Annotated in this window: 54 protein-coding genes and 1 tRNA gene (1 of these 55 running past the window's edge); 34 read left to right on the top strand and 21 right to left on the bottom strand. The window is 33.5% G+C overall.

Translation table 11 applies throughout. The features are described 5' to 3' along the window. Both HJ01_RS04875 and HJ01_RS04870 read left to right on the top strand, forming a co-directional pair. A protein-coding gene (locus HJ01_RS04875) for a glycoside hydrolase family 13 protein (protein WP_050855213.1) crosses the window boundary here: on the top strand, positions 1–1,643 show its 3' portion. The gene continues 238 nt to the left of window position 1, outside the view; 1,643 of the gene's 1,881 nt are visible here — the last part of the coding sequence; the start codon falls outside the window, past its left edge; it ends in the stop codon at positions 1,641–1,643. A gap of 58 nt (positions 1,644–1,701) precedes the next feature. After that, positions 1,702–3,366: an alpha-amylase family glycosyl hydrolase gene (locus HJ01_RS04870; RefSeq protein WP_007137201.1), complete on the top strand. Its 1,665-nt coding sequence runs from the start codon at positions 1,702–1,704 to the stop codon at positions 3,364–3,366. Between the two features lie 72 nt (positions 3,367–3,438). Here the strand turns inward: HJ01_RS04870 and HJ01_RS04865 are convergent, their stop codons facing one another. Then, on the bottom strand, positions 3,439–6,150 hold the full coding sequence (locus HJ01_RS04865) for a M16 family metallopeptidase (protein ID WP_007137200.1): 2,712 nt from the start codon (positions 6,148–6,150) through the stop codon (positions 3,439–3,441). Positions 6,151–6,350: 200 nt separating this feature from the next. On the opposite strand from HJ01_RS04865, the gene HJ01_RS04860 reads away from it, so the two are divergent. From HJ01_RS04860 to HJ01_RS04850, 3 genes are all read left to right on the top strand, one after another. After that, entirely contained in the window at positions 6,351–7,028 is a 678-nt protein-coding gene (locus HJ01_RS04860) for a glycerophosphodiester phosphodiesterase (protein WP_007137199.1), read from the top strand. 29 nt (positions 7,029–7,057) lie between these two features. Further along, positions 7,058–8,266 (top strand): NAD(P)/FAD-dependent oxidoreductase, encoded by a 1,209-nt coding sequence (locus HJ01_RS04855; RefSeq protein ID WP_007137198.1) that lies wholly within the window; start codon positions 7,058–7,060, stop codon positions 8,264–8,266. A 99-nt stretch (positions 8,267–8,365) separates the two neighbouring features. Beyond that, on the top strand, positions 8,366–9,109 hold the full coding sequence (locus tag HJ01_RS04850; RefSeq protein WP_007137197.1) for a hypothetical protein: 744 nt from the start codon (positions 8,366–8,368) through the stop codon (positions 9,107–9,109). Between the two features lie 32 nt (positions 9,110–9,141). Here the strand turns inward: HJ01_RS04850 and HJ01_RS04845 are convergent, their stop codons facing one another. Continuing rightward, positions 9,142–9,618: a TspO/MBR family protein gene (locus tag HJ01_RS04845; RefSeq protein WP_040473704.1), complete on the bottom strand. Its 477-nt coding sequence runs from the start codon at positions 9,616–9,618 to the stop codon at positions 9,142–9,144. Positions 9,619–9,731: 113 nt separating this feature from the next. Here HJ01_RS04845 and HJ01_RS04840 point away from each other — a divergent pair, with 113 nt between their 5' ends. From HJ01_RS04840 to HJ01_RS04810, 7 genes are all read left to right on the top strand, one after another. After that, entirely contained in the window at positions 9,732–10,817 is a 1,086-nt protein-coding gene (locus tag HJ01_RS04840) for a diphosphomevalonate/mevalonate 3,5-bisphosphate decarboxylase family protein (protein WP_007137195.1), read from the top strand. A gap of 60 nt (positions 10,818–10,877) precedes the next feature. Beyond that, entirely contained in the window at positions 10,878–11,816 is a 939-nt protein-coding gene (locus HJ01_RS04835; RefSeq protein ID WP_007137194.1) for a mevalonate kinase, read from the top strand. 69 nt (positions 11,817–11,885) lie between these two features. Beyond that, complete coding sequence (locus HJ01_RS04830; RefSeq protein ID WP_007137193.1) at positions 11,886–12,845, top strand: geranylgeranylglycerol-phosphate geranylgeranyltransferase; 960 nt, start codon at positions 11,886–11,888, stop codon at positions 12,843–12,845. 249 nt (positions 12,846–13,094) lie between these two features. After that, positions 13,095–14,003, top strand: coding sequence for a pseudouridine synthase (locus tag HJ01_RS04825; protein WP_007137192.1), 909 nt, complete (start codon positions 13,095–13,097; stop codon positions 14,001–14,003). Between the two features lie 79 nt (positions 14,004–14,082). Beyond that, positions 14,083–14,445: a nuclear transport factor 2 family protein gene (locus HJ01_RS04820; protein WP_007137191.1), complete on the top strand. Its 363-nt coding sequence runs from the start codon at positions 14,083–14,085 to the stop codon at positions 14,443–14,445. Positions 14,446–14,514: 69 nt separating this feature from the next. Beyond that, on the top strand, positions 14,515–16,272 hold the full coding sequence (locus HJ01_RS04815) for a DUF885 domain-containing protein (RefSeq protein WP_007137190.1): 1,758 nt from the start codon (positions 14,515–14,517) through the stop codon (positions 16,270–16,272). Between the two features lie 279 nt (positions 16,273–16,551). Next, complete coding sequence (locus HJ01_RS04810) at positions 16,552–18,810, top strand: glycoside hydrolase family 3 N-terminal domain-containing protein (protein WP_007137189.1); 2,259 nt, start codon at positions 16,552–16,554, stop codon at positions 18,808–18,810. A gap of 84 nt (positions 18,811–18,894) precedes the next feature. On the opposite strand, the gene HJ01_RS04805 is transcribed toward HJ01_RS04810, so the two are convergent. After that, positions 18,895–20,334: a glycoside hydrolase family 30 protein gene (locus HJ01_RS04805; protein ID WP_007137188.1), complete on the bottom strand. Its 1,440-nt coding sequence runs from the start codon at positions 20,332–20,334 to the stop codon at positions 18,895–18,897. 333 nt (positions 20,335–20,667) lie between these two features. On the opposite strand from HJ01_RS04805, the gene HJ01_RS04800 reads away from it, so the two are divergent. The 9 genes from HJ01_RS04800 to HJ01_RS04760 all read left to right on the top strand — a co-directional run bounded on the left by HJ01_RS04800 (position 20,668) and on the right by HJ01_RS04760 (position 28,983). Then, on the top strand, positions 20,668–21,525 hold the full coding sequence (locus tag HJ01_RS04800; RefSeq protein ID WP_007137187.1) for a c-type cytochrome: 858 nt from the start codon (positions 20,668–20,670) through the stop codon (positions 21,523–21,525). Positions 21,526–21,634: 109 nt separating this feature from the next. Further along, on the top strand, positions 21,635–22,753 hold the full coding sequence (chrA, locus tag HJ01_RS04795) for a chromate efflux transporter (RefSeq protein WP_007137186.1): 1,119 nt from the start codon (positions 21,635–21,637) through the stop codon (positions 22,751–22,753). 214 nt (positions 22,754–22,967) lie between these two features. Then, a complete protein-coding gene (locus HJ01_RS04790; RefSeq protein ID WP_007137185.1) occupies positions 22,968–23,582 on the top strand; it encodes a PAS domain S-box protein in 615 nt (204 codons plus the stop codon). Positions 23,583–24,062: 480 nt separating this feature from the next. Beyond that, complete coding sequence (locus HJ01_RS04785) at positions 24,063–25,448, top strand: phage integrase SAM-like domain-containing protein (RefSeq protein WP_007137184.1); 1,386 nt, start codon at positions 24,063–24,065, stop codon at positions 25,446–25,448. Positions 25,449–25,860: 412 nt separating this feature from the next. Then, the gene (locus HJ01_RS04780) at positions 25,861–26,091 is read left to right on the top strand and encodes a hypothetical protein (RefSeq protein WP_007137183.1); all 231 of its coding nucleotides are present in this window, start codon (positions 25,861–25,863) and stop codon (positions 26,089–26,091) included. Positions 26,092–26,185: 94 nt separating this feature from the next. Beyond that, complete coding sequence (locus HJ01_RS04775) at positions 26,186–26,845, top strand: hypothetical protein (RefSeq protein ID WP_138984268.1); 660 nt, start codon at positions 26,186–26,188, stop codon at positions 26,843–26,845. Positions 26,846–26,942: 97 nt separating this feature from the next. Next, entirely contained in the window at positions 26,943–27,221 is a 279-nt protein-coding gene (locus tag HJ01_RS04770; RefSeq protein WP_040473713.1) for a helix-turn-helix domain-containing protein, read from the top strand. Between the two features lie 4 nt (positions 27,222–27,225). Further along, a complete protein-coding gene (locus HJ01_RS04765) occupies positions 27,226–27,621 on the top strand; it encodes a hypothetical protein (RefSeq protein WP_007137180.1) in 396 nt (131 codons plus the stop codon). Between the two features lie 105 nt (positions 27,622–27,726). Then, the gene (locus tag HJ01_RS04760; protein ID WP_007137179.1) at positions 27,727–28,983 is read left to right on the top strand and encodes a hypothetical protein; all 1,257 of its coding nucleotides are present in this window, start codon (positions 27,727–27,729) and stop codon (positions 28,981–28,983) included. Positions 28,984–29,391: 408 nt separating this feature from the next. Here HJ01_RS04760 and HJ01_RS04750 read toward each other — a convergent pair whose 3' ends face one another. Next, complete coding sequence (locus HJ01_RS04750) at positions 29,392–29,910, bottom strand: hypothetical protein (protein ID WP_040473702.1); 519 nt, start codon at positions 29,908–29,910, stop codon at positions 29,392–29,394. Continuing rightward, complete coding sequence (locus HJ01_RS04745) at positions 29,907–30,347, bottom strand: hypothetical protein (RefSeq protein ID WP_007137176.1); 441 nt, start codon at positions 30,345–30,347, stop codon at positions 29,907–29,909. Before HJ01_RS04745 ends, HJ01_RS04750 begins: the two co-directional genes overlap by 4 nt. 127 nt (positions 30,348–30,474) lie before the next feature. Between HJ01_RS04745 and HJ01_RS17615 the strand changes: the two genes are divergently transcribed. After that, positions 30,475–30,624 (top strand): hypothetical protein, encoded by a 150-nt coding sequence (locus HJ01_RS17615; RefSeq protein WP_007137175.1) that lies wholly within the window; start codon positions 30,475–30,477, stop codon positions 30,622–30,624. Positions 30,625–30,720: 96 nt separating this feature from the next. On the opposite strand, the gene HJ01_RS04740 is transcribed toward HJ01_RS17615, so the two are convergent. Then, positions 30,721–30,802, bottom strand: a tRNA-Leu gene (locus tag HJ01_RS04740). A gap of 112 nt (positions 30,803–30,914) precedes the next feature. Between HJ01_RS04740 and HJ01_RS04735 the strand changes: the two genes are divergently transcribed. From HJ01_RS04735 to HJ01_RS04725, 3 genes are all read left to right on the top strand, one after another. Further along, positions 30,915–32,303 carry a dipeptidase gene (locus HJ01_RS04735; protein ID WP_007137174.1) on the top strand — a complete coding sequence of 463 codons (1,389 nt, stop codon included), beginning with the start codon at positions 30,915–30,917 and terminating at the stop codon, positions 32,301–32,303. Positions 32,304–32,618: 315 nt separating this feature from the next. After that, the gene (locus tag HJ01_RS04730; RefSeq protein ID WP_007137173.1) at positions 32,619–32,993 is read left to right on the top strand and encodes a BlaI/MecI/CopY family transcriptional regulator; all 375 of its coding nucleotides are present in this window, start codon (positions 32,619–32,621) and stop codon (positions 32,991–32,993) included. Beyond that, the gene (locus tag HJ01_RS04725) at positions 32,990–34,453 is read left to right on the top strand and encodes a M56 family metallopeptidase (protein ID WP_007137172.1); all 1,464 of its coding nucleotides are present in this window, start codon (positions 32,990–32,992) and stop codon (positions 34,451–34,453) included. The genes HJ01_RS04730 and HJ01_RS04725 overlap by 4 nt, the downstream gene beginning before the upstream one ends. Positions 34,454–34,523: 70 nt before the next feature. On the opposite strand, the gene HJ01_RS04720 is transcribed toward HJ01_RS04725, so the two are convergent. Next, positions 34,524–35,894, bottom strand: coding sequence for a saccharopine dehydrogenase family protein (locus tag HJ01_RS04720; RefSeq protein ID WP_007137171.1), 1,371 nt, complete (start codon positions 35,892–35,894; stop codon positions 34,524–34,526). 208 nt (positions 35,895–36,102) lie between these two features. On the opposite strand from HJ01_RS04720, the gene HJ01_RS04715 reads away from it, so the two are divergent. From HJ01_RS04715 to HJ01_RS04705, 3 genes are all read left to right on the top strand, one after another. Next, entirely contained in the window at positions 36,103–36,486 is a 384-nt protein-coding gene (locus HJ01_RS04715; protein ID WP_007137170.1) for a DUF423 domain-containing protein, read from the top strand. Positions 36,487–36,569: 83 nt separating this feature from the next. Next, positions 36,570–38,171, top strand: coding sequence for a phosphoenolpyruvate carboxykinase (ATP) (gene pckA / locus HJ01_RS04710; protein WP_007137169.1), 1,602 nt, complete (start codon positions 36,570–36,572; stop codon positions 38,169–38,171). 187 nt (positions 38,172–38,358) lie between these two features. After that, positions 38,359–39,459 carry a DUF4407 domain-containing protein gene (locus tag HJ01_RS04705; protein WP_007137167.1) on the top strand — a complete coding sequence of 367 codons (1,101 nt, stop codon included), beginning with the start codon at positions 38,359–38,361 and terminating at the stop codon, positions 39,457–39,459. A 105-nt stretch (positions 39,460–39,564) separates the two neighbouring features. Here the strand turns inward: HJ01_RS04705 and HJ01_RS04700 are convergent, their stop codons facing one another. The 12 genes from HJ01_RS04700 to hemW all read right to left on the bottom strand — a co-directional run bounded on the left by HJ01_RS04700 (position 39,565) and on the right by hemW (position 51,233). Continuing rightward, on the bottom strand, positions 39,565–40,275 hold the full coding sequence (locus HJ01_RS04700; RefSeq protein WP_007137166.1) for a PH domain-containing protein: 711 nt from the start codon (positions 40,273–40,275) through the stop codon (positions 39,565–39,567). 173 nt (positions 40,276–40,448) lie between these two features. After that, complete coding sequence (locus HJ01_RS04695) at positions 40,449–41,621, bottom strand: response regulator (RefSeq protein ID WP_007137165.1); 1,173 nt, start codon at positions 41,619–41,621, stop codon at positions 40,449–40,451. A 262-nt stretch (positions 41,622–41,883) separates the two neighbouring features. Next, a complete protein-coding gene (locus HJ01_RS04690; RefSeq protein WP_007137163.1) occupies positions 41,884–42,588 on the bottom strand; it encodes a LytR/AlgR family response regulator transcription factor in 705 nt (234 codons plus the stop codon). Between the two features lie 4 nt (positions 42,589–42,592). Further along, entirely contained in the window at positions 42,593–42,910 is a 318-nt protein-coding gene (locus HJ01_RS04685; protein ID WP_040473701.1) for an Hpt domain-containing protein, read from the bottom strand. Beyond that, positions 42,891–43,937 carry a sensor histidine kinase gene (locus tag HJ01_RS04680; RefSeq protein WP_007137161.1) on the bottom strand — a complete coding sequence of 349 codons (1,047 nt, stop codon included), beginning with the start codon at positions 43,935–43,937 and terminating at the stop codon, positions 42,891–42,893. Before HJ01_RS04680 ends, HJ01_RS04685 begins: the two co-directional genes overlap by 20 nt. Continuing rightward, the gene (locus tag HJ01_RS04675) at positions 43,937–45,070 is read right to left on the bottom strand and encodes an FIST signal transduction protein (RefSeq protein ID WP_007137160.1); all 1,134 of its coding nucleotides are present in this window, start codon (positions 45,068–45,070) and stop codon (positions 43,937–43,939) included. Before HJ01_RS04675 ends, HJ01_RS04680 begins: the two co-directional genes overlap by 1 nt. 1 nt (position 45,071) lies before the next feature. Further along, positions 45,072–47,756 (bottom strand): PAS domain S-box protein, encoded by a 2,685-nt coding sequence (locus HJ01_RS04670; protein WP_007137159.1) that lies wholly within the window; start codon positions 47,754–47,756, stop codon positions 45,072–45,074. A 3-nt stretch (positions 47,757–47,759) separates the two neighbouring features. After that, positions 47,760–48,302 (bottom strand): heme NO-binding domain-containing protein, encoded by a 543-nt coding sequence (locus HJ01_RS04665; RefSeq protein WP_007137158.1) that lies wholly within the window; start codon positions 48,300–48,302, stop codon positions 47,760–47,762. Between the two features lie 4 nt (positions 48,303–48,306). Beyond that, on the bottom strand, positions 48,307–48,720 hold the full coding sequence (locus tag HJ01_RS04660) for a response regulator (RefSeq protein WP_040473711.1): 414 nt from the start codon (positions 48,718–48,720) through the stop codon (positions 48,307–48,309). Between the two features lie 122 nt (positions 48,721–48,842). Beyond that, the gene (locus HJ01_RS04655) at positions 48,843–49,202 is read right to left on the bottom strand and encodes an MmcQ/YjbR family DNA-binding protein (RefSeq protein ID WP_007137156.1); all 360 of its coding nucleotides are present in this window, start codon (positions 49,200–49,202) and stop codon (positions 48,843–48,845) included. Positions 49,203–49,238: 36 nt separating this feature from the next. Next, positions 49,239–50,015 (bottom strand): cyclase family protein, encoded by a 777-nt coding sequence (locus tag HJ01_RS04650; protein WP_007137155.1) that lies wholly within the window; start codon positions 50,013–50,015, stop codon positions 49,239–49,241. An 84-nt stretch (positions 50,016–50,099) separates the two neighbouring features. Beyond that, on the bottom strand, positions 50,100–51,233 hold the full coding sequence (gene hemW, locus HJ01_RS04645) for a radical SAM family heme chaperone HemW (RefSeq protein WP_040473700.1): 1,134 nt from the start codon (positions 51,231–51,233) through the stop codon (positions 50,100–50,102). Here hemW and HJ01_RS17955 point away from each other — a divergent pair. After that, positions 51,171–51,296, top strand: coding sequence for a hypothetical protein (locus tag HJ01_RS17955; RefSeq protein ID WP_007137153.1), 126 nt, complete (start codon positions 51,171–51,173; stop codon positions 51,294–51,296). The two genes, hemW and HJ01_RS17955, sit on opposite strands and share 63 nt — an antisense overlap. A 22-nt stretch (positions 51,297–51,318) precedes the next feature. On the opposite strand, the gene ruvC is transcribed toward HJ01_RS17955, so the two are convergent. After that, complete coding sequence (gene ruvC, locus HJ01_RS04640; RefSeq protein ID WP_007137152.1) at positions 51,319–51,873, bottom strand: crossover junction endodeoxyribonuclease RuvC; 555 nt, start codon at positions 51,871–51,873, stop codon at positions 51,319–51,321. A 55-nt stretch (positions 51,874–51,928) separates the two neighbouring features. On the opposite strand from ruvC, the gene HJ01_RS04635 reads away from it, so the two are divergent. The 3 genes from HJ01_RS04635 to HJ01_RS04625 are packed head-to-tail and all read left to right on the top strand — an operon-like array spanning position 51,929 to position 54,218. Beyond that, positions 51,929–52,873, top strand: a complete 945-nt coding sequence (locus HJ01_RS04635) for a lysylphosphatidylglycerol synthase domain-containing protein (protein ID WP_040473699.1) — start codon at positions 51,929–51,931, stop codon at positions 52,871–52,873. Continuing rightward, complete coding sequence (locus tag HJ01_RS04630) at positions 52,870–53,976, top strand: glycosyltransferase family 2 protein (RefSeq protein ID WP_007137150.1); 1,107 nt, start codon at positions 52,870–52,872, stop codon at positions 53,974–53,976. Before HJ01_RS04635 ends, HJ01_RS04630 begins: the two co-directional genes overlap by 4 nt. Before the next feature lie 50 nt (positions 53,977–54,026). Next, positions 54,027–54,218: a hypothetical protein gene (locus HJ01_RS04625; protein ID WP_007137149.1), complete on the top strand. Its 192-nt coding sequence runs from the start codon at positions 54,027–54,029 to the stop codon at positions 54,216–54,218. Positions 54,219–54,346: 128 nt separating this feature from the next. Here the strand turns inward: HJ01_RS04625 and HJ01_RS04620 are convergent, their stop codons facing one another. Then, positions 54,347–54,823, bottom strand: a complete 477-nt coding sequence (locus HJ01_RS04620; RefSeq protein WP_007137148.1) for a hypothetical protein — start codon at positions 54,821–54,823, stop codon at positions 54,347–54,349. A 172-nt stretch (positions 54,824–54,995) separates the two neighbouring features. Between HJ01_RS04620 and HJ01_RS04615 the strand changes: the two genes are divergently transcribed. Both HJ01_RS04615 and HJ01_RS04610 read left to right on the top strand, forming a co-directional pair. After that, on the top strand, positions 54,996–55,496 hold the full coding sequence (locus tag HJ01_RS04615; RefSeq protein WP_007137147.1) for a DUF456 domain-containing protein: 501 nt from the start codon (positions 54,996–54,998) through the stop codon (positions 55,494–55,496). A 342-nt stretch (positions 55,497–55,838) separates the two neighbouring features. Beyond that, positions 55,839–57,098: a DUF819 domain-containing protein gene (locus tag HJ01_RS04610; protein WP_007137145.1), complete on the top strand. Its 1,260-nt coding sequence runs from the start codon at positions 55,839–55,841 to the stop codon at positions 57,096–57,098. Positions 57,099–57,671 lie beyond the last annotated feature (573 nt).

Below are 57,671 nucleotides of genomic sequence, written 5' to 3'. Positions count from 1 at the left end.
ATCCAAACTACCTTTTTGTTACCATAAATACTAAGAATCTTCCAGCAGCAAGTATTGATTTCATATTTAAAAAAAATAACAAAGTTGGTTTTACGCAAAAATATATATTAAAACAAAGACGAGAAAAGTCAGCACAACGCAAAGGGTTTGACGCATCTGATATGATGTATCTCATTATGCCAGATCGTTTTGCTAATGGGAATCCAAAAAACGACAGCAGTAACGACACTCAAGAAAAAGCCGATAGAAGTGTAGCTGGAGGAAGACACGGTGGCGATATTCAAGGAATCATCAATAATATTGATTACATATCGTCTTTAGGCGCGACTACTGTGTGGAGTACGCCACTTTGTGAGGACAATGACAAAGCTTTTTCCTATCATACCTATGCACAATCTGATGTTTACAAAATTGATCCCCGTTACGGAACTAACGAAGATTATAAAAGACTAGCCTCAGAACTTCATAAAAAAGACATGAAATTAGTTATGGATTATGTAACTAATCACTGGGGAATTGAACACTGGATGATGAAAGACCTTCCTACTCGTGACTGGATTCACCAATTCGAAAATTTTACACAAACCAATCATAAAAGATCAACGATTAGCGATACAAATGCATCAAAAATCGACACTGATATTTGCCTTGATGGCTGGTTCGTCTCTTCTATGCCTGATTTAAACCAGAAAAATCCGTTAGTTTTAAATTACTTAAAACAAAATGCTATTTGGTGGATTGAGTACGCTGATCTAGATGGATTTAGAGTCGATACTTACAACTACGCAGATCCCGAAGGAGTTACCGCTTGGACTAAGTCCATTACTGATGAGTATCCTAATTTTAATATTGTGGGAGAAATCTGGATGCATAATCAAGCGCAAATGGCCTATTGGCAAAAAGACAGTAAAGTGGGAGCCATTCAAAATTTCAACTCTCAACTTCCTAGTGTAATGGATTTTACATTGCACGACGCTATTGGAACCATTTTTAATGAAGATGATGGCAGTTGGGACAAGGGAATGGTTAAAGTATATGACAATTTCTCCAATGATTTTTTATATCCAAATCCAGATAACATTTTGGTTTTTGCCGAAAACCATGACACAAACCGCATCAATGAAGTCTATAAAAATGATTTCAAAAAATATCAGATGACAATGGCTTTAATTGCTACCGTGAGAGGGATTCCACAGTTGTATTACGGAAGCGAAATTGGAATGAGTGGTGACAAAGACAAAGGTGATGCTGATATTCGCCAGGATTTCCCAGGTGGCTGGAAAGGCGATGAAAACAATGCATTTATAAAAGAAGGCAGAACTCCGGGACAAAATCAATATTTTAATTTCACATCCAAATTATTCAATTGGAGAAAAACAAATGAAGCGATACATTTTGGAAAAATGACCCATTACATACCTGAAAACAATGTCTACGTCTATTTTAGATATACTGACAAAAAAACGGTAATGGTAGTTATTAATAATAGTAAAGAGGACCATACTATAAAAACAAATCGCTTTCAAGAAAACATCAAAACGTCCAAAATGGGAAAAGACGTGCTAACTGACAATTCATTTGACTTGGCAAGTGAAATTTCTTTGGAAGGAAAATCTGTTTTGATATTAGAACTGGAAAAATAATTCCCCTTTAAAATTTTGGTCAGACAAACTTGTCCTTCCACAACAATTCAAATTAATTATGAAAAAACAGCCAATCCTATTTTTACTGTCAGTAATGGCGTTTTGTATAAGTTGCTCGAGCACAAAAAATAGTTCAGAAAATAAAACAACCACTAAAACCCCTTTTGTTTGGGAAGCAGCAAGTGTTTATTTCCTTATGACAGACCGTTTCAATAACGGAGACACATCAAACGATTTAAACTTTGACAGAAATAAAACTGCTGGAAAACTTCGTGGTTTTGAAGGTGGTGATATCAAAGGAATTTCTAAAAAAATAGACGAAGGCTATTTTGATAAATTAGGTATAAACGCTATTTGGTTCACTCCTATCGTCGAACAAATACATGATGCAGTTGATGAAGGAACTGGATTAAGCTACGCCTTTCATGGTTACTGGACCAGAGACTGGACGGCATTAGATCCTAATTTTGGAACAAAAGAAGACTTAGCCGCCTTGGTTAAAAAAGCACATGCTCATGGCATTCGAATCATTCTTGACGGTGTTATTAATCATACGGGACCTGTTACGAATGAGGATACGATCTGGCCTTCGGATTGGGTAAGAACGGAACCACAATGTGATTATAAAACTTTTGAATCAACCACAACTTGTACTTTGGTTAAAAACCTACCAGATATAAAAACAGAAAGTACCCAAGAAGTGTCACTTCCTCCTTTTTTAATCAAAAAATGGAAGAAAGAAGGTCGTTACGAAAAAGAAGTGGCTTCAATAGATGCTTTTTTTGAAAGAACTAGCTATGCCAGAACTCCAAAAAACTATATCATCAAATGGTTGACGGATTATATTACGGAATACGGAATTGATGGTTATAGAGCAGATACCGTAAAACATACAGAAGCTTCGGTTTGGGCTGATTTCAAAACCCAATGCGATTATGCTTTTGCCGATTGGAAAAAAAATAATCCGAGCCAAGTATTGGACAATAATTCCTTCTACACTATTGCCGAAGTTTATAATTACAACATCAGTGCAGGCAAATATTTTGATTTTGGAGACAAAAAAGTAAACTATTATGACAATGGTTTTAACAATATGATCAACTTCGAATTCAAATGGGATGCGAAAAAAGACTATGAATTTATATTCTCAAAATATTCTAAAATATTGAATGAAGAATTAAAAGGATCAAGTATTTTAAACTATTTGTCTTCTCATGATGACGGCGGTCCATTTGACGCAGCAAGAACTAAAAACAAAGAAACAGCGACAAAATTATTACTTTCTCCAGGATTGGCGCAAGTTTTTTACGGGGACGAATCAGCTCGTTCTTTAGTTATTGAAGGAACCGAAGGCGATGCCACTTTACGCTCTTTTATGAATTGGGAAGATCTTAAGTCCAATGCTGAAACACAAAAAGCACTTTTGCATTGGCAAAAACTAGGACAGTTCAGAAAAAATCATCCTTCGATTGGAGCAGGTGTTCACCAAGAAATTACTGCAAAACCCTATACTTTTTCAAGGACTTTCTCTAAAGGAAGTTTCGCAGACCAAGTAGTTATAGGATTGGATTTACCAATAGGCAAAAAAGAACTTTCAGTTGGAAATATATTTGCTGAGGGCACAAAATTAAAAGATGCCTACTCCGGAAAAGAAACTACGGTAACAAATGGAAAAGTTACAATAGAAACAAGCTTTGATATCGTTTTATTAGAAAAAAAATAAAACTACATTTTATAGTATATAAAAAGAGCTTGATCAATATGACCAAGCTCTTTTTTTATAGCTATTACCAATTTATTTTTTAGCAAAATCACCTGCATAAATCAATACTAATTTTTGTAAATCAAAATATTTCTTTAATGCAGTATTCACCTTATTTACATCTAATGCTTTGACTTTATCTTCATAATCAGAATAGGTTTTAAACGACTTGTTTTGATCTAGATATTCTCGCATCTGAAACGCCAAATAAGTATCTATTCCTAGAGTTGTTTGTCGTTGTTGCAGCCACGATTTTAACGAAGTATCAAATTCTTCTTTTGTAAATCCTTTGTCAAACGCTTTTTGAATTTCTTCTTTTAAAGCATTATCTAATTTTTCTTTAAACAACGGATTGAAAAAGGCATAAACGTTCCAATTTCCAGTTTTATCAATTGCATTACCTGAAACAAAAGATCCTGCTCCATAACTCATTCCTTCAGCTTCTCTTAGTCGTTGTGGAATCCTTGAAGATAAAAAAGCTCCGCCACCTAACAATTCATTGGCCATATCCACAGCTGGAAAATCAGAATCAGTTTCTCCGATATTCAAATTTATTTTACCAAAAACGACTGCATTGGTTTTATCATTTACTTGAATTATAGAATTAAATGCTTTGGAATCAAAATACTGTGTTGGAATTCTTGTATAGCCATATTTGCCATCCCAATTATCAAACGTTTTTTCTATAATGGGTTTAATAACTTTAGTATCAATCCCTCCAACAAAAACAATAGAAGCGTTACTACCATTATAAAAATCATTATAATATTTTTTTAAATCATCTAAAGTAATCGTATTTAACTCCGTGATTTTTTCATTAATGGTCGCTGAATAATAAGGGTGTGATTTTGGATACAAGGATGTTTGTTTTTCAACAGCTTCACTTACCAATGATTGTGGATCATTTCTATTAACTTCCAATTCGCTTTTCATTTCTAGTTTCATTTTTTCAAATTCCGAAGCGTCAAAAATTGGGTTTCTCAAGATGTCTTCAAGCATTGATAAAGCATCTTTTAAATTAGTCTTATCAGTGCTTAATCCCACATACAATCCATCAACATTTCCTTGAAAATTCAATGAAGTTTTATATTTATCTAACTGATCATTAATCTCTTGTTTACTTCTATTTTTTGTTCCTAATTTCAGCATTCTAGCAGTTAAATTGGCTATCATATTTTTACCTTCAAGAGATTTCTCCTCCCCCATTCTTAATAAAAACCTTGATTCAATTTTATCTCCTTTGGATGGTTTTTCTAAAAATGCATATTTCCCACCAGATGCTAATGTACCTACATCTGTAGATTTCAAAATATTGGCAACTGAGGTTTCAAAAGTAGTTATATTTTCTTCTTTTGCTTTACCCTTGTATCCAGCCACAATAGCTGCAACATCTTGAATTTCGTTCACTTTAGCACGTTCAGGACTAGTTTCAGGAATAAATCTCCCCCAAGTTCTATTACTTTTTAAATAATATTTTTTAGCTACATTTTGGATATCAGCAACAGTTAATTTTTCAATATTATCGCGATCAATAAAAAACAAACGCCAATCGCCTGCACCGATATCTTCAGTTAATGCAATTGTCAAATTAATAGTATTATTATACGTGTTTTCAAACTGCTTCAATAATTCATTTTTAGCTCTTGAAAGATCTTCCTCGGTAAAAGTCATTTGGGATACTTCATCCATCGTTTTCAAAAAAGTACTTTCTACGGCTGTTATATCTTTATCTTTGGAAATTTCACATTGAAAATAACTAAAACCCGGATCCCTTAATGTTTGACTGTAGCCATAAACGCTTGTTGCCAATTTACTATCGATCAAAGCCTTGTATAAAGCTCCTGAAGGATTATTAGTTAAAATAGATAATAGCGCATTATTTGCAGCATATTCTTTATCAGAAAAACTTGGCGTGTGATAAGCCATCGCTACATATTGTAAATCCCCATTTCTCTTTAATTCTACAAAACGTTCTCCATCTTGTGAAGGTTCAACCGTATATGTATTTTCAATAACAGTAGTTGACTTTGGGATTGCTGCAAAATATTGTGAAATCCAGGCTAATGTTTTCTTTTCATCAAATTTCCCTCCTACAATAAGCGTTGCATTATTAGGTTGGTAATATTTTTTATAAAACTTTTTCAGGGTAGGTGCTTTAACTCTCTCAATATCTTCCTTACTTCCTATAGTTGAATTTCCATAATTATGCCACACATAAGCTGCAGACAAAATTCGTTCATTTAAAACTCTTGAAGGGTCATTCTCACCAATTTCAAACTCGTTTCGCACTACCGAGAATTCTGTGTCTAAATCAGATTGCAAAATAGCCGATGTTACCATTCTATCAGATTCCATCTCAAGCGCCCATTTCAAATTTTCATCAGTAGCAGGAAGAACTTCATAATAATTAGTTCTATCATACCATGTAGTTCCGTTTGCCATTGCACCTTTATCGGCAATTGCTTTCTTAATTTCGATAAATTTTGATGATCGTTTAAAAAGCATATGCTCCAGCAAATGTGCCATTCCTGTTTCGCCATAACCTTCATGTCTGGAACCTACGTTATAAACAATATTTACCACCACATTGGATTGGGCAGCGTCAGGAATTAATAAAATTTTAAGTCCGTTTGCTAAGCTATATTCTTTAATTCCTTCTACATTTGAAGAAATTTTTGGTCCTTGTGCAAAACCGTTACAAATCACTAACCCCAGAAGGGTAATTGCTAAAAAATGTTTTTTCATAATATTTATATTAAAATCTTTATTAATTTAAAAAAAAGCTAATATTTACCAACTTTTACCTCACTCATAAGTCATTAAAAGACAACTGTTTACAATGAGTTTTATTGAAATCTATTATAAATATAAATAAAAAACACCAAAGTAAAACAACAAGACTATTTTTACTTTTCATTTGTATAATCCACTCAAAAAACAATCAGATGTTAAAAATTGGTCATCGCGGCGCTAGAGGTTATGAACCAGAGAATACTTTAATTGGTTTTCAAAAAGCAATTGACCTTGATGTTGATGGTATTGAATTCGATGTACATCTGAGTTCTGATAATCAATTAATAGTCATTCATGATGAAACTATTGACCGAACAACAAATGGAAAAGGTTTTGTAAATACCTTATCTTTGCCAGAATTGAAGGGCTTTGAAATAGATCATAAATACAGAATCCCTACACTTACAGAAGTTTTAGATTTGGTAAATCAAAAATGTTTTGTAAACATTGAACTAAAAAGCTATGAAGCTGCCGATAAAGTAGTGGAATTAATTAAAAAATATATAAACGAAAAAAACTGGAAATACAGCCACTTTTTGGTTTCTAGTTTTGATTGGAACGCTTTACAGCAAGTGAAATTTCTTAACGAATCAATTCCTATTGGCGTATTGACCGAAACGGATTTGGATCTGGCATTGGCTTTCGCCAAAGTTATCCAAGCAAAATCTATTCATCCTTATTTTCTTTTGTTAACCAAAGAAAATACTGAACAATTACAAAAAAAAGGATTTCAAGTATTCCCTTGGACGGTAAATGAAATTGAAGATATAAAAAAAATAAAAACATATAATGTAGACGGAATTATCTCTGATTTTCCTGATAGATTATAAATTTTGCTTTAAGCAAAAACAACAAAAATATGAATCAAGATTTTGATATAATAATAGTAGGTGGCGGTGCAGCAGGATTTTTTACAGCCATTAATATCGTAGAGAAAAACCCAAAACTAAAAGTGGCCCTATTAGAACGTGGTGCCGAAGTATTACAAAAAGTTCGCATTTCGGGCGGTGGCAGATGTAATGTTACGCACGCCTGTTTTGAACCTAATGAATTGGTTAAATATTACCCCCGCGGCGAGAAAGAATTGCGTGGACCTTTCCACCAATTTTCTTCTGGCGACACCATCGAATGGTTTGAAAAACACGGAGTAGAATTAAAAATTGAAGATGATGGAAGAATGTTTCCTGTTTCAAATTCATCACAGTCTATAATAGATTGCTTCCTAGAAGCAACACAGAAATTAGGAATTAAAGTCTTAACAGGACAAAGTGTACAATCTATTTTCAAAAAAGAAAATGTTTGGAAAATAGAAACACAAAACGAAAACTACATTGCTGAGAAATTAATTTTGGCAACGGGAAGCAACCCTAAAATATGGGAAATTCTACAAACCTATGGTCACGCCATTGTAAGTCCTGTGCCTTCCCTCTTCACTTTTAACATCAAAGATGCGAGAATAAAGGAATTACCAGGTGTCGCAGCACAAGTAACAGTAAAAGTAAAAGATACTAAACTCGAATCGACAGGTCCTCTATTGATTACGCACTGGGGAATGAGTGGACCAGCGGTTTTAAAACTATCCGCTTGGGGTGCCCGAATACTGCATGACAAAAATTACCAGTTCACCATCTTAGTGAATTGGCTGAATGATGTTGACGCTACTGATGCAGAGAAAAAATTAAAGGAATTAAAACAAGAACACGCGAAAAAAGCGGTATCTAAGAAATCTCCTTTTGATTTCCCGAACCGTTTGTGGGAAAGTTTGGTTTTGGCTTCAGGAATTGAAACTGAAACCAAATGGGCTGATTTGTCTAAAACACAACTCCAAAACCTATCCAATCAATTGACAAATGCAACATTTCAAGTCAATGGAAAAAGCACCTTTAAAGAGGAATTTGTAACTGCGGGCGGAATTGATTTAAAGGAAATAAACTTTAAAACCATGGAGAGTAAACTACACGAGAATCTTTATTTTGCTGGAGAAATCGTGAATATTGACGCGATTACGGGCGGATTTAACTTTCAGAATGCTTGGACTAGCGGGTTTATTTTGGCGAACGCGATTTAGTTAAAATTTTTATTAAAATTAATTAACAAGAATTTACATGTTTACTAAGTTTTCCTTAAGACGAATCTAATAATTTTACTTTCATCTTATTACATATAAATGAAAGTAAAACTACTTATCTCACTACTCTTTTTCATTTCTCAATTTAGCTTCAGCCAAACCATAAAAGGCAAAGTTATATTTAATAATTACGTAATCCCTAATGTAGAAGTTATCAATGCTAATTCAAAAATACTTACAGTTACAGATTCTAATGGTGTTTTCTCAATTGCTGCGAAAGCAAATGATATTCTTGTATTTGTATCAAAAGAACACGAACTTAAAAAAATAACAATTACTCCTGAAATGACCCGTAGTAAGGTACTAATCGTTGAATTATCATTAAAAGCAGAAGAATTAAACGAAGTTCTTATCACAAATGCTCCTGCAATTAAATTAACAGCTACTGTAGAAGTGGAACAAGTAAAAAGAGATGAAATTACAGCAGATAGAGCAGAAAAAAAATTAAAACCTCTAATGATTGACGATTTAAATATAAATAAAGGATTGAATATGATACGAATAGGAGGACTTCTTGCTACTCTACTTAAAAAAGAAAAAGAGGAAGTCAAAAAAGCACTTCCTGAAATTGACTTTGCCACTCTAGCAAAAAATAGCTACGACCAAAAATTTTATCTTGAAACCCTAAAGCTACAAGCTGATGAAATAGACCTATTTCTTCAGTTCTGTGAAGCAGACCCAAAATCAAAAACAATTGCAGCAATCAACAATAGGTTAAGTACGATGGATTTTTTGTTCGTCAAAAACACGGAGTTTAAAAAGCTTGCTTCTTCAAAAAAGTAATTTACTTTTCATCCAGTTGAACGAACTGATTATTACTTATTCAACCACCAAATACTTGCATTCAAAACCATAGCAAAACTTACCCATAGCAAATAAGGGATAAACAAATAGCCTGCGATTTTATTGATCTTCCCAAATTGAACATAGGTTTCATAAATCATAAGCCATAAGATTACAATCTCCAATAAGGCCAACATAGGGTTCTTTAATCCGAAGAACAAATAAGACCACAAGGCATTCAATGCCAGTTGCACTGCAAAAAAGACCAAGGCTTTTTTGACAATCTCCGTATTTGATTCAATACGATCCCATACTAATCCTGCTGCAATTCCCATCATGATATAAAGCGTACTCCATACCGGAGCAAAAATCCAATTAGGTGGATTAAAACTCGGTTTTACTAAAGTTGGATACCAAGTAATAATTGCAGAACGGGTAACCATTCCTGAAAAATAACCGATGACAAGACAAGTAACAACAACAGTAAGGATTTTAGTGATTCTATTCATTTTGAGGATTTTCAATTTTTTTCAAAATTAAACAAAAACTTTATACCGATTCAACAAATAAACAAATCCGGGTATAAAGCAAAAAAAGTATCTTTGTCAAAATTTTAAAATAGATGTTTTCAGCAAACGATTTTATTCCAACCACATATTCTCATACAATTGAAGGCGGCAGTTTCCAATGGAGCGCACCCAGCAATATTGCACTCGTAAAATATTGGGGGAAAAAGGACAACCAAATTCCGGCCAACCCTTCCGTTAGTTTTACACTCAACAATTGTAAAACGATTACTAAATTGGCTTTCGCCAAAAAAGAAAACCAAGACACTTTTTCTTTTGACTTACTTTTTGAAGGAAAGCCCAAAGAAGATTTCAAACCAAAAATTCAAAAATTCTTGGAGCGTATTGAAATTTATCTTCCTTTATTGAAATCGTATCATTTTACTATAGATACTCAAAATACCTTTCCGCACAGTTCAGGAATTGCCTCATCGGCATCTGGAATGGCAGCTTTGGCAATGAATTTCATGAGTTTAGAAAAAGCGCTAAATCCGGAGATGACTGAGGAGTACTTTTATCAAAAAGCATCATTCCTTGCTCGTTTGGGATCGGGAAGTGCTTGTAGAAGTGTAAAAGGAAGTGTAGTAGTTTGGGGAAACCAAGACAACATAAAGGGAAGCTCTGATTTATACGGAGTCGAATTCCCAAATGCCATACACGAAAATTTCAACAATTTTCAAGACACTATCTTGTTGGTGGACAAAGGCGAAAAACAAGTTTCAAGTACAGTAGGTCATGATTTAATGCATAACCATCCGTATGCTGAAAAACGATTTACACAAGCCCACGAAAACTTAGACAAACTGATTGCCATTTTTAAAAGCGGTGATTTGGAGGAGTTTATTAAAGTGGTCGAAAGTGAAGCTTTGACTTTGCACGCGATGATGATGACCTCAATGCCGTATTACATTTTGATGAAACCAAACACATTACAAATCATCAATGCGATTTGGAAATTCCGCAATGACACTCAAATACCTGTTTGTTTTACACTCGATGCGGGTGCTAATGTTCATGTTTTATATCCCGAAAACGTTAGCGCTGCAGTTTTACAATTTATTAAGGACGAATTAGTTGGCTTTTGCCAAAATGGGCAGTACATTTGTGACGAAATTGGCCGTGGTTCAAATAAGTTAGATTAATTATCATTATATTTACGAACCACTTCTATTTCAAGCGTTAACCTATTTCAATAATATTATATGAAAGGACCTTTATTTTATTCGAAAATATTACTTTTTGGAGAATACGGAATTATTCGTGACTCTAAGGGTTTATCGATTCCTTATAATTTTTATAATGGTGCATTGAAAAGAGATGAAGACCCTTCTGCAGAAGCGATTGCGTCAAATGCAAGTTTGAAGCGCTTTGCTGCTTATCTAGAAACTTTACAATCTGAGCAATCTGATTTAGTTACTTTTGACATAGAAGCTTTAAAAAACGATGTTGAAACTGGAATGTATTTTGACTCTAGTATTCCACAAGGTTATGGTGTGGGGAGTAGCGGTGCTTTAGTTGCTGCTATCTATGACAAATATGCCCAAGACAAAATCACGGTTCTTGAGAACCTCACCCGCGAAAAATTATTACAGCTAAAAAATATATTCTCTCAAATGGAGAGCTTTTTTCACGGAAAAAGTTCTGGTCTTGATCCTTTAAATAGCTATTTGAGCATTCCTATTTTAATCAATTCCAAAGACAATATTGAAGCAACCGGCATTCCAAATCAAATTTTGGACGGTAAAGGAGCTGTCTTTTTGTTGGATTCTGGAATAGTAGGAGAAACAGCACCAATGGTTACTATTTTTATGGAAAACCTAAAAGACAAGGGGTTTCGTAGTATGTTAAAAAATCAGTTTGTAAAATATACTGACGCCTGTGTTGAGAATTTCCTTGGTGGTGACATGAAGTCTTTATTCATGAATACTAAAAAATTGTCAAAGGTAGTTTTGAATAATTTTAAACCAATGATTCCAGAGCAATTTCATGCTATATGGCAAAAAGGAATTGACACTAACGATTATTATTTAAAATTATGTGGCTCTGGCGGTGGTGGCTATATCCTAGGTTTTACCGAAGATTTAGAACGCGCAAAAGCTTCCCTGAAAGATTATAAATTAGAAGTTGTTTACCAATTCTAATTGAACATAAAAAATAAATTTAAAGCTTAAAATTCTTTGCGATTTTAAGCTTTATTATTTTAAAAAAGTATGGCATTAAGCAGAAAGTCTAGGCTTTTATTTATGAAGGTAGTTAGTTTATTCTCAGTAGTAAGAGGATATAATATCCCTATCATTATACTGGCACAATACCTTTCAGCAATTTTCATTCTAGCACCAGAGAAAAGAGCTATTTCTGTTCTATTGGACTTTAACTTGTTTCTACTTGTTTTTGCATCAGCAATTACAATTGCATCTGGCTATATCATTAATAACTTTTACGACAGCCAGAAAGATTTAATCAATCGACCTAACAAATCTATGTTAGACCGATTAGTAAGTCAGTCCACAAAACTAAAAGTTTATTTTGCTTTAAACTTTGTGGTAGTATTATTAGCATTTTTTGCTTCTTGGCAGGCTTTCATTTTCTTTTCAGGCTACATATTTTTAATATGGTTCTACTCCCATAAAATTAAAAAATACGCAGTTGTAGGTAATTTAACCGCAACGTTGATGGCGGTAATTCCATTTTTCGCAATCTTATTACATTATTATTACAATCTTAGTTTTGAAGAAATTGAAAATTACAAAGGCCATTTTGCTGTTATTTTTGCACATGCATGTTTTTTGTTTTTACTATTGCTTATTCGAGAAATGATTAAGGATTTAGAAAACTTAAAAGGAGATTTAGCGAATAATTACCAAACCATTCCAATTCGTTTTGGAGAAAGTATTTCTAAAAAAATCATTACCAGCTTAACGATCTTGACCGTATTTCCTGTTTATGTTTTAATCGACATATATGATGTGGGCTATATGGACATCTATTTTTATGCTTGTATGATTATCTTGATCTTCTTCCTACTCTATTTATGGAAAGCCGAAAAGAAAGAACAGTATTTATTATTGCATAATGTTTTAAAATTCATCATTGTGGCTGGTGTCTTTTGCATTGTACTTATCAATCCATCCGTATTATGGAACGGGAAAAAACTTTTGCTTCTTATTTAAAAAAATCATCCCACTTGCTTAGCCCCGATTACTGCACATATATTTATTTTAATTGGAGTTCATTGAACCATGTTTGCAACGACATCCTTTTACTTTTTGCTGCAAAAAGTAAAAGATAGAGTGGAAAGCGGGAATTAGCTTCAAAAAAACAAAACAACAACCTACTAGATAGCTAGTTATCGTTTTATAATTAGCAAATATCAATTAGCAACTATATAAATACTATCTTTGCACAAATTATAGAATATTATGAATAATAAGGAAGGCAATAATAAAAAAAGCGGTGCTAGACCAACAAGTTCTAGACCTAGCTCGAATAAGCCAAAACCTGCGATGCAAAAAAGGGCACAAGGGCCTAAAAAAGCAAAAATAAATACTAAGGTTGCAGAAGTTGTTACTGACAAAGTGGAGAAAAAACCGAATCAGGCACCAAAAAGACCAAAAGTAAAAGATGAAATTCGTCTTAATAAATATATCGCCAATTCTGGTGCTTGCTCAAGACGAGACGCAGATATTTACATTACATCCGGTAACGTAAAAGTAAATGGAATTCCAGTTGTTGAAATGGGATATATGGTAAAACCAGGAGATGTGGTGAATTTTGATGGATCTGTTTTGACTCCGGAGAAAAAAGTATACATCTTATTGAACAAGCCCAAAAACTTTACAACGGCACTTGATGAAGGTCAAGAATACCGTAATGTAATGGAATTGGTTCGTGGATCAACTAATGCAAAAATTGGAGCTATTGGTAGAATGGACAAAAACACTACAGGTCTGTTATTGTTTACAAACGATACTGACATGATCCGTAAGTTTACTTTGCCAAGTCAAAAATCATCTAAAATCTATCAAGTTTCGTTAGACAAAAACTTGAAATTTGAAGATTTAGAAAAAATAAACAAAGGTCTTACTCTTGATGGGCATAGAGTTTTTGTTGAAGATGTAAGTTACATTGAAGGAGAAGCTAAAAGTGAAATTGGTTTGAAATTAAGATCTTCAAATGTAAAAGTAGTTCGTTCTATTTTTGAGCACTTTAGTTATGATGTTTTGAGAATTGACAGAGTTGCGTTTGCAGGTTTGACTAAAAAGAATTTACCTCGAGGAAACTGGAGAATGCTTACTGACCAAGAGATTATCAATTTGAAGAACGTTTAAAATTCATTGAAATCATAAAATCAAAATCCCTTTTGCGCAAGCGAAACGGGATTTTTTTAATTAAAATCCCAAAACTAACATGACTCCCGAAAAATTGCAATCGATCGCTTTCAAATGGTTTGAGACTTTCAACAATAAAGAACTAGAAAAGCTTTTGTCCTTATATGATGACGATGCATCTCATTTTAGCCCAAAATTAAAAATACACAAACCCGAAACAAACGGTTTTGTGACTGGCAAACAGGCGTTACGTGAATGGTGGCAAGATGCATTTGACCGATTACCTAGTTTAAGCTACAAAGTAACCTCACTAACTGCAAATGGTGATCGTGTTTTTATGGAATACATAAGAACGGTAGACAATGAGGAAGAGATGCTTATTGCTGAAGTTTTAGACATTAGAGAAGACAAGATCGTGGCCTCCCGCGTATATCACGGATAAGATTCTATAATAAAATTTACTTATGTAATTATTAATATACTAGCTTTACTAATCACTAAATTAAACTATATGAAAAAAACTCCTGTTGTTTTAATTGCCATTCTTGTTTCTATATTAGTAGCAAACTGTAAGTCACAAGAACAAGATTTCTCTAGTATAACAAAAAGCTATTTTGACGATAAAAATGCGCTAGATCCTCTGGCTGCAACACAAAATGGTCAAAACGAATACAACGACCAGCTGCCCTTTGAAATGACCGATACCTATAGAAAAGTGCAACTTGACTTTTTTAATAAATATGAAACGAAGTTATCGTCAATAGATGAAAAACAACTTTCTGAAGAAGAAAAAAACAGTTACGAAATTATAAAATGGGAGGTTGAAGTTGGAAAGGAATTACTAAAACAACCCACTAACCTAATGCCTATCCATCAATTTTGGGGAACTCATTTAACTATGGGCCAATATGCAGGCGGAACTAGTGGCCAACCATTTAAAACCGAAAAAGACTATACTAACTTCCTAAAAAGAATGGACACCTATAGCGTATGGATTGATTCGGCTATGGTCTATATGAAAAAAGGAATTGAAAAAGGAGCTGTACTACCAGAATCCTTAACACAGAAAGTGATTCCGCAATTTGCTGAAATGGCAACTCGCAATATTGAAGACAATTTATTTTATTCTTCTGTAAAATTAATGCCTAATACTTTTTCTGATGCAGTAAAGAAAGATATTACTGCAAAATATACAACAACGATCAATAACAAACTGATTCCGCAATATAAAAAAATGTCTGATTTCCTTAAAAACGAATACCTGCCTGCATCAAGAAAAACAAGCGGAATAGGAAGCCTGGCTTTTGGAAAAGAATTATATGCCGCTTACGTAAAACAATGGACTACTACCGAAATGACTCCATCAGAAATTCATGACTTAGGATTGAAAGAAGTGGCACGTATCAATTCTGAAATGGAAAAGGTAAAAACGCAAGTTGGTTTTAAAGGCACTCTGATGGAGTTTTTTGATTATGTAAGAAACAAACCGGAATTAAAGCCTTTCAAAAAACCAGAGGAAGTAATCGCCAATTTTGAAAGAATCCATAACGTCATAAAACCAAACGTAGACAAATTGTTTTCTTTACAACCCAGAACAAAATTTGAAATTAGAAGAACTGAAGCATTTAGAGAAAAGACGGCAAGTGCTGAATACAGTCAAGGAACAGCAGATGGTACACGTCCTGGCGTTTTTTATGTTCCCATCCCTGACGTAAAAGAATATAATATGTATGGTGACGAAGATTTGTTTTTACATGAAGCTATTCCAGGGCATCATTTTCAAATTTCACTACAACAAGAAAATACTTCATTGCCCGATTTCAGAAAATACAATTGGTTTGGAGCCTATGGCGAAGGTTGGGCTTTGTATACAGAGAGCTTAGGTAAAGAATTAGGTTTGTATAAAGATCCGTATCAGTATTTTGGTATGTTAGGAAACGAAATGCATAGAGCGGTGCGATTAGTCGTTGATACAGGGTTACATAGCAAAGGCTGGACAAGAGAGCAAGCTATCAAATATTCCCTAGAAAACGAAGCCGAAAGCGAAGCAAGCATCACCACTGAAATTGAGCGCTATATGGCTATTCCGGGCCAAGCTTTGTCTTACAAAATAGGACAATTAAAAATCATGGAGCTCCGTAAAAGAGCACAAGACAAAATGGGAGACAAATTTGACATCAAAAAATTCCATGAAAAAGTACTAGAGTCCGGTGTGATGCCATTGGCTTTACTAGAAAAGAAAATAGATGTTTGGATTGGAGAAAAATAGTTCCACTCTATAGTCTAACAGAATAGCAAAAAGTCTCATTGTATAAACGATGAGACTTTTTGCTATTGTTAATATTCCAAAACAAGATTATTACCTTCTATACAATCGAATAAAAGTGATTTACGAATTACAAAAACGAAAACGTTAAAGTTCATTAAAACAACAACTAACCTGCAATAAAATAATCATTCGCATAAAAAAACAACTACTTTTAAAAGTACTAATTAAGAAAGCAACCCTTCTTTTTAAAAGTTATCAACTACCAAAACCAACCAAGAAATGAAAAAAATAATTTTACAACTATTTGTACTTTCACTATTTTCAAGTGCCGCTTTTAGTCAAAATTCTAAAACAGAAATTGACGAAAAAGTAGCTGAGTTACTTTCAAAAATGACTATCGAAGAAAAAATAGGTCAGATGACTCAGATTACTGTAACTAATTTTGAAGAAAAAGGAAAACCCGGTGTCTTTGATATGGTAAAATTGAGAGAAGCAATCCAGAATTACCATATTGGTTCCATTCTAAATGTCCCTAATCCTGGAGCACCTACAATTCAAAGATGGAAAGAAGTAATCACAATAATTAATAATGAGTCTAATAAAACGAGATTGAAAATTCCTGTTTTATACGGTATAGATGCTATTCACGGTTCCAGTTACACTCTAGGCGCTACCTTATTCCCACAACAAATAGGAATGGCAGCTACATTTAATACTGATTTAGTAAAAAGAGGAGCTGAAATATCGGCATATGAAACTAGAGCGTCTTCTATTCCATGGGTTTTTTCGCCAGATTTAGATTTGCCGAGAAATCCAGCCTGGTCTAGAACTTGGGAGTCTTTTGGAGAAGATGCCTATTTATCTGCCCAAATGGGTGTTGCGATGGTTGAAGGTTTTGAAGGAAATGATGTTGGCTCTAAATATCATGTAGCTTCCTGCATGAAGCATTTTATAGGTTACGGAAGTACCACAACTGGAAAAGACAGAACGCCAAGCATTATTCCGGAACGCATTCTAAGACAATATGATTTGACCATTTATCAAGCAGCAATCAAAGCCGGATCAAAAAGCATCATGATCAGTTCTGGCGAAATAAACGGCACACCAGTTCATGCCAGTAAACATTTAATAACTGATATCTTGAAAAAAGAGTTGGGATTTCAAGGTGTTGTTGTTACAGATTGGAAAGACATTATATACCTATACACCAGACATAAAGTTGCCGAAAACAATAGAGATGCTGTGAAAACATCTGTAATGGCAGGTATAGACATGAGTATGGTTCCTGAAGATTACACCTTTTATAATGACTTATTGGATTTAGTAAACAAAGGTGAAGTACCAGTGTCTAGAATTGATGATGCCGTTTCGAGAATCTTGAAAATGAAATTTGAAGTTAATTTATTTGAAAACAATATAGCAGATTTGAAAGATTACCCAAAATTTGGGTCACAGGAATTTATTGATGTTGCTTATAATTCAGCAGCAGAATCGATTACTTTATTAAAGAACAAAAACGAAATTTTACCTTTAAATAAAACCGGTAAAATATTAGTTACTGGCCCTACCGCAAATAGTATGAAATCACTAAATGGAGGATGGACGTATACTTGGCAGGGGGAAAATGCTGATGTTTTGGCTGCAGACAAATTCACCATTTTAGAAGCATTACAAAACAAGATAGGCAAAGCAAATGTTCTTTATACTAAAGGAGCGGATCTAGCGATCGAAGATGAGCTTGAAATTCAAAAAGCGGTCGAACTTGCTAAAGAGGCATCTACAATAATTCTATGTTTAGGTGAAAAAAACTACACTGAGACTCCTGGAGATATCAGTAATTTATTTATTAGTCAATCACAAATAAAACTGGCTTTGGCTTTATCAAAATTGAACAAGCCTATTGTTTTAGTGTTAAATGAAGGACGCCCTAGGTTAATAAGTGACTTTGAAGATAAGATGAATGCAGTAATTCAATGTTATTTACCAGGAAACGAAGGGGCAAGAGCCTTAGTAGATATTCTTTATGGTGATGTAAACCCTAGCGGAAGATTGACATACAACTATCCTAGACATCCTAATTCATTAGAAAAATACAACCGAAAATATACAGAAAGTCTAGGTGATGAAGAGCAAAATGACGATGCTCAATACGAGAAAAGCTACTCTCCTCAGTTTGAATTTGGAACAGGACTATCCTATACTACTTTTGAATATTCTAACTTAAGAATTGACAAGCCGGAAATAAACAATACAGATAACATAACGGTAACTGTTGAGGTGAAAAACACTGGAAAAACTGCTGGAAAAGAGGCAGTTTTACTTTATTTGTCCGACAAAGTTGCCAGTATCACACCAGAGGTAAAAGCATTGAAGCGTTTTACAAAGATAAATTTAGCACCGGCTGAAACGAAAACAGTTTCATTTACATTAAATCAAAAAGACTTGCAGTTTGTAGATAACGATTTGAAATGGGTAGCAGAAAACGGTACTTTTAAAATCCAAATAGGTACTCTTAGCAAAGAGTTTGTGTTGAAATAAAATACTAATTCAGTATATTAAAAAAGGGATTGCGAATTAAAATTCGCAATCCCTTTTTCTGATTTCTAAACAAACTTACTCTTATCAATATACCAACGTTTGTATAGCATGAGCAGGAATTACAACTGCTGTCGCTTTGCTACCAACACATAAATTATATGCCGCTTCTTTATCGCCTTGATTCATCACTACCGTAATCACTTTTCCGTCCTCATTCATAAATGAAGTGGTCAGCAATTGGCTGCGGCTGGATACGCTGCTTACTCTTTTAGCATTCGGTCGGATAAATTTTGAGAAATGACCAATATAATAATAAGAGGGAGTATATATCAATTCATCCGTTAGTGTATTAGCATGAACAGGTGCAAAACAAAAATTACCTACATGGTTTGGTCCTCCATTTTGATCTAACAAAATATTCCAATCAGTCCATGCAACCGAGCCGTTACTAAAATCGTTTATCATCGAACGTCCGTAACGCTCTCCATTTGCCCACAGCTGATATTTATTCGAATCAAACTTCTCTACACAGCCTTCCGTAAATATCAATTTTTTCGTCGGATATGCTTCTTGTACTTTTTTCACATTCTCGAACATAGGCTCACCCCCTGTCCAATTTTCATACCAATGAAAACCCATTCCCCAAGCATATTTTGATGCCTTAGGATCATCAAAAATAACATTTGCCCTGTGATTCATCAAATCACGATTGTGATCCCAAACAATAATTTTCTTATTACCTAAGCCTTCTTTCTCCATTGTAGGCCCCAAATAATCTTTAAGAAAATCTCTTTCCTCTTCGGCAGTATAAATACAGGACTCCCATCTTTGCGTCGCCATTGGCTCATTTTGAATTGTCAGTCCCCATATAGGAATTCCTTCTTTCTCGTATGCTTTTATAAATTTAGCATAGTAATTTGCCCAAGACTGGTAAAACTCAGGCTTCAACTTTCCGCCTTGAAGCATAGCGCCATTAGTTTTCATAAAAGCAGGAGGACTCCATGGAGAAACATACATCGTTAACTTTCCTGCAATTGCCGTGGCCTGTTTTATCAGTGGAATTCTATACTGTGCGTCATGATCAATATTAAAAGTTTTCAACTCAGCATCTCCTTCGGCGACATATGTGTAACTATTTGTTAAAAAATCAGAACTATGAATGGTAGTTCTAGCTAATGAATAGCCTATTCCATTTGTAGTACTATAATAGGCTTGCAAAAATTCTTGTTGTTTCGCTTTTGATAATTTAGCAAAAACCTCAGCACTAGCATCTGTAATGGCACCACCTATTCCAATAAAAGTTTGAAACGTTTTAGTAGGGTCAACAAAAACAGCAATTTCAGTTTCTAAAGGTTGTCCTGCAGCAGCAAATTTAACTGAGGCCGATAGAGTCATTTTAAAGTCCGTGTTCTCAGCAGTCGTGTAAACTGTTACCTCTTTGTTTTCGCCATTTTCTTTAGCAACTGTTTGTGCGTTGTTATAAAAAAAAGAAAACAGGGCTGCGATTAAAATGCTTTTTTTCATTTAAATGTACTTAGAGTGTTATAATTAATACGTTAATTTTTTTCTTATTAAGGCAATACTTGTCAGAAGCTAAAATAAGACTTTCCTAAACTTATTCGACCATAGAAAAAGAAGTTACTATCTTAAATTTGTTAGAATATAGAAGCTAAAAAAACCAGAATGCGGTGGCCGTTTCTTAAAACAACCGATAAATTTAAAAACGAGGTCGATTCATAGGACTTCGAACTCAAAAGTATAGAAAAATAGCCTAATTTTATAGTACTGATTCCATTAGACTAATCCACTTACTAGAACTTTAGAACCGCCTTTCTTCATCTTTTTCAACATAAAACAATGCGAAAATTTCAATATAGATTAGTCGTCCTTTCTTCAATTTTAATCATGGGCTGTCAACAAAAAACGAAACAGACAGAATCTTTGACAACTGAGACTTCTATAAATGTTTCTGCAAACACTTCTGATTCATTGACTATCGATTTAGTCGAATTACAAAAAACAGCCAAACTAAAGAACACCATCATAGTTACCGTAAACGAAGACCCCGTTTATCATGCCAGAAAGCGATACAATGCGATTCCTTTTCCCCAGTTACTTGAAACCCATTCGAAAATAAAACAGTTGCAGATTGATAAATACCAAATCGTTTTTGAATGTGAAGATGGCTATAAACCAATGATGCCTTTGCGAAAAATTTTATCCGCAAAATCATTTTTGGCAGTCAGTGACTTGGATGCTCCGAAAGGGGAATCGTGGTCAAAAATCATTAAAGACGGTCGCGAAATGAAAGCGGCCCCCTTTTATTTAATCTATCAGGGGGTGTCCCCAAAAGACACCGATTTCAAATGGCCTTATAATTTAATAAAAGTTCATTTGGTCCCTAGCGTTGAAAATGTTTCTCTTCTGCTTCCCAAAGGAGATACCACCGCTACAACCGGTTTTGAGCTCTTCAATAAAAATTGTATTAGCTGTCATGCTATTAATAAAATTGGAGGAAGCATGGGCCCCGAACTAAATTATCCCAAAAGCGTCACTGAGTATTGGGACCAGAACCAATTAAAAAAATTCATACAGAACCCAGCTTCTTTTAGAAACGGAGTAAAAATGCCCAAATTAGCCAACTTGAACGAGAAAAAGATTGAATCCATTGTTTATTATCTAAACTATATGGCCAATCACAAGCTGCAAAACTAGAATAGAACTAATACTCCCGAAATTAAAATTTCATAAAATCTTAATTTAAAAAACGAAGGCAAGATTTATTTTATATTTATTTTAGCCACCCTTGACAAAAAAAGTCTTAATGTTTGAAAAAACTACCTTAAAAGAAATTGCCAAACTATTTTTAAAATTGGGAATAATAGGTTTTGGGGGCCCGGCTGCCCATATCGCAATGATGAGACAGGAAGTCGTAATCAAAAAAAAGTGGCTAACAGAACAACATTTTTTAGATCTCATTGGAGCCACAAGTTTAATACCCGGTCCTAATAGTACTGAAATGGCCATTCATATAGGCCATGAAAAAGGGGGCTGGAAAGGTTTAATTGTTGCGGGAGTTTGCTTTATCATGCCTGCAGTTCTTATTACGGGAGTTTTTGCCTATTTCTATAAAAAATACGGCCAGCAGCCTGAAGCACAAGTTTTTTTGTACGGAATCAAGCCTGCAATTATCGCCATCATTCTCGCTGCGATTTATCCCTTGGCCAAGAAATCAATAAAAACAAAACAATTAGCACTCATAGCGTTGGTAGCTTTGGCCCTATCGATAGTAGAATGCAATGAAATATACATTCTGTTTGGTGCAGGTTTAATAGCCTTACTGTATTCCAAATTTAAAAGCGGCCAAACATTCAGCCTTATCCCGCTGACATTAGTACAAATTACAAAAACTACTTTGGTAACGGCAACCAACTGGAATTTGTTTCTAATATTTCTAAAAATAGGCGCCATACTTTACGGAAGTGGCTATGTACTTTTTGCCTTTTTAGATACTGAATTAGTTTCGACTGGTTTAATGTCTAGAGCTACCTTAGTAGATGCTATCGCTATTGGTCAGTTTACACCCGGACCCGTTTTTTCGTCAGTGACTTTTATTGGCTACCAACTAAATAGTTTACAAGGAGCAATAGTAGCAACGATTGCTATTTTCATCCCTTCATTCCTTTTTGTAGCCTTGCTAAATCCGTTAGTGAAGAAAATGCGCAATTCACCGTCTATTTCGATTTTTCTAGATGCTGTAAATGTTGCTTCGGTAGCGATTGTCGTTGCTATTTGTTGGCAAATGGGTCGCGATTCAATTTTAGACTGGAGAACATTATTAATTGCAGCAACAAGCATTATAGTAACTTTTGGATATCCTAAAGTCAATAGCGCATTTATTGTCATATACGGGGCGTTAGCCGGCTACTTATTATCTTTTTAGAGATAAGCACGAACACTTGCCTATTTAAGAGTTTAAAACACGAAAAATGTAAGTAAAATAAACAGTTTTGACCAAAAAAAATCCTCTACTGAGAAACATTATACCTACTGCTAATAAACTGATATAGTGTCATTAAAACAAAAAAATATCTACACTTTTTATTTTGAAAATAACAAGTAAATACTTTATCTTTAGTTAGCCTAATTTAAAAAAAATGAACAGCGTCGAACAAACAAAACTATTATTGAATGAGTCCTCTTTATTTTATATAATAACCACTGATATGGACGGGAACTATTCGTATGTAAACCAAAATTACGCTAAAGAATTTTTACATATAAATAGCAATTTTGTTGGGCAACCCTATCATATTACAATGCACCCTGATGATATTAGTACGTGTCTTGAAGTTTCTACCAAATGTTTTGAGCATCCCGGTAAATTATTTAAGGCGATAATTAGGAAACATGACGGTGAGGGTGACTACATTTATACTCAGTGGGAATACAAAGCAATGTTTGATGATGAAAAAAATCCTGCTGGAGTATTTTGTCTAGGACACAATATAACAAAATATATTGCTGAACAAATACAATTGAAAAAGGCAATAGAAGAAAATGAAAAAAAAAGTATTATCATAGAAAACATCGTCTTTCAACAATCCCATCTAGTTCGGGCTCCATTAAGCAACTTAATCGGACTCACAACTGTTTTCTTAGATAAAACATTACTGGATAGTGACACATCTTATACTTGTCAAATGATATTAGAAAGTACTAGACAACTTGATGAAATCATTAGAAACATTGTAACTACCGCCAGAACTTAGATTAATTTGCGGTTTTGGAACAAATTGTCACTTCTTAATACAGACGCAGCCCATTTATTCTCATATTTGGAGCATTAGCAGGATACACATCTCCTTTTTGGGGATAAGAAAAAGGCATTTCATAATCTAAGCATTTGAAAAGCAATGACTCTTATAAAAACAGAAAGTACTTAACAAAAAAAAAGCTTCTCAATTGAGAAGCTTTTTTGGTGCGGATAATAGGACTCGAACCTACACGCCTCAACACACAATCAGGCACTTTTGACAACCTCCCGAAAACAGTACAAAAATAACTTAAAAACTCTATAAATTCAATACTTAACAAGTTTTTTAATTAGCGCCTAACAATAGAACGAAATTGAATCAAATTGAATGAAAACTTAAAACGGTTGGGCAACGGTTGGGCAAGTTTACGAAACGTATTACAAAAATCACTATATTTGAATAGTTCAAAAGTTCAACCGTTCAAAAGTTCACAAAATGGCAACAGTACAATTCAGATTAAGAAGTAAGGCAAACAAAAACGTATCTATAAAAGTGCGTGTTACCTTAAACAGAGGCAACGATTTAGAATTAAATACAGGGTTTACAATCAACCCAAAAGACTGGAGCAAAGACACCGACCGCCCAAAACAAAACAATACAGAAAACAAACTAATTTTTAGCAACCTCAAAAAATTAGACTCATTCATTTACAACAACCTCAACAAAGATTTAGGCAACAATGTTTTAATTGACTCGTTTTGGCTCGACTCTCAAATTAAAGATTGTTTTGATAGAGTAGAAAAAACGGACTCAGGTTTATTGATTAATCACATACAGTACATAATCGACAATGCAAACACGCGCAAAGTAAGAACAAACGGCGGATTTAAAATTGGTTTGAGTAAGAGCACCATTAAAAACTACACGTTATTCAAAAACATCATTACAGAATATCAAAAGACCTCAAAAAAACAAATACACTTTGTAGGCATTACAAAACCCTTTGTCGATAAATTTACTAATTGGTTGGTTAACACTAAAAACTACTCGACAAACTACTCAGGCAAACAATTAGAGATTTTAAAAACGGTTTGCATAGACGCCGAAAAAAATGAAATTACTATTACACCCTACTCAAAGACAATACAACACTTTAGAGAGAGCGAAAACGACCGTTACATACAAATACTTTCATTTGACGAACTCGACACTATCAAAAACATTGAGTTTAATGATGAGGTACTTCTTAAAAAATTTAAAACAGACAATCCCGAACTAACAAAAAACCTTGCAATTACAACGGACGCACTAAACAACGCTCGAAATTGGGTTTTGATTGGTTGTGAAATTGGGCAACGTGGCGGGGATTTACTGAAAATAAAAAACGATAATATTAGACGTACCGCAAAGGGCATTTACATTGACATAGTACAACAGAAAACAAAGAAAAGTGTAACCGTTGGAATTATTGCCCCGCACGTTTTAGACATAGTAGAAAACAATTTACCTAAAGAGATACAACACCAAAAACTAAACGATTATGTAAAAGTTATTTGTAAACTGGCGGGAATTGATGGGGTTGTAAAAGGAACAAAACTAAACACCGAAACCAACCGCAAAGAGTTAGGCAAATATCCAAAGTTTGAACTAATTGCAAGTCATTGTTTTCGCCGTTCCTTTGCCACTAATTACTATAAAAAAATACCAACGGCCGTACTAATTGGAATAACAGGACATTCAAAAGAGAGTTTATTTTTAACCTACATAAACAAACGCGAAGACAAAGACGCGAACGCCGATTTATTTATGAAGTTCTATGAAGACCTAAATAAAAACAAAATACCCGAAATGAAAGTATTAAAAAACGGCACAAGCGAGTAACGACTACAACCCCCACTAAATATGATAAAAAGCATGAGACACAAACAAACGTAACACCACGAAGAACAAGGCTAGACAATAGTAAAACCAAAAAACAAAGTTTCTTTCTCAATAGCAATAAAAACAGTTAGCAGCAATAGAGTTATAAACACAGATAAAGACCTTTTAATTTAGTTTTATTGTCAATCAACATAAATTGCTAAGGTTTGAAAATCATATTTAGTACTCCATATGAGGCTATCCAACTCAACTACAAGGCGATTTGAAATAAATTTGTAAAAGAAAACCAAAAAAACGACCCCCTACCCTTTAAAAAAAGACTTTCGGTTTAAAAAAGAGAACCCGATAAACAGTATATAACCTATACCCCCTATTTGTAAACACAAAAATTAACCTTAATAAATAAAAGTAAATGAGCAATTTAAATCAAACACAAAAAGACTATTTAAAAACAGTAGCAAACGTTGAGCAATCAAAAAAAATTAAAAAGGCATTTAAAAAATCAAACAGAAACGGTATAAATTTAAATTGCGTACAAAAAGATTATCTTGTCACGGTTCAATCATATTTTGCAAGAAAGGAATTGAAGAAAATGTTTATTGATTCAAATTTAGATCATAAAATAAAACATTCTATTGATTAACAATTAAATAAGCCGGTTAGGTGTAACTAAAAAATCAAATGATTTGATTATGCCTAACGGGTATGTTTTAAGTTCAAAATATAAAAACAGGCAAATGGCAAAAGAATTAATCACTACATTCAAAAAATACGAAGAAACTTACTATTCTCTCTTAGAAAATCATATAGCAACCTATGAAGATTATGACGAATTACACTTCATTAAGAGTGAATTGTATTTTTATCAAAACTGCTACAGTACAGCAAATGTTACAGAACAAAAACTTTCTGTATATAACGAAGAATTTTACGAATATAGATATTCTTATATAAATGAATTTGAATACGGCCAAGAATTCAATACAGAGTTAAATGGAACTGAAAATACTGACGTCAAAGCGCTGATTAAAAAGAACCACAAATCGTTGACCAATGGTTATGACTTGGAAATATGCGACCAATTAACCACTAGTTTTGCAAAAATTACAGAATATTTGAACATCAAAAAAAACAAACTTACGAACAACAATGAATTTCCAAAAGTAAAATTTCACGGCCTCCAAACAGAATTCATAGAACTTATTAAGGCTCTAACAGAAAACGGAAATCTGAAAGGAATACAAAAAGACAATATTGAACTTTGTTCTAAATTTTTTGATATTGAAATCAAAAATCCTGACCAAACCTTGACCAAATTAAAATCAAGAAACAACGGTAGCGAAACTTTGTTTCTAGACAAATTAAAAATTTCTCTACGCAATCATTTTACACTCTAAACAAAATAATAATACACGTTACTAACCCTTCACTAACCTTTTGAAGGGTTTAAATAGATTGAATTTTGCTGAAGTATTAACAAAAAAATATTTCGATATGCAAACAATTCAGTTTATCCAAACAAGCCCTGAACAACTAGAAAACAAAATTTCAAACAGGGTAGAAATTCAATTACAAGAATTTTTAAAACACTTCACTCCAACACAACCAAAAGAGTATTTATCACGTCAAGACGTTTCTAAAATGTTTGGCGTTGACATTTCAACGGTTCACAATTGGTGTAAGTCTAAACGTTTAAACCCTCTCGGGATTGGTTCACGCGTATACTTTTTACGTTCTGAAGTAGAAGCAAGTCTTAAACCCCTAAACGTTTAAGATTATGAGTTCAACAGGCATTATCCCGAAACCGACTACCCACATTTACAAAGAAATTAATGAGGGTAAATTTAAAACTACAAAACATTACCAACTTGTTGAGGTAGAAAACGGAACTCAAAAACTTTCTGACTTAATTAATATTGTAGTAGATAGAGGTTTTGCAAAATCGGCTCCTAACTTTTGGTTAAAAATCAGAATTGGTAAACGATGGGAAAACTTTACAGGTCTTTTTAAAACTCCTACTCCTGGAACTTACTTTGCTGACAAAGGCAATAACAATCGAAAAGAAGATTTATTGATTGTTAAACTTTCGAATTACGAAAGAGATTTGACGGTTTACTACTTCAATGGCTACTATACAGCCAACCTAAGCGAAGTATTAAGAATAATAAAGTAAATACTTGAAAACAAAAAACGAGCCTTGTTCAAGGGCTCGTTTGTTTTGTTCAAAAGTTCAGTTTTCAACAGGCATTGCAAAAAACTTATTCAAAGATAGTGAAAAATGATAGACTTTCTAAAACTAGACACAGAAGATGAAGGCGTAATTGCTTATTTTAAAACACACCCGTTATTGGAATATATGAGTAATGAGGATATGTTTAACCGATACGACCCCGAAGTATTAAATACTAAGGACAAGTACCAATACAAAGGAATCATATTTTGTTTTTATTCTAACAAACGGTTAAAAATTAGTTTCCTGCCTCACTACTATTTTAACGGTAATTTGCACAATGCAAACGATTTAAATATAATCGACTGTATAAAAATAATTTTAGAGTTTAAAAACACGTTCAAAATAGATTGGGAAAAATTAAAAATAATAAATTTAGAATTTGGACTAAACGTTGTTTCCCCAATATGTATAAAGGATTTAATTACATTTTTAATTTACCACGAACAACACGAATTTAAAGACAATCCCGAATATCAATTTAGCAAACAAAGCCATTCTTCTAATAAGAAAACAGGAAGGGCAAATAATAATAAAATTATAAAGGGATATGCGAAGGGTTTACAATTTCCTGAATTTTGCCACATAAATACATTCAGGTTTGAGATAAAAAGTAGAGAAAGTGCATACATAAGCAAATTAGAAATATTTAATCTAAATGACTTATTAAATGTTAACGTTTACTACTTGTTAATTGATAAATTAATTGCTGAATTTAAAAACATATTAATTCTATATGATAAAATTGATTTTACAAATTTGAATTTAAAAGAAGTTTCAAAACTAAACACATTATTAAGTCAATCACATTGGTACAGAATAAAACAGGACAACAAACGGAACGCATTTAATGACGAGAAAATAAAGTACTATAAACTTATAGACAAAACAGGAATTCATTTAAAAAAACAACTAGAAAAAATCATATGTGAAAAACTAGAATTATTAAAAAAAGGTGCAATTTCGACACTATATAATAGTCGAATACGCACCCAAAACAAAACTCAAACAACTACGGTTAAAACCCTACTTTGTCAGGTTACGAAAATTAATATCTCAATGCAGAAAAATGACAGTATTTTATTAAGTCATACGGGTTTAAAACACTACTACAAAAATGACAAAAAAGTATTTGAGCAAATCAAAAGACGGTATTTGTCAAATCGTTGGTTGTCGTCGGATTTTGAAACACAAATAAAAGAGATTGCGCACAGTATTAGAAACTCAAAGAGTAATCAAAGTATTAAACAAAATAGGATTTATAAACCTACACAATTGAATATTTTAAACACATTGGGAATTTAAAAAAAGAATTTTTTATAATTTCCTTTGGGGGTTAAACTCAAGATGCATGGTTACAAACCCAATAATGCTAAATATAGAAAACATATAATACAGCCAACTAAAATTTAAAATAATAATGGCAAACATTGAAATTAAGTAAGACACAAAAAATAACAATATTAAAAATTTATAATTTCTTTTGTTCCCTATATTCAAAAATTCAAAGATAGCACAAGAAGTTATTCCGTTTAATCCTCCCAAAGTAACACTAGCCCCAAAAAGCATTTCAAAATTAAATATAGGTTTACATCTTATATCCATATAACTAAAGATCGAGTAGAAAAAATACCCGAAAGCAAACCACAATAATATAATAACAAAGCACTTAATTAAAATCTTATTCTTTTTTTTAATCATCTTAAATCATTATTAACTATCATGGGTATTATCAACAGACTTTTTTTTCGCATATATATACTCCTCTTTTTCCGCATAAGTCATACTTGCTGCTTGGCCTATTCCGTGATTAATGCCGTAAAGAGTAACTGGAACTAAAAGAAAAAAAATGAAAATAAAATCAAAATGATACGCCAATGAAAATCCGTAAATAAAAACGGCTAAACAAATAACAACAAGTATATTATAATGTATTCTAGACCTTTTTACATGAATATCTAAATTTTTACCTTTGATTAGTTGGCCTTTGAAATTCACATTGGGTTTTACAATCAATTCATCTTTAATCCAAGAATTTGAAATGAAGTAAACGGCCGAGATTACACCAAAATAAACAAAAGCCCAAACTGCCTTTATCAAACCTACCTCAATACTTAACCATTCAATGCCTTTTGTAGTGCCTAACCCCAAACCAATAAGAACAGCCCACATAACTGCAAGCATAATTAACAGACAGATAACCAAGCCGAGTGAACCTGATATTTTTCTCATAATAATTGATGATTTTTGTTTTTATCCAAAACGTAATACTTTATTAATTCAGAAGTCACATAAGGCATAGAAATTAAAAATGAAACAATTGAATAGTCAATTGCATGAGGAGTATCTTGCAGGAATAGATATAATACCCCCGACAGAGTAAAACAAGAAAGCCAAGCCCCCAAAACAACAAAATATATTGAGACACCTTCCAATATTCCTTGAGTCTCTTTAAATTTAAAGATTTTAATTCCAACTTTGATAATCCACAAATAAAGGATCCACAACACTAAGGATAAATACAATCTCCACGTAAAGAGTAAGTCAAACTTATCTATTTCTTTAATCAAAAATGGAGAAAAATAGTAATATAAAATCGCACCGCAAAACAAACAAAACACTAACGTAATAATTGCGGGAACCAAGTGGTTTTTAGTTTTCTCATTCATACTTTAGTAGTCAATTAAATATTCATTTCAAATATAATGAATAATTGTAAGTATGGAATTACGGAAATCCTCATTGCTATATATTTTTAATTATTAACTTTAGATAATAATTAATGTCCTATTAAAGATGAGCAATCAAGACCAACAAGGCAAACCAAGGAATTCATTAACGGATAAAGCCAACCGGATGAACCAATTATTAAGAATATTGAACGCAAAACAAAAAATGCAGGAAGAATTAGAAAGGCGAAACTCGAAAGACAAAAAAACTCAATAAAAAAGAGGAGTTTTCGAAATGGTTGGGCAATGGTTGGGCAAGTTCTAAAAACAAAAAACGCAAACACCTATAAATAAAGGGTTTGCGTTTTAAATGTGCGGATAATAGGACTCGAACCTACACGCCTTGCGGCACCAGATCCTAAGTCTGGCATGTCTACCAATTTCACCATATCCGCGTGCAATTGTGGGTGCAAATATAATCATAAGTTCGAACATTCAAAGCAATTTTTGAAATTTTTTTTCATTCTATTTTTCGTACTTTTGAAACTATAAAAAATAAGCACATAAATGGAAAATATTAAGTCATACGTTCAACAAAATAAAGATCGTTTCATCAACGAATTAATCGAATTATTAAAAATGCCTTCCGTTAGCGCTGATGCAGCCTACTCTCAAGATGTTATCGAAACTTCCGAGGCAGTAAAAGTAAGCTTAGAAAAAGCAGGTTGTGATTTCGTAGAAATTTGTGAAACAGCAGGTTACCCAATTGTTTATGGCGAAAAAATAATTGATAAAAACTTACCTACGATCTTGGTTTATGGCCATTATGACGTTCAACCGGCAGATCCAATCGAATTATGGACCTCTCCTCCATTCGAACCAGTTGTAAAAACAACCGAAACTCATCCTGAAGGAGCCATTTTTGCTCGTGGTGCCTGCGATGATAAAGGCCAAATGTACATGCACGTAAAGGCATTTGAATACATGGTTCAAAACAATAATTTGCCTTGCAACGTGAAATTCATGATTGAAGGCGAAGAAGAAGTAGGAAGTGTAAACCTAAAAACCTTTGTTGAAAACAATCACGACAAACTAAAAAATGATGTGATATTAATTTCTGACACTGGAATGATATCAAACCAACAACCATCAATTACGACAGGTCTTCGTGGCTTAAGCTATGTGGAAGTGGAAGTGACTGGTCCAAACCGTGATTTGCATTCTGGTTTATACGGTGGTGCTGTAGCAAACCCCATCAATATCTTGGCTAAAATGATTGCATCACTTCACGATGAAAATAATCATATTACTATTCCAGGATTCTATGACAAGGTAGAAGAATTATCTCTTGAAGAAAGAGCCGAAATGGCCAAAGCGCCTTTTAGCTTAGAAAAATATAAAAAAGCATTAGACCTGAATGATGTTTATGGTGAAAAAGGATATGTAACTAACGAAAGAAACTCTATTCGTCCTACATTGGATGTCAACGGAATCTGGGGAGGCTACACTGGAGAAGGAGCTAAAACCGTTATTGCTAGTCAAGCTTTCGCCAAGATATCTATGCGTTTAGTTCCTAATCAAGACTGGGAAGAAATTACTGAATTATTCACAAAACACTTCGAAAGTATCGCTCCAGCTGGCGTTACGGTAAAAGTAAAGCCGCATCATGGCGGTCAAGGTTATGTAACTCCTATTGACAGCATTGGCTACAAAGCGGCAAATATGGCTTACACAGAAACTTTTGGTGTTCCTGCCATTCCGGTACGTTCTGGCGGTAGTATTCCAATCGTTGCCTTATTTGAAAAAGAGCTAAAAAGCAAAACCATCTTAATGGGATTTGGCCTAGACAGCGATGCCATCCACTCGCCAAATGAGCACTTCGGAATCTTTAATTTCCTTAAAGGAATCGAAACTATTCCGTTGTTCTACAAATATTTTGTCGAGCTAAACAAATAAAATAATCTAAAATATACTTCAAAATCCGTTCAGCAATGAACGGATTTTTTTTTTGGGCATTCCCCGCTAAAAATAGCGGCGCGCGCTATTCGTTACAATCTTTTTATTAAAAAAAATAAAAAGGATTTACACTCCTACCCCTAATGCAAAATACCGATAATCAAATATTTAAATCCAAAAATTTGCTTGTTAAATAATTTACTCTACATTTGTAGAGCGACATGCTATTTTGTAGAGCTGATTCCATGAAAAATCTACATACCTCTTTAATTCAAAATCCGTTTAAAAAAAATAACTAATAAAAATCAAAGTAAGATGCAACAATTAACTAAATCCGAAGAACAACTAATGGAATACCTTTGGAAACTAGAAAAAGCTTTTATGAAAGATTTGCTTGAAGTTTTTCCAGAACCCAAACCAAAAACGACTACTGTAGCCACCTTACTAAAAAGAATGATCGGTAAAGATTTCGTGGGGTATAACGAATTTGGAAACTCCAGAGAATACTATCCATTGGTAAAAAAAACCGACTATTTCTCTAAACATGTAAATGGCCTAATCACTAATTTTTTCAATAATTCGGCCTCGCAATTTGCTTCCTTTTTCACCACCGAAACGAATTTATCTTCATCGGAATTAGAAGATCTAAAAAAAATAATAGAAAGTGAACTTCAAAAAAAGAAAAAATGATAGACTTCATAATCAAATCGACAGTTTCCTTGTTCCTGCTATTGGCAGTATATCAAATTCTATTGGAAAAAGAAAAAATCCATCAATTCAATAGATTTTATCTTTTGTTTAGTCTTGTTTTTTCGCTCAGTATTCCATTTATAACTATTGAAGTGATACAGGAATCAATAGATCCGCTGATAGGAAAAACTACAATTCAACCTAGAGAAGCAACTATAACGATCATAAAAGATTCGATGAATTACTGGATTATTTCCATTTGGAGCTTATATGCACTGGTAACTTCGGTACTTATAATCCGTTTTGTAACAAACATTCGGAAATTAACATCTAGAATAAAATCAAATCCTGTAATTGATTACAAAAAGGCAAAACTGGTTTTACTAAAAGATAAAATACTACCACATACTTTTCTAGACACTATATTCATCAATGAAACGGATTACTATAATCGAAAAATTGAAGCAGAACTATATACGCATGAATTAATTCATGTAACCCAAAAACACACACTAGACATTTTACTCGTAGAAATTCTTAAAATGCTGTTTTGGTTTAACCCCATTTTTATTTATTATAAAAAAGCAATACAACTCAATCACGAATTTATAGCTGACGAGAAAGTCGTAAACTCCTATAACAATGTTCCGTTTTACCAGAACCTACTTTTATCAGTGGCAAACGCGAACTCAAACTATTACTTGGCCAGTAATTTGAACTATTCAATAACTAAAAAAAGATTAATTATGATGACAAAAACTACATCGGCATCTAGAGCCATGCTGAAAAAGCTAGTACTAATGCCACTATTTTCAGGACTCGTTTTCTTTATGTGTGTAAAAACAGTAGCCCAAGAAAAGAAAGTAGAAACCAAAATCAACTCAGCGACTCCAGTTACCGGAATAGAGAAATATTTTGAAAACACCATTTTTAAAATTACAGATGCTAATGGAAATATCATTTCCGAAAAGGAATTTAATCAGCTTACAACTCAAGAAAAGAAAAACATTCCGCCTCCACCACCACCTGCGACAGTGCCAACAAGCGAACCGGAAAAGAATAAGCGACTAATTGAACAGAAAAATGCAGTAGGGCCAAAATATATTGAGCTAATGGTCAATAATAGCGATACTGATACGGTTTATAACGTTGCAGAGACAGAAACAAAACCTACATTCCCTGGAGGCATGAATGCATTCTATAAATTTGTTGCCGAAAATTTTAAAGTATCAGATGAAGCTTCAAAAATGAAATTAAAAGGAAAAGTATATATCACATTTCTGATAGAAAAAGACGGAAGCCTTTCTGAATTTAGAATTCTTCGCGATATGGGTTACGGAACTGGTGAGGAAGCAATTCGGGTTTTAAAACTATCTCCTAATTGGATTCCGGCGACATTCAACAATAAACCAGCTAGAGTATCGTATAACCTTCCAATCACCATTGAAACAGCTAAATAAAAGATAGATAAAACAACAAATCCGCTTCGATTAGAAGCGGATTTATATTACTACAAAATTTAAAAAAAGGCTAACTAAAATCTTTATCAGGTTTATACCCAAAATACGTCATCGTTTGTTCTTTAAAAACAACTCCATATTCTTCTAATTCTTTCAAAATAGGCAAATACACTTCTTTACTAATAGGTAATTGTACTCCGGGAGTGGTTATCTTTCCGTTTAGTATTAGTAAGGTGGCCATGGCAACAGGTAATCCCACTGTCTTAGCCATAGCGGTATACGTTTGATTATCGCCAATGCAAACCATTTTCGAATCGATCTGTTTCTTTACTCCATCTAACTCGTATCCGAATTTATGGTACATGACGATCATATCTTTATCTTCTGGCTGTAAAGTCCAGCTATCATTTAAAATCTTTTCTAATATCTGCGCAGGCGTAGCCTCTTTTAAACCAACAAATTTGTTGTTATTGAAAAAGTCCAACTCTAACAATTTATCCCACATAATATCATCCTGATCAATTTTCAAAATCAGACGTGTTTTAATTTCCACAGAATCTGTTGGATGGTAAGGCAAAAATGAATTCACAAATTGTCTATAACTCATGTTTTCGGAATCTTCCATGACGTAACTGTCATCAGTCATCCCTAGTTGCACAAACATATTCCAGGCTTTTGAGAAACCCACCCGACGAATAGTCCCTCTATATAAAGTAAGTACATCATCTAGTCCGTAAACACTTCTATATTTTAAAGAATCTCTATTGGAATAGGCCTCAAACCGGCCATAATCCTCTACTTCGAGAAACTCGGTTCTTCTAAACAAATTACAATAGGGTATGTATTTATAAGTCCCTTCTTGGATAAATTTAGCTGCACCACCCTGTCCTGCTAGTACAACATTGCGAGGAGCCCAAGTGAATTTATAATTCCACAAGTTTGTGTCTGATTCAGGAGCAACAAGCCCACCGCAAAACGACTCAAACAAAAGCATATTCCCGCCTTTTTCCCTAATTTCATCAATAATTTTCATGGCGCTCATATGGTCAATCCCAGGATCCAAGCCAATCTCATTCATAAAAACCAAGTTATTTTCCTTAACTGCTGCGTCCAGTTCCTGCATGGCATCACTAACGTACGAAGCAGTAACCAAGCTTTTCTTGTAAACAACACAATCTTTAGCTACTTCAATATGCAAATGCGCGGGCAACATCGAAATAACGATATCTGCCTTTTGAATCGCCTCAGTTCTTTGAGCTTCATTAAAAATATCTAAAGCGATTGGAGTTGCATTAGGGTGATTGTTTGTTTTCTTCTGTGCTAAGGCCATAGATAAATCACCTATGATTAGGTGCAAATTCTCTTTATCTGATTTATCCAGAAGATACTGTATCAACGAAGATGCTGATCTGCCTGCCCCAATAATTAAAATGACTCTCATGTTTAGTAAAATATAACACAAACATACAAAATTGTTGTATTTATAACAACCGCTCTATGGGAAAATCACAAATTTGTTTTCAACATAAATACCAACAGCTAATTTACCGATACTATTTATCTAACAAAAAGACCTAAACTATCTGCTAAAACTCTTTCACTTTGGTCTAATAAGGAATACTTTTGTAAAGATAAAATCACTTACAAAAATGGACAAAAAATTAATTTCGACCGGAGCACTTTTTGGAATGTTAGCAATCGTATTAGGGGCATTTGGAGCACATGCCCTAAAAAAAATACTGCCTGCTGAACAATTAGTTACTTTTGAAACCGGAGTACGCTATCAAATGTACCATGCGTTGTTTTTAATCTTTATTGGAATGATTGGCAACCTTTCTGAAAAAACAAAAAAAAGAATCTATTTCTTGGTCCTTTCGGGTGTCATTTTATTCTCAGGATCCATTTATTTATTAGCCACTAACAGTATGACTTCATTTGATTTCAAGGTAATCGGTTTTGTTACTCCCATCGGCGGGCTACTGCTAATACTGGCTTGGAGCTTATTATTTTTCAATTTTCTTAAGAAAAAATAACAAAATTAAGATAAACAAATCGTATCTAAAATATTAGTTCTACTTTTGCACTCAATAAATTTAACTACACAATACATAATTTCATGAATAATAACACACCGTTTACGAAATCGATTTCGTTGAAAGACATGGGAATCGAAAACGCAAAGATTCATTATCAATTATCAGCTAACGAATTACATGACATGACGATCGCGTTAGGTCAGGGAATTGAGAATTCAACAGGAGCTCTAGCCATTGATACTGGTGAATTTACAGGACGTTCTCCACAGGATCGTTTTATTGTAAAAGATAGCATCACGGAAAACCAAGTTTGGTGGGGAAATGTAAATATCCCTTTTGAGCCAAAAGCATTCGATGCTTTGTACAACAAGGTTACTGCCTATTTATCAAACAAAGAAGTTTTCGTTAGAGACTCTTACGTATGTGCAGACCCTAACTATCGGTTAAATGTTCGCGTAGTTACAGAAACACCTTGGGCAAATTTATTCTGCTTCAATATGTTTTTGAGACCAGAATTAGAAGAACTTGATGATTTCACTCCAGAATGGACGTTGATTTGTGTACCTGATTTTATGGCAGATCCTGCAACTGACGGAACACGTCAAGCTAATTTTGCAATATTAGATTTTACCAAAAAGGTAGTTCTGATTGGTGGAACCGGCTATACAGGAGAGATGAAAAAAGGAATTTTCTCAGCATTAAACTTCATTTTACCAGTAGACAAAAACACTTTACCTATGCACTGCAGTGCTAATGTAGGTAATGATGGTGATACAGCCATTTTCTTTGGATTGTCAGGAACAGGAAAAACAACACTATCTGCTGACCCAAAAAGAAAACTAATTGGCGATGATGAACACGGCTGGACTAGCGAAAACACCGTTTTCAATTTTGAAGGAGGTTGTTATGCTAAAGTAATTAATCTTTCGGAAGAAAACGAACCAGATATTTTTAGAGCTATTCGTAAAGGCGCTATATTAGAAAATGTTGTTTTCAAAGAAGGAACAAATGAAGTAGATTTTCAAGACACTTCTATAACTCCAAATACTAGAGTAAGCTACCCAATATACCATATTGACAATATTCAACCTGGTTCTATTGGTCACAACCCAAAAAACATATTCTTCTTGACAGCGGATTCATTTGGAATTTTACCTCCTATCTCTAGATTAACTCCGGGACAAGCTGCATACCACTTTATTTCAGGATATACAGCAAAAGTTGCAGGAACAGAAGCAGGAGTAACTGAACCTCAACCTAATTTCTCAGCTTGTTTTGGCGCACCGTTTATGCCTTTACATCCTACAAAATATGCAGAAATGTTGAGTACGAAAATTCAAGATGCTGATGTAAAAGTTTGGTTAATCAACACTGGATGGACTGGTGGTGCTTACGGAACTGGTAGCAGAATGAAACTAAAATATACGCGCGAGATGATTACTGCAGCCTTAAACGGTGAATTAGACGCGGTAGATTATAGAAACCACGTAGTTTTTGGTATAGCAATACCTCAAACATGTCCTAATGTCCCTAGCGAAATATTAAACCCTAGAAACACATGGGAAGACAAAGATTTGTATGATGTTAAAGCCGTTGAGCTTGCAGGAAAATTCAAAGCAAACTTTGCCAAATTTGAAGAATTTGCAAATGCCGAAATTATGGCTGGCGCACCCAAAGCATAAGTTAATTGTTAATTCAAATTGAAAGAGCCGCTCCATTGGAGCGGCTCTTTTTGCGTCATAACAAATCTCTAAACAAAAACATATCAGCTAAATACAACATTATTGCCCTTTTGGCGTTAAATTTGAAATCATCAATCAGCCAAAAAACAAATTGGCTGAACATTCAAATCAATCAAAAAAATCAATCATGTTAAAACAATTTTTTATCCTTTGCTCCGGTGCTGACAACAAGCTACTGGAAGGTTGTTCTGAAGGAGAACAAACCAAATATATAGGTATTGGCGCTACCGTTTTCTTTACTGCAGTCATGGCATTTATTGCCAGCGCTTATGCCCTTTTTACTGTATTTGATAGCGTTTATCCTGCTTTGCTTTTTGGGCTGGTGTGGAGCTTACTCATCTTTAATCTGGATCGTTTTATCGTTTCAACCATTCGAAAAAGAGACAAATTTGGAAGTGAATTTTTACAAGCTACTCCCCGAATCATTTTAGCTATCATCATTGCCATTGTTATTTCGAAGCCACTAGAAATTAAAATTTTCGAAAAAGAGATTAATACTGTTTTACTGAAAGAAAAAAATGCAATGGCACTGGAAAACAAAAAAGAAGTTGCTAATTATTTCAAATCGGATTTAGATAAAAACAAGGCAGAAATAGCCAGTTTAAAAGCTGATGTTACTACTAAAGAGCAAGAGGTTAATACCTATTACGAAACCTATATAGCAGAAGCAGAAGGAACTGCGGGCACAAAAAAGCTAGGAAAAGGACCTGTTTTTAAAGAGAAAATAGCCAAACATGATTTGGCAAAAAGAGAACTGGACAGTTTACAGAAAAACAATCTGGCTAAAATTGCCGAAAAGGAACAACAATCAAGTTTACTCCAAGCTGACCTAGACAAAAAACTAACAGAGACACAACCTATAATAGACGGTTTTGATGGTTTAATGGCACGAATCAATGCCTTAAACAAGTTGCCTTCCATTCCCTCATTATTTATCATGCTATTATTTTTAGCCATTGAGACATCTCCTATTATTGCTAAATTATTATCTCCAAAAGGGGAATATGACTTTAAACTGGAAGATCTGGAAACGGCATTAAAGGCTACACTCACACAAGACAAGTACCAAAGGGAATTGCTGGTTAAAACAAGTGCCGCCATGCATGACAAAGTGTATGAAGACATTGCGCAGGACGATAATCTTTATGATTTACAGCGCAAAAAAGCAACCGAATTATTGGAACTACAAGCACACAATTTCGTTGAAAAACAGAAACGGACATTATAAAAAACAAAACCCGACAACTTTACAAAATTGTCGGGTTTCGTTTTTATTTATTTACGTAAAAAGGCAAAACTTTATAGCTATTTATGACTTTCAGTTTTAAGACTATTACATATAACTTAAAATCTCATTTTTGTATACATCATATTCTCCTTGCAAGATCAAACCATTATCTAGGAGCTTTTTATAATTCTGTAATTTTTCAAAAAGAGCATCTTGTGATAGTTCGCTCAACGATTTATCTTTTGGAGTTTCCTGAACCTCATTCAACGTTTCGGTTTCAGTATGATAAATGGGTGATGAAACTGTCATAATCTCAGCAAAATTAGTCACTTCTTCCGTTTCCATTTCTTCAATTTCTTCAGCTGATTCTATGTTTTCAAATTGGATTTCCTCAGCCACTACATTATTAAAAATCGTTCCTGTTTTCAATATATCCATCTGCTCTTTTGCAAAAGTATACATTTTTCTCGCCTGCGTTTTTGGAATATAATCAATAGAAACCTGCATATCAGTTTTGGTTGAAAATGAAAACACAGACCCAAGAATGTTCTCTTTTACAAAAGCACCTTCAATATCATCCCAGGTATAATCGGTAAAATCCATGGATAGTCCTAGATTTTTGGGTTGGCAAATGATAATTCTTTTATTAGTCATGACAATGCTATCTGGAAACACGGTAAGAGCAGGTTTTTTCTGCACCCCGATATAGCCTATTTCTTCATTTTTCATCAATAAATCATTCAGCTTTGAAGTGATTTTTTCGATGGCTTTAGGATCTTGTTCCTCGTTTAAAAATTTCTTTATTTGGTCTTTCATTGTATTTAAAACTTAATTCAGCCTTGGTTTTCAATTTATTGACAAAAGTATACCAAAATTCTGTATTAAATTGACGTGAAAGTTTTTTTTAACAATAATCTAAAATTATACGAAAAGGCTATGAATATCTAAACACCATAGCCTTTTCTAACAATCAATAATTAACAACAAACCTATTTGTAATGCAATGCAATTTGTCCTATTTGAACAAAATTTCGAATTGCAGTGACAGCCGATACTTTACTATTATTACAACTCATCCACCGTTTTAATGGTTGCTCATATACGATATCACCCAATTTATCTACACCATATATCTTTTTCATTCTCATTAAAATCTCTAAATCGAATGTTTCATTGGTCATAAATTTTTCAATAAACGTCTTTTCAATAACTTCTTTACTCATGATTTTAGCCCCACATAAGGCATCGTGCAATTCTATTTTGAGCGTTTTTCTAATTAAAAAATCAATTCCTTTTGTAATTAGAATATCAATACCGTTTTTAATTGCTAGTGCGGTAGGTCTGGCACAACTAACAAATTTTAGACTAGAGTTAGAAATAGTCTTAACCATATCATCAAAATCTTTGAAGGCTACCTCGAGATCTGGATTAATAAATCCGATAAAATCAAATTGTTTGTTTTTTGCTAAATGTAAAGCTCCAAGCCGTACTGCTTCAGATAATTGAATTGAATCCCCGCAATTATACAAACTAATTCTCTCTTCATTGCCTACCATCAACTCTTCTAAATCCTCTAAATTATTACTATCACCTAGATTGATGAAACAAAAATGATATCCTAAATTAGTATGAATTATTTTAGCATAATCCCTTTTGAAAAATTCTTGTTTTAAATCATAAAAAGGTATAACGACTCCAATACATTTTTTTTGAATTAGTCTGTAACTATCATCATTACCTTTTTCTTTTTTGTCATGAACTCCTATAAGTTTCGCTATTCGATTAGCAATTTCGTCAAGACTCAAGGGCTTTTTCATATAATCATCAGCACCTAATGCAAAGCCTTTTAATATAACTGAATCATCATAATTTCCAGATAATAGCATCACTGGAACACTGTGTTTCTTTATTACTTTTATATACTTTACTATTTCCAAGCCAGACATCTCTTTAATATAATCTAAACTTCTAAATGTGTCTTTAGAATTAGGTAAGACAGGCATATTTATATCTGATATTACTAATGATGGCTGTAACTCATCATACAAGGTTATAGCGTCAGACATATTGTTAGCACAGCTAACTTCATATCCCAAATCAGACAAATACTTTTCTAAAGAAAGCAATACAAGTTCTTGGTCATCTACTATTAATATCTTCATTTTTGCTTAATTAAACATTATTGCTATAGTGCAAAAGTAAGTTCTTGTTTAGCTAAATTTAAAAAAATTAGACTTAGACCATTAGAACTAACGATGAATGGGAAGAATTCTTAGACTAATGAAAATAGCAAATCGGCAAAAAAATTTAATTAGTACCTACTCTTTATACCAATCAAGACAAAATAAAGAATACAAGTCAAAATCAGAGCGGTTTCAAAATAATAAAAATATTTTTAGGCAGCTCAATTAGTTGCAGCAAAACCTATAATAGATTTAATCTTTTCATTAATTCTGGTCTGTTAGATCTACTTACCGGAATAACTTCTTTTTTAATCAACACACTATTATCCTCTATGTCAATAATTTTTTTTGTGTTAATAATAAAAGAACGGTGCACTTTCAGAAACATATCAGATGGAAGTTTTAGTTCTATCTTTTTTAGTGTCGAATGTACTATATAGTTTTTATTTTCTGTTTTTATATGAATATAATCTCCTTTAGCTTCTATAACATCTACAGATTGAAAATCAATCTTGATCAGCCTCCTATCTATATTTACATAAAACTCTTTTACTTCGTCCTTTATACTAGGCTTAGCTTCGTTGACTACTTCTATTTTAGCTCCTTTAGCTTTTTGTACAGCCTTGTTGAATCGTTCTTCGGTAATTGGTTTTACCAAATAATCTACAATACACGAATAACCAAATGCCTCAATTGCAAAATTCTTATCAGAGGTCACTAAAATTATCTTGGGTGGAAACTTTAAGGTATCTATAAAGTCAAAACCAGTAAAGTCTGGCATGTGAATATCTAGAAAAACCAAATCTACTTCAATATGATTTAAAAATTTTATAGCCTGAATAGCATTGGGAAATTCTTGAATAAGCTTTAAGTCCGGGTGATTTTCAATCATTTGTGCAATGATTGCTCTCGCCATTTCTTCATCATCAATTATAATACTATTCATATTTTTATATTTCTATAACAAACTGATTTAACAATTTTAAAATATCTTCAAAAGATAATTGCAAGTCAATATTGCTGTTTTTTAAATCATCCTCATATTCCTCAGCAATATAATAACTTTTTTCTAAACCTAGAATAGATATTTTATGTTTTAGCTTATGAACTGATTGCGCAGCAATCACAAAATCTTTTCTTCGCATCTGCTCCTTATATATTGCTATTTCCTCAGGCAATTCTCTTTTAAGAATAGCAAGCATTTTATTTTTGAATGCTAAGTTATCACCTGATAACTCGTTGATGTAATTAATATTTGGTTGCTCCATGATCTCTTGATATTGTAAAATAAAAAACACTTCCTAATCCTTCTTTACTCTCTACCCAAATTCTTCCGCCATATGATTCAACTATTTTTTTAGCAATTGACAGCCCTATCCCTGTTGATTTAGTATTATTTTCTAACTTATTGAATATTATAAAAATTTGATCGTGGTATTTTTTTGGAATTCCAATGCCATTGTCTTTAATTCTAAACTCGTATTCATTTGGTTTTTCAGTAAAATCAACCTCAATAAGACTTTGTTCCTTATCACTAAAATTAATCGCATTATGAATTAAATTTTGGAATAACTGTTTAAATCTAAAATTATTGCCAAGAACTTTAGGCATGTTTTCATTAATTACAATGCTAACATGATCAGGAAAAACTAATGCATTGATCGTTTCTTTTAACAATACATTTAAATCAACAACTCGATTTTCAGTTTTTTCTTTATCAATTGAAGAATAGCTTAAAATACCTGTAATTAATAAATCCATTTTCTCAACATTCATAAGAATTAGATCTAATGACTCTTTATTATTCTCATTTAGTTTATCTCTATTATCTACAATAAACCAATTAATGAGTGCATCAATACTTCTCAAAGGAGCCTTAAGGTCATGTGAAACCATATGGGCATACTCATTCAAAGATTGGTTCTGTTGTTCTAGATTTTGAAGTAATTTTTCCCGTTGCTTGTTCATTTTTACAATCTCCAAAGATTGTTTTTTAATATATTCTAAAAGATTAAAGTCCTTGCTGTCCGAGCCATTTTCAAGTTCTAAGTTCATCGAACTTAAAATAGCTTTTAAATTTGTATTTATATCCTTTAAACTTATAGCCTCCTCCCTTAATTGTTTGTTAGCCTGAAACAATTCATCTGAACTTATTTTCATAGCTCTCCCTAACATGGCAATTTGATCTTCGTAATTATCATACGATTCACTTACTGCTTTTAGTAATGACTCATTATTAATATCATCTCCTTTCTCCAAATACTTTTTTAATTGTCTTTTTAGCAGTGAATTCATTACTCGCTTATTAAAGTTAATGTCATCGTCTGATTATGGAGGTCACATGCTGTTTCGCCATTAAAAGGAGCCATCTCACCGTAAGAATAAAAACCACAGATTGCGATATCTTTCCCTACTATTTCCTGAACTTGCTCAATTTCCTCCTCTACTCTTTGGCCCATCACTAACTTTCTTCCCACACAGCTTACTAACAAAGCCAGTTGCGGTTGATTTTCTCGATCTTTCATAGCAAATTTCGCTGCTTTTCTTGCTCCAGAAACAATTCCGTCAACTGAGGCCATCATTAACTGCACTACAGAATTCATTGGAACATCTCCTGCCAAAATCACTGATTTATTGACGTCATCTATACCTAATATTGTCCTGACTACTGGTTTAAGCTTACCCTCAGGAGTTACATTCAACGGGTAAAATAAAGAAGCTTGCGGTAATTGACTCGCTTTGTCACCTAAATAATTTTTATATAAATCCAGCGCTGGTTTTTGATCAATTTCATATAGAATATTCGCATTTGACTTTGTGATTATTCTTTCTGGGCCAAACGGCATCCACCCGCCATAACTTGCATACGAAATTTCTAGAGTGTCTCCATAAAAACCAATAAGAACTACCTCGCCTTCTTTTGGGTCGTCTTTATAGGAAGCCAATGTTTTTTCAAAACGGGCATCATCACCGCACATCCCTCCCGTCATCGAAGTTTTTAATTCACTATTGCTTTCCAAACCGTTTATTAATGCACTTCCATTGACGAAACTCCCCTCAGATAATACAAATAAGTGTTTTAAATTTTCTTTTGGTATTTTTTTATGAAGATCTTCACCTAATTGTTCAGCATTTTTTTCATATTTAAAAATGCTTTCTGCTTCTACTACAAAGGAGCTTTTTTCAAATTCAATGGCTGTCACGGTGATACTGTTCTCAAAAACATTACAACAAATTATTTCGCCTGAAGTTGACCCAAACACTATGTGCTCATAGGGGAATTCATTGCGAATGTCCTCTAAAACTTTTTTATCTTCGAGCAGAAAACGATTTCCAAAAACCAAAACTAATGGATTCTTTAAAACTTCCTTTTCTTGGCGGTATTTCCAACTTTTATCCGCTTGTCTAAATGCTTGAATTACTTTCATTTTATTTATTTAGTTTAATAAAAAAAGTAGATCCTTTTCCTAATTTACTCTCGAGCCATATTTCCCCTTTGTATTTTTGCACAATCTTTTTCACTATTGACAAGCCTAAACCTGTTGAATGTGCACTGTCCGTATAAGATTGAAAGGTATTGAATACCTTTAAATAGTGTTTTTCATCAATACCTACTCCATTATCCTTAATGCTAAAAATATAATGATCAGCAGTTTCTTTATAATCAACTTCTACCAGCCCCACCTCTTTATCAATATAGTTAACCGCATTACTGATAATGTTTTGAAATAATTGCTGCATCCTGAATCTATCACCACTTATAATTGGTAAATGATTGTTTATCGTAACCGTAATATGATTGGGTATATGTATTATATTTATAATATTTAAAACAAGTTCATTTACATCTACTTTTTCTATCTGGATTTCTTCGCTATCAATTTTAGAATAGGTTAAAACGCCATCAATCAAATAGTCCATTTTTTCAACTTTATTTTGAATCAAATTAAAATATTTCTCTGTTTCACTATTGAACTTTTTTGAATTATCTTCTTTTATCCAAGTAATCAAAGAGTGAATACTTCTTAAAGGTGATTTTAAATCATGGGAAACAATTTTTGCATAATCATTTAACTGCTCGTTTTGCTTTTCTAATTTAAACACTAGCTCTTCTTTTTGCTTTTCGAGAAGTTTCTTTTTCGTAATATTTTCTTCAATAGCAAAGAATCGTATAATTTCTCCTTTTTTATTTCTCAGTGCCTGACCTTGAATTCTAACCCAATATTTTTCTCCTGATTTTGAATAATTGATAATTTCACAGTTAAATGGTTCTCCTGCCTTTATACGCTCTTTTAAGTAGTTTGCTGTTTCTAAACTAGATTCTTCCCCTTGTAGCAAATTTCCCGGTTTTTTACCTATTAATTCATCCATAGAATAGCCCGTCATTTCCAAGAAACTGGTATTAACCCATTCCATTCTTCCTTCCTTATCTGAGATGATCACTGAGTTGATGTTCTTATCCGCTATGAGTGATAGTAAATACAATTGCTCTTCCTGTTGTTTTTGTCCGGTTATATCAAGGTTGATTCCTATTGAACCAATCACTTCACCGTTTAAATTATAGTTTGGAGCACCACTAATTAACCAATGTCTTTTTTCGCCTTTCTTAGTATTAACTTTTATTTCATACGAATCAGAAACACCTTCTATTCTACTATCACTTTTAGCTTTTACTACTTTTTCTTCTTCTGCAGACAATAGTAAACTAGCTGATTTATGGCCTATTACTTCATCTAAATTATAGCCACTAATGTCGCAAAAACTCTGATTAGCCATAGTAACTACATCATTTAAATCCACTTCAAGCAAACCTAAATTCATATTAGCAATAATACTACTGTATTTTTCTTTTTCGGCTTGTAATATTTGCTCGTGTTTTTTCTTAACTGTGATATCTACATATGATCTCAGATTTCCTTTATAAATACCATCTCTAAAAATGGGAATATAACTTCGCTCATAAATCTTACCATCGACAAGTTCAATTTCCTCATCATAAACCGGAAGTTTCTCTCGAAATATTTTACTAAGACCCTCTACGTAGGCGTCTGGATCCTTAAAAAAATGCTTTGAATCTTCGATTGTATTAGAAAAGTCTTTACCTAATAGTTCCTCTGGATCGACATCAGAATCAAACATGGCACAGAATTTCTTATTCGCCAATAAAATTTGTCTTTTTTCATCTTCTAAGAGTATTCCTGTTTGTAAGTTCATTATCAGAGAAGACAACCTCGCTTCTGACTCTTTTAAGTTATAATCAGAATGCTTTTTACTGCTTATGTCCTCTATCATTGCAAAATATTGGACTAACTCACCATCTGAATTAAAAATAGGCTGCCCCTTTGTTTTGACCCAAAAACCGCCTCCTCCTTTTCGACGATGAAGATGTTCAACATCAAAGGGATCACCATTCATAAAAGGAATTGTCATTTTTTTTAATTCCTCTGCAGTTGTTTCATCGCATTTACCTATCTGAATAGGAGTACTCCCAATTACTTCTTCTCTAGAAAATCCAGTAAGTTTAGAATAAGCGTCATTACACCAGAATATTACACCCTTACGATCGGTAAAAACAACTCCATTTTGATTAGCACTAGCCACTAAGGAAAGTCTATTAAGTTCTTCTTGGTCTGTTTTTAATTTATTTTTCTGTTCGTTTATCGTAACAAGTAATTCATTCAATTCTTCCGCAACAATTTCTTGTGACTTTAAAACATGCAGCATGTCTAGTAAAGGATCGTGATTCGCAAAATCACTAAATGTTAATTTATTTTGCGCTACTTCTTCCATACTGGTAAACCATGGAGATCCTAAAAATAAGAAATCCCCTTTTAGTTCTTGAAACTGCCCCCTAAGTATAATTTCATTAGCTTCACTTTTTAAAAAGACCATTTGCCCATAAAGTGACTTTATGTTTTCAAAAGTACATTCTTGAATTCTAGGCCTTTCTATATTAAAAATAGAGAAAAAACTCTTGTTTTCTTTGACAGCAGGGAACATTTTACTTAAACTGATCCCATAACTCTTAATTTGAAAATTAACATCAATTAGAATGTAAAATGGAAATAGCTTATTGAAGCTACTGTAGTCAAAATTAAATTCTATCTTTTCCATATTTTACCAGCTAATATTAAAAATCTCATGCGAACTGCCCTGTATTCTAGATTGGACTAAATTGATTTTAACAGGTGTACTATACATGATTCCTAATCCTTGAATCAACCCTCTTACAAACTCCTGAAGGCCTTTTCGTTTGGAATAATAATGCAAATTAATACTGTTTTCCATTACTTCTGTAACCTTGAACTCAGGAGGAGTAAGCTTAGGATAAATTAGCATAATACGATTATGAAATAAAGGAAGATTAATTAAAAAATCTTTTAAATTATCCCCTCCCGCTTTCATAAGACTTCCATACTTTTCTTTAGTAGTTTTTACTACCCACCATTCTCCAAAAGCGATCAGAACATCACTTACTGTCATATCCATTTCTTCGGCAACGGCTGTCGCTAATTTAAAGGTAATATCATCATCATATGGCTCTGTGCTTATAAAAAACTCAATATCAATACCACTTCTTAGTTTAATAGATTCCCATTTATCTTCACCAAAATTAGCTACTACTAAACTTTCTATTGCTTTATTTACGATCCCGTACATAATTTTATTGAGAAATTAATTCGTTACAGCTCCAGTAATCAACGGTACTTTTGATCCTATCAACATAGTCCTTGTATTTTAGTGGTTTTAAGACGTAACCTGCTATGCCTAATCTATAACATTCCATAACATCTTTATGATTATTTGATGTAGTCAAAATTATAGCTGGTATATACTTTAAAGAAGCATCGCTTTTAAGTATCCCCAAAAATTCTATACCGCTAATTTTAGGCATGTTTAAATCTAGTATAATAATATCCGGAATTATTTCTTTAACTTTTAAAACCGCTATAGCCTCTTCACCATTACTAGCTTCGGTAATTCTATGTTTTAAATTAAGAGAACTTAAAACCCGATTGAATTTCATTACCTCAATAGCATCGTCCTCGATTAAAAGAATATTTAGAGACTTATTCATTTTTGTTTTTTTAGTAAACATAAATATAGCATTAGTCAATGTAAATTATTGCTGTTTTTCGACCAACACCTTATTTAGTGTCGCTGAATGGTAAAATACTATCGATAAAATGATTCAAGGGTCTATTTCATTTCGCTTTTCACCTTCTTAGATAAGCTGCTAAAAATCAAACTATAGGAATGGTCAATCAATTCTTTTACGAGCGTGTCTGCAACTTCCTTATTTATAGAAACGGTATTCCAATGTACTTTACTCATATGCCAGCCTGGTTTTATGTCCTCATATTGGGCCCGCAATTCCTGTGCGCGTTCTGGATCACATTTCAAATTCACTGCAGGTTCTGCTTTTTCCCATTGACTTAATGATGATAAAGCAAACATTTTTCCGCCCACTTTAAAAACCAGAGTATCATCGTCAAAAGGAAAATGCTCAGTTACTCCTTTTTTAGATAGGCAATAATCATAAAAAATTTCTAGATTCATCTTTTAAAATAAGTTTAAATGTTGAATTATAATTAATTATTCAACCTCTAAAACAGAATAAAGTACAGGTTTACTTGGGCTAGCATCATTTTCAAAAGAGGCAATTTGTAAGTTCAACAAATAACTTCCGTCTTTTACCTCGTCAGAAACGAAGATCATTTCAGTAATCGTACAATCTAATCTGGCATCTGCATTTAAATTTTTTACATCGGTAACGTTCCAAAAAGCTTTGTGTGCCAATAGTTTTCCTTCGTCTTTTTCCTTATCTACACTTGGCAAGTCAATCAGTAAATGTTGTATTCCGCTTTCGCGAAGAAATAACGCAGCATCTTCAGCTAGGAACGGCGGATCAGTATGGGAATATTTTCTAGAGACTTTATCGGCATCATTTGGCAAGGTCCTAATGACGATTGCTTCAGGTCTTTTGCCATTTAAAGCGTGCTCTACCGCCTCCTTGGTAATTACAAAGTCATATTCTTGGTCTTCCAGTTCCACTGAAACTAATTCTGCAGTAAAGAAAAACTGTTTCAAGGCTTGGTTCACACTATAAAAATCATGGGTAATATGCCCCAAACATTCCGTATGCGTTCCGTGACCGTGTGGGTTGAATTGAATGTTGTTAAAATTAGTGGAAGACATTCCTAAAGACACTTTGCCAACCCATTCTCCAAAACGAACGGGTTCAATAACCGGTTTTTCAACATACCAAGCGATTGGGTTATCCTCCGTATTTGATAATGGAATCGAAATGTCAATGGGTTTTGATAAATCAACTTGAATTGTAGTATTGTTATGTTGAATTGTAGTTTTCATAGTTTTATTTTACCGCAAGGGCCACTTAGTTTTACGCAAAGACCGCAAAGCTTTATGCTTATTTTGTGTTAGTTGCGGTTAAGACTATTCCAAATTTAAGTAAAATAAATCCGATGCAATTCCATCTGTCAAAAACTTTCCTTTTTTAGTTGGTTTTAAAATAGCGTTTTCTATTGAAAGCAAATCGTCATTCAAGTATTTCCGTGCCTGTTTCTTTAAATAATCCAAATAGCTTTTACCAAATTCCGACTCAATTCTATCTAAAGAAACTCCCCAAATCGTGCGCAACCCTGTCATAATATATTCATTGTAACGGTCTGAAACCGATAAAATTTCAATCTCATTTGGTAGTTTATCCGCATCAATTGACTTGATATATAATGGATTGTTAGCAATATTCCAAGAGCGAGAAACCCCATCATAACTGTGTGCCGAGGGTCCAATTCCAATATATTTTTTTCCTAGCCAATAAGCCGAATTGTTCTTTGAAAAATAGTTCTCCTTACCAAAATTGGAGAGTTCGTAATGAATAAAGCCATTTGCTTCCAGCGTATCCACCAGAATCACAAAATGTTCTTGCGCTACTTCGTCATTTGGTTCCGCTATTTTTCCAGTGTCAATTAATTTCTTCAACGCTGTTTTGGGCTCGACCGTCAAAGCATAACTAGAAACATGCGGAATTCCGAAAGACAAGGCTCTTTCTATATTTTGCTTCCATTTCTCATTACTCATTCCTGGAACTCCGTAAATCAAATCAATCGAAATATTATCAAAATATCGAGTCGCTTCTTGCAAACATTTCTGCGCTTCCTCTGAATTGTGCGCCCTGTTCATCATTCGTAAATCATCTTCAAAAAAAGACTGAATTCCGATGCTCAATCTATTTATTTTACTTTTCGACAATTCCAAGATCCGTTCACTCGATAAGTCATCAGGATTGGCTTCGAGTGTGATTTCTGGGTTTTCTGCAACACTATAATTTTCATAAACTGCCGCAATCAAAAAGTCTATTTCTTCAGAAGTCAGTACGCTTGGCGTTCCTCCTCCAAAATAAATCGTTTCCACTTGCTCGTTGTCAGATTCACTTTTGCGTAAGCGAATTTCTTTGGCCAAAGCTAAGACCATCTCGTCTTTCTTTTTCATAGAAGTCGAAAAATGAAAATCGCAGTAATGACAAGCTTGCTTGCAGAAGGGTATGTGTATGTAAATGCCGCTCATTTTGTAGTATTCAGTGTTCCGTTTTTTAGTAATCCGTCTAGAGGAAGTGATCAGTTTTCTTAAATATTCGAAAATTTACTGAACACTACTTTTTAACTCTTGCGTCATTTTCTTTTACAAAAGCATCCCAACCGGTATAGCTTTTTGTCCCAACTACTTTTCCTGAATTGAAAAAGTGACAAACTGCAGCTGCAAGTCCATCAGTACTATCTAGATTTTTAGGGAGTTCTTTCAGTCCTAATAATTGCTGTAGCATTTTGGCTACTTGCTCCTTACTGGCATTTCCGTTTCCGGTAATGGCCATTTTTATTTTTTTGGGTTCGTATTCGGTGATAGGAATATCTCTCGAAAGTCCTGCTGCCATGGCAACTCCTTGGGCACGACCCAACTTCAACATAGATTGTACGTTTTTACCAAAGAAAGGAGCTTCAATCGCAATTTCGTCTGGATGATGCGTGTCAATTAACTCAATGGTACGTTCAAAAATTCGTTTTAGTTTCATATAATGGTCATCCATTTTATTCAACTGCAATTCGTTCAATTGAATAAATTCCATTTTTTTATTGATAACACGTATTAAACCGAAACCCATTATCGTGGTTCCTGGGTCAATTCCTAAGATGATGCGTTCGTTTGCCAAAAGTTTTAGTTTAAAGTTTAAAGTTCAAAGTTTAAAGTTTTGTTTCTTTGCACTCATGATTTCAATTCCTCACAAAACTAAACAATTCCTCGTTCTTATAATCAAAGTTTTGATTGTGGCTGGCGCATTTTATTTCATCTACGATCAGTTGGCAAATAATGACAAACTCGACTGGGTACAGTTTATGGCCAAATTCAAAAAAAACCAGTCAGTAGTGGGAATAAGTTTCATCTTATTATTGAGTGTTTTGAATCGCTATTTTGAAATTTTAAAATGGCATAATCTAGCTTCATACATAAAACCTATTTCTGTCTCTGAAGCCACAAAGCAAGTTTTGGCGGCACTGACCGCGGGGATTTTTACACCAAACGGAGTAGGCGAATACGCAGGAAAAGCATTGTATTATGAAAAGAACGAAACCAAACAGGTCATTTTCTTAAACCTGATTTGCAACGGAATCCAAATGGTGCTAACTGTACTCATTGGGATATTTGGCTTGTTGTATTTTAATGCTAAATATAATGTCATTACCAGCAAAACGGTCGCTATCCTTTTTGGAATACTAATCTTTACTTTCGTCCTCTTGTTTTCGTTGAAAAAAATCGCAATCAAAGGCTACTCTATCGAAAAATTGATTCACAAAATCAACGAAGTCCCTAAACGAATACATCAAAAAAACATCCTTTTAGGAATTTGTCGTTATCTCGTTTTTTCGCATCAATATTATTTTTTGTTTCTCGCTTTCGATGTCGATTTGCCTTACTTTACACTGATGGCAGCCGTGACTAGTGTTTACTTTTTAGCTTCCTCTTTGCCCACTTTTCAGTTTTTAGACTTTGCTGTAAAAGGAAGTGTTGCCATATTTTTCTTTGGAATTTTGGGCGTAAACGAATGGATCGTCATTTTTGTATCGACACTAATGTGGTTTTTAAATGTTGTACTGCCAGTAGTAATAGGAAGTTATTATGTTTTGAATTTTAAAACGGAAAAAATCGCATGATGCTTTTTTTAATTATAATATCGTCAATATATTTCTTTGTTATCGGTTTCTTAATTCTTGGTTTTTCCAAAATAAAAAATTTTGAATCAATCGATCTGCAACCCAAAACCCAATTTAGCATTATTGTCCCATTCCGAAATGAAGCCGAAAATCTACCCATTTTATTGGATAGCTTTTCGAAATTGAATTATCCCATGGAACTGATTAATGTGATCCTGGTTGATGATGAATCAAAAGAAAAGTTCAAAGTTCAAAGTTTAAAGTTTAAAGTTCGCATTATTGACAACACCAGACTTACAAACTCACCAAAAAAAGATGCGATTGTATCCGCCATGAATGTTGTAAATACGGATTGGGTTATCACTACGGATGCCGATTGCCTGGTCAACGCTAACTGGTTATTAACCATCGATAATTACATCCAGAGTCATGAACATGAAGTTGCGATGATTGCTGGCGCGGTAACTTACGATTGCAGTAATTCATTCCTACACCAATTCCAGCAACTGGATTTGGCAAGCCTGCAAGGCGCAACCATCGGTAGTTTTGGAATCAGAAAAGGTTTTATGTGTAATGGCGCCAACTTAGCCTACACCAAAACACTTTTTCAAGAACTGAATGGCTTTGACGGTAACGATAATATAGCTAGTGGTGATGATGTGTTTTTATTGCAAAAAGCGATTTTAAGATTCCGTGAGCAAGTCCACTATTTAAAATCAAAAAACAATATAGTTACTAGTAAACCTTTGAATGACTGGAAATCTTTGTTTTATCAAAGGGTACGTTGGGCTTCTAAAACGACTTCTTATCAAAGTAGTTTCGGGAAATTTCTAGGTGTTGCGGTTTTAATGGGGAACTTATGTTGGATATTGGCTGTCGGGTTCTGGATATTTAGGATAATACCCATTGAACTTGTAATCATTTTATCACTACTCAAGTTTACAGTAGATGCTCTTTTTATATTTAAAACCAATACTTTTTTGGGACAAAAAAACCGCTACCTCATTTTGAGCAGCCTACTCTACCCCTTTTTTAGCGTTTGCGTAGCTTTCTATTCATTATTTGGAAAATACGAATGGAAAGGGAGGAAATTTAGATTGTAACATTTTTAATTTTTTCATACTAATACAATGAATAATTAGAACCAGTAAAAATGAAAAACGATAATTTAAAAAAGAAAAAAGGAACTGGTTTAATTGCAATTGGATCACTTCTTTTAATAATTTCAATAACAACTCTTGAGGAAGAGCAGACATTGAAATATCTGGGCTTAGCATCAAGCATAGTACTATTCATACTTGCTATTTACCATAAAACAAGGACACTTAAAAGCACAAACAAGTAATTAATTGATCTATAATCGAAAAGTTAATTCTAATCACAGAGCCCTAGCCCTGATAGAAATAAAAATCCTTTTATGTTGTTGTTCAGCATAAAAGATTGCAATGTATAGCAGGAAATAGCTTTAAAAAATCACTCTACTTTAAGAATAACCGGAAGTATAAATTGTGTTTTTACAGGAATCCCTCTTTTGATTGCAGGATTCACCTTTGGGAAATCAACCAACCTTGCAGTCAAAATACTATCAATTTTAATAGTGTCATAAGCGACTGAATCCTTTGGAAATTGAGGTTCAAATTTCATTTTTGCATTGGGAAAGATAGTAACTTTCACCTCTATAGTATCTAATTCAGGATAGAGTATCGAAAGTGTATCACTGCTCAATTTATCTTGTATCAGTTCAGTCAGGTACTGAAAAAAGCACTGCTGACGCTCTGTTTTGTTTTCTACCTTATCGCAATCCACAAAAGATGGGTATTCGTCTACTTCTTTCCAATTGATCGCTTTCAACTCTTTTTGCAACAATTCCTTTTGTGAAGGGACTTGCTTTTCGAAGTATTGGCAGGAATTAAAAAGTAAAAATACTATAAAAAAGTAATATTGCTTCAATGTCTGGTTTTTGAATTAGACTTATAGTGTATAAAAATACAATTATTATTTTTGACATTCTTTCTAAAGTTACTAATATTAGTAGCTCTCAGAAAAACGCTGTCATTTTACAAAATTACTTTTGAAGAATAATGGTACTTTTATATTTTTCAAAATTACTGAAAATAATTTTATGGATGTATTACTTTTAAGCATTGGTTTCATTTGCATACTCATAGGCATCCTCGGCAGCTTGCTACCTGTTTTACCGGGACCTGGAATAAGTTGGGCCGGAATTGCATTGCTTTATCTGACAAATGCTATCCCAGCAAACTATTGGATTTTAGGAATTACGTTATCAATAACAATCATCATTTCGGTATTAGATTATGTGATTCCTGCAAAAGGAACAAAATATTTTGGGGGAAGTAAATATGGGATTTGGGGAACAAACATTGGACTGATTATTGGTATTCTTACACCAATTCCGTTTGGTTTTTTAATAGGTCCTTTTTTAGGCGCTTTCGTAGGAGAGCTCTTTTTTGATTCTAAAAATCATAGCCGTGCAATTAAAGCCGCTACTGGATCTTTTATAGGATTTTTAGCCTCTACCTTTATACAATTCTTAGTTTGTCTACTTTTTTTAGGATTTTTCATTTCCTTGGTTTGGCAATACAAAGAAGCTTTGTTTTAACTGAGAAGCAGCACTTATAGCTTAATTTTCATTTAACTACTATGTTTAAGCGATGTAATTACCCTTTTAAAAGGAAAATTGTTCTGTCTACGACAAGTTAGGCAGGAAACTTAACTTATATTCGTTATTCAAAAGCAACAAAAGATTGCGTGCTTATTTTGAATACCATTCCTAAAATAGCTTATAGCGAATTTAGAATCTATGTTAATGGGTTTTTAATAGAAAACTACTATACTTGCCGATAAGTAAATTAACCGACAAATCTAGCTAAGCTAGCCTTTACCAGCGATTAGCAAAATCCTCCTAACGCAACTATAATAACATATAAACAGAAAACCAACTATGATCGAAAAACCAGCCGCTTTAATAACTAACGATGCTGTTGTCTTAGGACTACTATTTACAATACTAGGTTTGATATTCATCACGTCATCTAGTGAGAAACCTTTCTTTAAGAAATTTTACAGTGTCGTCCCATCTGTATTATTATGTTATTTTATTCCAGCAATTTTCAACACCTTCAATATTATATCTGGTGAAACTTCCAGTTTATATACGATTGCCTCGCGTTATTTGTTACCAGCAAGTTTAGTATTACTCACATTGAGTATTAATTTTGTTGCTTTAAAAAGATTAGGAAGCAAAGCAGTCATTATGTTTTTAGCAGGAACAGTAGGAATTATAATTGGTGGGCCATTAGCATTATATATCGTAGGTAGTTTTTTTCCTGAGGTAGCATTATCCGATGGAGAAGAAGTCTGGAAAGGTCTGTCTACAATCGCTGGAAGTTGGATTGGAGGAGGTGCAAATCAGACAGCAATGCTAGAAGTATTTGGCGCCAGTAAAACTATGTTCGCACAAATGATTGCTGTAGATGTATTAGTGGCTAATTTATGGATGGGATTCCTTCTTTATGGAGCACAAAAGAAAGATAGAATAGACAAATGGCTGAAGGCGGATAATACTCCAATTATAGCACTTGAGAATCAACTAGAGGAAGAACAAGCTGGAAAGAGACAACCACTAACCACTAACAACCTTATGGTTGTTTTAATGGTTGCTTTTGGTATTACAGGTCTAGGACATTTGTTAGCTGATATTATAGCGCCATTTTTTAAAGTTAATTATCCCCAATTAGAAAAATACTCTTTCACTAATGAGTTCTTTTGGTTAGTTATTATAACTACAACAATAGGTATCGCATTATCATTTACTAAAGTGCGTCAAATCGAAAGTTATGGTGCCTCAAAAGTAGGAACTGTATTTTTATACATCTTAGTCGCAACGATAGGAACTCACATGAATCTAGGCGCTATATTTGATAACCCTCTACTATTCTTGGTAGGAATCATTTGGATTACTACACATATCATTGTAATGATCATTGTAGCCAAAATCATTAAAGCACCGTTTTTCTATGTAGCGGTAGGAAGTCAGGCAAATATTGGAGGAGCAGCATCCGCTCCAATTGTTGCAGCAGCATTCAGTCCTTTCCTAGCTCCAGTAGGAGTACTTCTAGCCGTTTTAGGATACGGAGTAGGAACTTATGGCGCCTATGTATGTGGTTTATTGCTACACCAAATATTTACGCTTATTACTTAAAACTATAAACTGATTCTAGCCGATTTGTGCGTCTAATTCTGATATTGCGCAGCAAAATATTAGAAGATCAAAATAAACTCCAGATTATTCAGCATTTGGGCGTATCCCTTCGGGTCGGGCTATCCGTTATATCTTTTGCGATCTCCCATCCCCAAGAATCGGGATGGGAGATCACAAAAGGATGCCACTATTATCCCTTACGCAAAACACTTTCAAATTACGAGTAGGCGTTTTTCAGCTACTCATAAAACTATGTTTGTTTGCAAACTATAGATAATAACACCATGACGTTTCTAAAGAATCAGCTATGCTATTATAAGAACTTCTTGCAAACCATTTAAAGCTACTAGAAGAGTTCCTTTTCTTTTTTAGCCAAATATCATACCAATCCACAACTTTATTACTAGACAGCAATTTCCATTCCATCGACAGATATAGAACATTTCGTACTATCCTAACTAATATTTACACTTAGGTTTTGTTACTACATACATACATACATACATACATACATACATACATACATACATACATACATACATACATACATACATACATACATACATACATACA

Origin of the sequence: Flavobacterium frigoris PS1, from assembly GCF_000252125.1 — a bacterium.
Classification (GTDB): domain Bacteria; phylum Bacteroidota; class Bacteroidia; order Flavobacteriales; family Flavobacteriaceae; genus Flavobacterium; species Flavobacterium frigoris_A.
Note: the sequence above shows the minus strand (reverse complement) of the source record. Positions and strands in the feature narration are given on the sequence as shown.

Coding starts and splice junctions, on each gene's coding strand:
- HJ01_RS04870 (WP_007137201.1), top strand. CDS start 1,702: ATGAAAAAACAGCCAATCCTATTTTTACTGTCAGTAATGGCGTTTTGT.
- HJ01_RS04865 (WP_007137200.1), bottom strand. CDS start 6,150: ATGAAAAAACATTTTTTAGCAATTACCCTTCTGGGGTTAGTGATTTGT.
- HJ01_RS04860 (WP_007137199.1), top strand. CDS start 6,351: ATGTTAAAAATTGGTCATCGCGGCGCTAGAGGTTATGAACCAGAGAAT.
- HJ01_RS04855 (WP_007137198.1), top strand. CDS start 7,058: ATGAATCAAGATTTTGATATAATAATAGTAGGTGGCGGTGCAGCAGGA.
- HJ01_RS04850 (WP_007137197.1), top strand. CDS start 8,366: ATGAAAGTAAAACTACTTATCTCACTACTCTTTTTCATTTCTCAATTT.
- HJ01_RS04845 (WP_040473704.1), bottom strand. CDS start 9,618: ATGAATAGAATCACTAAAATCCTTACTGTTGTTGTTACTTGTCTTGTC.
- HJ01_RS04840 (WP_007137195.1), top strand. CDS start 9,732: ATGTTTTCAGCAAACGATTTTATTCCAACCACATATTCTCATACAATT.
- HJ01_RS04835 (WP_007137194.1), top strand. CDS start 10,878: ATGAAAGGACCTTTATTTTATTCGAAAATATTACTTTTTGGAGAATAC.
- HJ01_RS04830 (WP_007137193.1), top strand. CDS start 11,886: ATGGCATTAAGCAGAAAGTCTAGGCTTTTATTTATGAAGGTAGTTAGT.
- HJ01_RS04825 (WP_007137192.1), top strand. CDS start 13,095: ATGAATAATAAGGAAGGCAATAATAAAAAAAGCGGTGCTAGACCAACA.
- HJ01_RS04820 (WP_007137191.1), top strand. CDS start 14,083: ATGACTCCCGAAAAATTGCAATCGATCGCTTTCAAATGGTTTGAGACT.
- HJ01_RS04815 (WP_007137190.1), top strand. CDS start 14,515: ATGAAAAAAACTCCTGTTGTTTTAATTGCCATTCTTGTTTCTATATTA.
- HJ01_RS04810 (WP_007137189.1), top strand. CDS start 16,552: ATGAAAAAAATAATTTTACAACTATTTGTACTTTCACTATTTTCAAGT.
- HJ01_RS04805 (WP_007137188.1), bottom strand. CDS start 20,334: ATGAAAAAAAGCATTTTAATCGCAGCCCTGTTTTCTTTTTTTTATAAC.
- HJ01_RS04800 (WP_007137187.1), top strand. CDS start 20,668: ATGCGAAAATTTCAATATAGATTAGTCGTCCTTTCTTCAATTTTAATC.
- chrA (WP_007137186.1), top strand. CDS start 21,635: ATGTTTGAAAAAACTACCTTAAAAGAAATTGCCAAACTATTTTTAAAA.
- HJ01_RS04790 (WP_007137185.1), top strand. CDS start 22,968: ATGAACAGCGTCGAACAAACAAAACTATTATTGAATGAGTCCTCTTTA.
- HJ01_RS04785 (WP_007137184.1), top strand. CDS start 24,063: ATGGCAACAGTACAATTCAGATTAAGAAGTAAGGCAAACAAAAACGTA.
- HJ01_RS04780 (WP_007137183.1), top strand. CDS start 25,861: ATGAGCAATTTAAATCAAACACAAAAAGACTATTTAAAAACAGTAGCA.
- HJ01_RS04775 (WP_138984268.1), top strand. CDS start 26,186: ATGGCAAAAGAATTAATCACTACATTCAAAAAATACGAAGAAACTTAC.
- HJ01_RS04770 (WP_040473713.1), top strand. CDS start 26,943: ATGCAAACAATTCAGTTTATCCAAACAAGCCCTGAACAACTAGAAAAC.
- HJ01_RS04765 (WP_007137180.1), top strand. CDS start 27,226: ATGAGTTCAACAGGCATTATCCCGAAACCGACTACCCACATTTACAAA.
- HJ01_RS04760 (WP_007137179.1), top strand. CDS start 27,727: ATGATAGACTTTCTAAAACTAGACACAGAAGATGAAGGCGTAATTGCT.
- HJ01_RS04750 (WP_040473702.1), bottom strand. CDS start 29,910: ATGAGAAAAATATCAGGTTCACTCGGCTTGGTTATCTGTCTGTTAATT.
- HJ01_RS04745 (WP_007137176.1), bottom strand. CDS start 30,347: ATGAATGAGAAAACTAAAAACCACTTGGTTCCCGCAATTATTACGTTA.
- HJ01_RS17615 (WP_007137175.1), top strand. CDS start 30,475: ATGAGCAATCAAGACCAACAAGGCAAACCAAGGAATTCATTAACGGAT.
- HJ01_RS04735 (WP_007137174.1), top strand. CDS start 30,915: ATGGAAAATATTAAGTCATACGTTCAACAAAATAAAGATCGTTTCATC.
- HJ01_RS04730 (WP_007137173.1), top strand. CDS start 32,619: ATGCAACAATTAACTAAATCCGAAGAACAACTAATGGAATACCTTTGG.
- HJ01_RS04725 (WP_007137172.1), top strand. CDS start 32,990: ATGATAGACTTCATAATCAAATCGACAGTTTCCTTGTTCCTGCTATTG.
- HJ01_RS04720 (WP_007137171.1), bottom strand. CDS start 35,894: ATGAGAGTCATTTTAATTATTGGGGCAGGCAGATCAGCATCTTCGTTG.
- HJ01_RS04715 (WP_007137170.1), top strand. CDS start 36,103: ATGGACAAAAAATTAATTTCGACCGGAGCACTTTTTGGAATGTTAGCA.
- pckA (WP_007137169.1), top strand. CDS start 36,570: ATGAATAATAACACACCGTTTACGAAATCGATTTCGTTGAAAGACATG.
- HJ01_RS04705 (WP_007137167.1), top strand. CDS start 38,359: ATGTTAAAACAATTTTTTATCCTTTGCTCCGGTGCTGACAACAAGCTA.
- HJ01_RS04700 (WP_007137166.1), bottom strand. CDS start 40,275: ATGAAAGACCAAATAAAGAAATTTTTAAACGAGGAACAAGATCCTAAA.
- HJ01_RS04695 (WP_007137165.1), bottom strand. CDS start 41,621: ATGAAGATATTAATAGTAGATGACCAAGAACTTGTATTGCTTTCTTTA.
- HJ01_RS04690 (WP_007137163.1), bottom strand. CDS start 42,588: ATGAATAGTATTATAATTGATGATGAAGAAATGGCGAGAGCAATCATT.
- HJ01_RS04685 (WP_040473701.1), bottom strand. CDS start 42,910: ATGGAGCAACCAAATATTAATTACATCAACGAGTTATCAGGTGATAAC.
- HJ01_RS04680 (WP_007137161.1), bottom strand. CDS start 43,937: ATGAATTCACTGCTAAAAAGACAATTAAAAAAGTATTTGGAGAAAGGA.
- HJ01_RS04675 (WP_007137160.1), bottom strand. CDS start 45,070: ATGAAAGTAATTCAAGCATTTAGACAAGCGGATAAAAGTTGGAAATAC.
- HJ01_RS04670 (WP_007137159.1), bottom strand. CDS start 47,756: ATGGAAAAGATAGAATTTAATTTTGACTACAGTAGCTTCAATAAGCTA.
- HJ01_RS04665 (WP_007137158.1), bottom strand. CDS start 48,302: ATGTACGGGATCGTAAATAAAGCAATAGAAAGTTTAGTAGTAGCTAAT.
- HJ01_RS04660 (WP_040473711.1), bottom strand. CDS start 48,720: ATGAATAAGTCTCTAAATATTCTTTTAATCGAGGACGATGCTATTGAG.
- HJ01_RS04655 (WP_007137156.1), bottom strand. CDS start 49,202: ATGAATCTAGAAATTTTTTATGATTATTGCCTATCTAAAAAAGGAGTA.
- HJ01_RS04650 (WP_007137155.1), bottom strand. CDS start 50,015: ATGAAAACTACAATTCAACATAACAATACTACAATTCAAGTTGATTTA.
- HJ01_RS17955 (WP_007137153.1), top strand. CDS start 51,171: ATGAAAATCGCAGTAATGACAAGCTTGCTTGCAGAAGGGTATGTGTAT.
- hemW (WP_040473700.1), bottom strand. CDS start 51,233: ATGAGCGGCATTTACATACACATACCCTTCTGCAAGCAAGCTTGTCAT.
- HJ01_RS04635 (WP_040473699.1), top strand. CDS start 51,929: ATGATTTCAATTCCTCACAAAACTAAACAATTCCTCGTTCTTATAATC.
- HJ01_RS04630 (WP_007137150.1), top strand. CDS start 52,870: ATGATGCTTTTTTTAATTATAATATCGTCAATATATTTCTTTGTTATC.
- HJ01_RS04625 (WP_007137149.1), top strand. CDS start 54,027: ATGAAAAACGATAATTTAAAAAAGAAAAAAGGAACTGGTTTAATTGCA.
- HJ01_RS04615 (WP_007137147.1), top strand. CDS start 54,996: ATGGATGTATTACTTTTAAGCATTGGTTTCATTTGCATACTCATAGGC.
- HJ01_RS04610 (WP_007137145.1), top strand. CDS start 55,839: ATGATCGAAAAACCAGCCGCTTTAATAACTAACGATGCTGTTGTCTTA.